General features: G+C 40.9%; 36 protein-coding genes and 2 pseudogenes. 14 read left to right on the top strand and 24 right to left on the bottom strand.

Translation table 11 applies throughout. The features are described 5' to 3' along the window. A pseudogene (locus HWQ58_RS04435) lies at positions 1-145 on the bottom strand (IS4 family transposase); the annotation flags it as partial. A gap of 784 nt (positions 146-929) precedes the next feature. Between HWQ58_RS04435 and HWQ58_RS04430 the strand changes: the two are divergent. After that, the gene (locus tag HWQ58_RS04430) at positions 930-2,534 is read left to right on the top strand and encodes a choice-of-anchor Q domain-containing protein (RefSeq protein WP_292858288.1); all 1,605 of its coding nucleotides are present in this window, start codon (positions 930-932) and stop codon (positions 2,532-2,534) included. 313 nt (positions 2,535-2,847) lie between these two features. Further along, positions 2,848-4,773, top strand: a complete 1,926-nt coding sequence (locus HWQ58_RS04425) for a calcium-binding protein (protein WP_292858285.1) — start codon at positions 2,848-2,850, stop codon at positions 4,771-4,773. 343 nt (positions 4,774-5,116) lie between these two features. Here the strand turns inward: HWQ58_RS04425 and HWQ58_RS04420 are convergent, their stop codons facing one another. Beyond that, a complete protein-coding gene (locus tag HWQ58_RS04420; protein WP_292858282.1) occupies positions 5,117-5,779 on the bottom strand; it encodes a LuxR C-terminal-related transcriptional regulator in 663 nt (220 codons plus the stop codon). 229 nt (positions 5,780-6,008) lie between these two features. On the opposite strand from HWQ58_RS04420, the gene HWQ58_RS04415 reads away from it, so the two are divergent. The 4 genes from HWQ58_RS04415 (at position 6,009) to HWQ58_RS04400 (ending at position 9,087) form a co-directional block, all read left to right on the top strand. Next, complete coding sequence (locus HWQ58_RS04415; RefSeq protein WP_292858279.1) at positions 6,009-6,419, top strand: DUF6220 domain-containing protein; 411 nt, start codon at positions 6,009-6,011, stop codon at positions 6,417-6,419. 56 nt (positions 6,420-6,475) lie between these two features. After that, a complete protein-coding gene (locus HWQ58_RS04410) occupies positions 6,476-7,309 on the top strand; it encodes a sulfurtransferase (protein WP_292858276.1) in 834 nt (277 codons plus the stop codon). 353 nt (positions 7,310-7,662) lie between these two features. Next, the gene (locus HWQ58_RS04405) at positions 7,663-7,890 is read left to right on the top strand and encodes a hypothetical protein (protein WP_292858273.1); all 228 of its coding nucleotides are present in this window, start codon (positions 7,663-7,665) and stop codon (positions 7,888-7,890) included. Between the two features lie 72 nt (positions 7,891-7,962). Then, positions 7,963-9,087: a site-2 protease family protein gene (locus HWQ58_RS04400; RefSeq protein ID WP_292858270.1), complete on the top strand. Its 1,125-nt coding sequence runs from the start codon at positions 7,963-7,965 to the stop codon at positions 9,085-9,087. Between the two features lie 301 nt (positions 9,088-9,388). Here the strand turns inward: HWQ58_RS04400 and HWQ58_RS04395 are convergent, their stop codons facing one another. From HWQ58_RS04395 to HWQ58_RS04370, 6 genes and pseudogenes are all read right to left on the bottom strand, one after another. After that, positions 9,389-10,105 carry a choice-of-anchor K domain-containing protein gene (locus tag HWQ58_RS04395; protein WP_292858267.1) on the bottom strand — a complete coding sequence of 239 codons (717 nt, stop codon included), beginning with the start codon at positions 10,103-10,105 and terminating at the stop codon, positions 9,389-9,391. 444 nt (positions 10,106-10,549) lie between these two features. Then, the gene (locus tag HWQ58_RS04390; protein ID WP_292858264.1) at positions 10,550-12,763 is read right to left on the bottom strand and encodes a tetratricopeptide repeat protein; all 2,214 of its coding nucleotides are present in this window, start codon (positions 12,761-12,763) and stop codon (positions 10,550-10,552) included. A 266-nt stretch (positions 12,764-13,029) separates the two neighbouring features. Continuing rightward, on the bottom strand, positions 13,030-13,209 hold the full coding sequence (locus tag HWQ58_RS04385; protein WP_292858262.1) for a ssl1498 family light-harvesting-like protein: 180 nt from the start codon (positions 13,207-13,209) through the stop codon (positions 13,030-13,032). A gap of 172 nt (positions 13,210-13,381) precedes the next feature. Next, positions 13,382-15,403, bottom strand: coding sequence for a glycine oxidase ThiO (gene thiO / locus HWQ58_RS04380; RefSeq protein ID WP_292858259.1), 2,022 nt, complete (start codon positions 15,401-15,403; stop codon positions 13,382-13,384). A gap of 132 nt (positions 15,404-15,535) precedes the next feature. Beyond that, a complete protein-coding gene (locus tag HWQ58_RS04375; protein WP_292858255.1) occupies positions 15,536-15,925 on the bottom strand; it encodes a hypothetical protein in 390 nt (129 codons plus the stop codon). A gap of 17 nt (positions 15,926-15,942) precedes the next feature. Continuing rightward, a pseudogene (locus HWQ58_RS04370) lies at positions 15,943-16,282 on the bottom strand ((2Fe-2S)-binding protein). 75 nt (positions 16,283-16,357) lie between these two features. Here HWQ58_RS04370 and cimA point away from each other — a divergent pair. Further along, positions 16,358-18,049, top strand: a complete 1,692-nt coding sequence (cimA, locus tag HWQ58_RS04365) for a citramalate synthase (RefSeq protein ID WP_292858251.1) — start codon at positions 16,358-16,360, stop codon at positions 18,047-18,049. A gap of 137 nt (positions 18,050-18,186) precedes the next feature. Here cimA and HWQ58_RS04360 read toward each other — a convergent pair whose 3' ends face one another. Next, positions 18,187-19,065 (bottom strand): M48 family metallopeptidase, encoded by an 879-nt coding sequence (locus tag HWQ58_RS04360; protein ID WP_292858248.1) that lies wholly within the window; start codon positions 19,063-19,065, stop codon positions 18,187-18,189. 170 nt (positions 19,066-19,235) lie between these two features. Beyond that, the gene (locus HWQ58_RS04355; RefSeq protein ID WP_292858245.1) at positions 19,236-19,559 is read right to left on the bottom strand and encodes a hypothetical protein; all 324 of its coding nucleotides are present in this window, start codon (positions 19,557-19,559) and stop codon (positions 19,236-19,238) included. A gap of 1 nt (position 19,560) precedes the next feature. Here HWQ58_RS04355 and HWQ58_RS04350 point away from each other — a divergent pair, with 1 nt between their 5' ends. Next, positions 19,561-20,778 carry an acetate kinase gene (locus tag HWQ58_RS04350; protein WP_292858242.1) on the top strand — a complete coding sequence of 406 codons (1,218 nt, stop codon included), beginning with the start codon at positions 19,561-19,563 and terminating at the stop codon, positions 20,776-20,778. A gap of 106 nt (positions 20,779-20,884) precedes the next feature. On the opposite strand, the gene HWQ58_RS04345 is transcribed toward HWQ58_RS04350, so the two are convergent. The 6 genes from HWQ58_RS04345 to HWQ58_RS04320 form a co-directional block, all read right to left on the bottom strand. After that, entirely contained in the window at positions 20,885-22,096 is a 1,212-nt protein-coding gene (locus tag HWQ58_RS04345) for a hypothetical protein (protein WP_366837340.1), read from the bottom strand. Next, complete coding sequence (locus tag HWQ58_RS04340) at positions 22,075-22,866, bottom strand: dynamin family protein (protein WP_292858236.1); 792 nt, start codon at positions 22,864-22,866, stop codon at positions 22,075-22,077. Before HWQ58_RS04340 ends, HWQ58_RS04345 begins: the two co-directional genes overlap by 22 nt. A 51-nt stretch (positions 22,867-22,917) precedes the next feature. Beyond that, entirely contained in the window at positions 22,918-25,023 is a 2,106-nt protein-coding gene (locus tag HWQ58_RS04335) for a dynamin family protein (RefSeq protein ID WP_292858233.1), read from the bottom strand. A gap of 528 nt (positions 25,024-25,551) precedes the next feature. Beyond that, a complete protein-coding gene (locus HWQ58_RS04330) occupies positions 25,552-26,583 on the bottom strand; it encodes a hypothetical protein (RefSeq protein ID WP_292858230.1) in 1,032 nt (343 codons plus the stop codon). Beyond that, complete coding sequence (locus HWQ58_RS04325) at positions 26,517-27,353, bottom strand: hypothetical protein (protein ID WP_292858227.1); 837 nt, start codon at positions 27,351-27,353, stop codon at positions 26,517-26,519. Before HWQ58_RS04325 ends, HWQ58_RS04330 begins: the two co-directional genes overlap by 67 nt. 97 nt (positions 27,354-27,450) lie before the next feature. Next, positions 27,451-27,960, bottom strand: a complete 510-nt coding sequence (locus tag HWQ58_RS04320) for a hypothetical protein (RefSeq protein ID WP_292858225.1) — start codon at positions 27,958-27,960, stop codon at positions 27,451-27,453. 452 nt (positions 27,961-28,412) lie between these two features. Here HWQ58_RS04320 and HWQ58_RS04315 point away from each other — a divergent pair, with 452 nt between their 5' ends. The 4 genes from HWQ58_RS04315 (at position 28,413) to ftsH3 (ending at position 32,484) form a co-directional block, all read left to right on the top strand. Then, positions 28,413-29,198 carry a hypothetical protein gene (locus HWQ58_RS04315; RefSeq protein WP_292858223.1) on the top strand — a complete coding sequence of 262 codons (786 nt, stop codon included), beginning with the start codon at positions 28,413-28,415 and terminating at the stop codon, positions 29,196-29,198. 100 nt (positions 29,199-29,298) lie between these two features. Further along, positions 29,299-29,718 (top strand): GNAT family N-acetyltransferase, encoded by a 420-nt coding sequence (locus tag HWQ58_RS04310; protein ID WP_292858221.1) that lies wholly within the window; start codon positions 29,299-29,301, stop codon positions 29,716-29,718. 17 nt (positions 29,719-29,735) lie between these two features. Continuing rightward, positions 29,736-30,524: an aminotransferase class IV gene (locus tag HWQ58_RS04305; RefSeq protein ID WP_292858220.1), complete on the top strand. Its 789-nt coding sequence runs from the start codon at positions 29,736-29,738 to the stop codon at positions 30,522-30,524. 118 nt (positions 30,525-30,642) lie between these two features. Continuing rightward, positions 30,643-32,484, top strand: coding sequence for an ATP-dependent zinc metalloprotease FtsH3 (gene ftsH3, locus HWQ58_RS04300; protein WP_292858218.1), 1,842 nt, complete (start codon positions 30,643-30,645; stop codon positions 32,482-32,484). A 521-nt stretch (positions 32,485-33,005) separates the two neighbouring features. Here the strand turns inward: ftsH3 and HWQ58_RS04295 are convergent. The 3 genes from HWQ58_RS04295 to fetB all read right to left on the bottom strand — a co-directional run bounded on the left by HWQ58_RS04295 (position 33,006) and on the right by fetB (position 35,710). Further along, positions 33,006-33,836, bottom strand: a complete 831-nt coding sequence (locus tag HWQ58_RS04295) for a hypothetical protein (protein ID WP_292858216.1) — start codon at positions 33,834-33,836, stop codon at positions 33,006-33,008. Positions 33,837-34,278: 442 nt separating this feature from the next. Beyond that, positions 34,279-34,497, bottom strand: coding sequence for a hypothetical protein (locus tag HWQ58_RS04290; RefSeq protein ID WP_292858214.1), 219 nt, complete (start codon positions 34,495-34,497; stop codon positions 34,279-34,281). 436 nt (positions 34,498-34,933) lie between these two features. Then, the gene (gene fetB / locus HWQ58_RS04285) at positions 34,934-35,710 is read right to left on the bottom strand and encodes an iron export ABC transporter permease subunit FetB (RefSeq protein WP_292858212.1); all 777 of its coding nucleotides are present in this window, start codon (positions 35,708-35,710) and stop codon (positions 34,934-34,936) included. Between the two features lie 327 nt (positions 35,711-36,037). Between fetB and HWQ58_RS04280 the strand changes: the two genes are divergently transcribed. Continuing rightward, entirely contained in the window at positions 36,038-37,186 is a 1,149-nt protein-coding gene (locus HWQ58_RS04280) for a DegT/DnrJ/EryC1/StrS family aminotransferase (protein ID WP_292858210.1), read from the top strand. Positions 37,187-37,354: 168 nt separating this feature from the next. Here HWQ58_RS04280 and HWQ58_RS04275 read toward each other — a convergent pair whose 3' ends face one another. From HWQ58_RS04275 to HWQ58_RS04270, 3 genes are all read right to left on the bottom strand, one after another. Further along, positions 37,355-38,101 carry a DUF561 domain-containing protein gene (locus tag HWQ58_RS04275; RefSeq protein WP_292858208.1) on the bottom strand — a complete coding sequence of 249 codons (747 nt, stop codon included), beginning with the start codon at positions 38,099-38,101 and terminating at the stop codon, positions 37,355-37,357. A gap of 69 nt (positions 38,102-38,170) precedes the next feature. Then, complete coding sequence (locus HWQ58_RS38325) at positions 38,171-38,269, bottom strand: hypothetical protein (RefSeq protein WP_366837333.1); 99 nt, start codon at positions 38,267-38,269, stop codon at positions 38,171-38,173. Positions 38,270-38,302: 33 nt separating this feature from the next. Beyond that, positions 38,303-38,845, bottom strand: a complete 543-nt coding sequence (locus tag HWQ58_RS04270; RefSeq protein WP_292858291.1) for a Uma2 family endonuclease — start codon at positions 38,843-38,845, stop codon at positions 38,303-38,305. Between the two features lie 535 nt (positions 38,846-39,380). Between HWQ58_RS04270 and HWQ58_RS04265 the strand changes: the two genes are divergently transcribed. Then, complete coding sequence (locus tag HWQ58_RS04265) at positions 39,381-39,596, top strand: hypothetical protein (protein ID WP_292858206.1); 216 nt, start codon at positions 39,381-39,383, stop codon at positions 39,594-39,596. A 157-nt stretch (positions 39,597-39,753) separates the two neighbouring features. On the opposite strand, the gene HWQ58_RS04260 is transcribed toward HWQ58_RS04265, so the two are convergent. Together HWQ58_RS04260 and HWQ58_RS04255 are read right to left on the bottom strand one after the other, a co-directional pair. Beyond that, on the bottom strand, positions 39,754-40,074 hold the full coding sequence (locus HWQ58_RS04260) for a hypothetical protein (RefSeq protein ID WP_292858204.1): 321 nt from the start codon (positions 40,072-40,074) through the stop codon (positions 39,754-39,756). A gap of 269 nt (positions 40,075-40,343) precedes the next feature. Continuing rightward, complete coding sequence (locus tag HWQ58_RS04255) at positions 40,344-41,009, bottom strand: Uma2 family endonuclease (RefSeq protein ID WP_292858202.1); 666 nt, start codon at positions 41,007-41,009, stop codon at positions 40,344-40,346. Positions 41,010-41,128 lie beyond the last annotated feature (119 nt).

Here is a 41,128-nt window from a genome sequence, read left to right as displayed (position 1 = left end):
AGACTGGCTTTCGGAGATATTTAACCACGCCTAAGTCTTGATTCTCTGGGGCAGCAAAGTATTTAATTGGATCATCCGCGTCACCTTTGTCGTAAGCAACGCTGAAATGGTATAAACCGCGATAAATCATCTCTAAAGAAATACTGATAATCAAGTAAAGGGGGATGAGGCGAGAGACGCTCGCCTCATCCCCCTCCCCCGTACACGATTATCATTGTTAAGAGCTTTTTTGAGTATTTTAGCTGATTGACAAAAGTGCAATTATCTTAAACTGTCTCAGATGCACATAGTTACAGTTTTTACATTCAAATTTTCAGGTGCAAGATTATGAAATAATCATTTACAAACAGCCTTTTGCCCCGAATTATATTTGTCATCTCCCTAAAGTAATATAACAGACTTATGCTCAAAGATGTATTGACAAAGTTAATTTACTTTTAAAGTGTTGCAAATAATAGCAATACTCTATTTATATAAGTTTTATTTGAGTTAAGTATAAAAGTAATAAAGGTAGGAAAAGTAGGATATTTTACAAAAGCTCTTGACTAACCTGTTAATAGCCACTAATTTAACAGTTAGACGAGAGGAAAAAAGGGCAACTATAGTACACAACGTATAAGTTGAACTCTCATTCTTCTAATTAATTGTTTGTTACATATTTAGAAAATTTCTCCAGGACTTACTTACAGCAGTTTTCATGTATTTGAACCACACCTGTCATAGGGGCGCAAGGCCTTGCGCTCCTACTGCGTGGTCTATTTACCTAAAAATAGCTGTAAATAAAAATATCCAACAGTGAAAATTTTCAATTTAAAACTAATCATGAATTACTAAATAGAAAATATCTCATCACCTGTTGTGGAGTAGGCATCGTGCTTAATCGGTTCATAGTATAGGCGGAAGATGCACATTAGTTATTCATCTTGATTGTGAGCAATACAATTTTTGTAATTGCTCTGATTGCAATATTATTTTGTAATTCTGAGGAAAGATTTATCAAGTATGACATTATCTACACTCTCAATTACCTCTTTAGCATCTACTGCTACAGAAACAGGCAATCGTGGCACATACCGCGTCGGGATCGCACAGATGGTGATTTAACTATCAAACTCAATATTGATGGTAGTAGTAGTGCAGCGATCACAGACTACAAACTTAGTGGAAATAAAGTAACAGTATCTGGAAGTACTGTTACGGTGGTGATTCCTGATGGACAAAGCTTCGTTGATATCAATTTAACTGCTATTGATGATATTCAAGCCGAAGCTAATGAAACAGTCAAATTGAATTTAGCAAATGACGCAAATTATAAGATTGATACCGCTAGTAATGCAGCCACTGTTACAATCAGCCGTAACGATACAGTAGTAATTAACATTAATGACAATGGTGAAGGCTCATTACGGCAAGCGATTGAAAATGCTAATGCCTTTGCTGGAACTGACACAGTTAGTTTTGCTGGAACTGTATATACTGATGCCTTTGCAGATACGATTAGCTTGGTATCTGGAGAATTAAGTATTACTGATGATGTCATTATTCAAGGAACAGGAGCGAAAAACTTAACTGTTAGTGGTAATAATACCTCCCGCGTCTTCAATATTTCTGGGACTCAAACAGATGCTACCATTGATGCGATTGCGATCATCGATGGTAACGCAGGCACAGCAAATGGTGGTGCTATTCTAGTCAATGATGGAAATACTCTTAACCTAACTAACAGCAAGCTTTCTAATAATAAAGCAGCTCGCGGCGGCGCTCTCTCCAACGTAGGTAGGACTACCGTTACCAACAGTACGATAGACAGTAACCAATCTCTCATCGGTGGCGGTGGAATCTATAATTTCAACACAATTACGATAAATGATAGTACCCTTTCTAACAACTTAGCTAGTACTAACGGTGGTGCATTTGCTACAGTCAATATAGCCACTGTGAGTAACAGCACAATTTCAGGCAACGCTGCTAATTCTTCTGGTGGCGGAATCACTAACTCAGCTTTGCTTATTTTAAATAGCAGTACTATTGCCAACAACACAGCAGATGCTGATAACGACAGTGCAGGTGATGGTGGAGGAGTTATCAAATTGGGTGGTACGGTTACCGCATCCAATACTATCATTGCTACTAATAAGGATTTAGGTGGTGAGGCTCCTGATGTATTTGGTAATGTTACAGGCAATGCTAACAACTTGATTGGGACTACATCTGGGGCTTCTGGAACTATCGGTACTGGTAGCGATATCGTCAATCCTGACCCTGGATTAGCCCCCCTAGCTAACAATGGCGGCCCGACTCAAACCCACGCTTTACTAGCTAGTTCTCCAGCCATTAACGCAGGCAGTAACAGCTTTGTTCTTCCTGATGTTACTACCGACCAAAGAGGCACAGGATTTGACCAGATCAAATTTGGAACGATAGATATTGGTGCATTTGAAGTACAGGAAACAATTGTCAGCCTAAAAGCAGTTTCGTCCCACTGCCACAGAAACGGGAACAGTAGGGACTTATCGTCTCAGTCGTATTGGTAATGCTGGTAACTTAACCGTCAAACTGACTATTGACGGCAGCAGTAGTGCTTCTGTAAATGATTACACCCTCAGTGGTGGTAACATTACAGTTTCCGACAATACTCTGGCCGTTGTTATTCCTGATGGGCAAAGCTTTGTTGATATTAATCTTTCTGCTATCAATGACCTAGCAGCAGAAGCTGACGAAACCTTACAACTCAATCTAGCTCCTGATACTGCTTATACTATTGATACAATAAATCCAACTGCTAGCGTTGCGATCGCCCGTAACGATACCACTGTCACCAACATCAACGATAGTGGTGAAGGGTCATTGCGGCAAGCAATTGAAAATGCCAATATCTTTGCTGGGTCTAATAGAGTTGATTTTGACACTACAGGAACATTTGCCACTGCCCAAACCATCACTCTTACTTCTGGACAACTCAGAATTATAGATGATGTCACTATCTCTGGAACAGGATCTGAACAATTAACGGTAAGTGGTAACAATGCTAGCCGTGTTTTGAATATCTCTGGAACAGGAACAGATGCTAGAATTGACGGCTTAACAATTGCAAATGGTAATGCCGGAACAGGAGATGGAGGTGGCATCTTAGTTAATCAAAATAGTAATTTAGTCTTAACTAACAGCACTGTTGAAGGTAATCGTGGCAACCTCGGAGGCGGAATAGATAACCTTGGTACAACGACCGTTATCAACAGCACGCTCTCTAATAACCAAGGTGATGCAGGTGGTGGGATCTTAAACTCAGGTACAGCTACTTTAATTAACACTACTTTATCAGGTAACCAAGCCAGGGTTTTTGGTGGTGGTGGTATCGGGAACTTAGGAATAGCCACTTTGATTAACAACACTATCACTAACAACACAGTAGTGGCTAATTTCAACAGTACTTTTGGTGGTGGGATTGAAAACTTCTTTGAGGGAAAACTGAGTGTCAAGAACACGATTATTGCAGGAAATACTAACAGCAATAATCAAGAGGCTGATATCTCTAGTGATAGTGATATCGTTGGCAATGCTAATAACTTAATTGGTAGTACATCTGGGGCATCAGGAACTATTGGTACAGGTAGTGACATTACCTTTGCCGAAGCTGGTATTACTAACATTAATCAGGTCTTTGACCCGATTTTGCAAAACAATGGTGGTTCTACAGCTACTTATGCTTTAGTTCCAACTAGTCCTGCGATTAATGCTGGTAACAATGCCAATCTCTTAACAGATACAGTTGATTTAGATGGAGATGGTAACATTAATGAATCCATTCCTTTCGATCAACGCGGCATTGGTTTTAACCGTATCAAGTTCGCTACTGTAGATATCGGTGCTTATGAATCTGACACCGTTTCTGGTAGTGGTGGTCACAAACAGTTTATTGTACCCGGTGGGGAGGGAAGTCATAGTATCGTTGACTTCGGCGGTGTAAACAGAGGTAGTAATCCTTCCCCAGCTACTGTTGCCGAGGTGGATACTATTAAATTCCAGGGAACTGGTTTAACAGCCCGTAATTTGCTTTTAACTCAATCTGGCAAAAATCTAGAGTTTACATTTGAAGGAGTTGCTGATAGTGATACTAAAGTTACTTTACAAAACTTTGCCTTAGAAAACTTAGATAATCTTTCCACAATTGGCAATCTTTTGTTTAATGGACAAACTAGCATTAGCGACAGCTTTGATGTTATTAATGCTGATTCGGCTCAAACTAGTATATTCCAACGCAACAAAGTCACATTCCTCAATGAACTCTCTAACAACATCAAGGGTCTTGACAACTCTAACGATGTCATCAATGGTCAGGGAGGTAACGACATTATTGATGGTCGTGGAGGCGATGATTTGTTGCGCGGTGGTGTAGGCAATGATACTTTGAGCGGTGGTGCTGGTAATGACATTCTTGTGGGAGGTGCTGGCAATGACATCCTCACTGGTGGAACTAGTTCTGACCAATTTATTTATCAAGCTGATAGTGACTCTAGCACTAGTGGTGATACTATCACTGACTTCAATTCCAGCCAAGACAAACTAGTGTTAACTGACTTGTTTAGACAACTGTCTTACTCTGATAACAATCCGATTGCTGATGGTTATTTGAAATTTGTTTCTAGTGGTGCAAATACCCAAGTTGAGATTGATGCAGATGGACTGACATCCACACAAGGCTTTAACTTGCTAGTAACTTTAAATAATGTTTCTGCTAGTTCTTTAGTTCTTGGCAGTAACGTTTTAGTCTAAAACTGGCGACAACCTTATACCAACAATACCTTCGGTAAAAAAATCTGAATTTAGCGAAGGTATTGTTACTTACAAGATAAATAACATGAATCACGAGTGATATGTTTTAACTATATCTTTATAGCAAAGTAAAATATTAAAAATTTGCTCATTTTTTTGGAAAACTAATATTTAGTTGCTCTCAGACGATTTTGGCTCCAAAGAAAATTCTTTTCTAAAACCTGCTGTCTTCTGCCTCCTGCCTGGTTGTTGAGCGTAGTCGAAAGACTGCCTCCTACCTTTTGCCTTTTTTCGGTAACATAAGCAGAGAAATCCAGGATTAATAAAGCCAATAAAAGGTCATTTATTTTGAAACTATGGAAAGTTTTGCAACCATGTGAGCACGAGATGAAACCTCAAGCTTGCGAAACATCCTTTTTAAGGCTTGCTTGACAGAGTTTTCAGTAATCCAAAGTTCAGCACTAATTTCTGCATTGGTTTGTCCTTGAGCCACCAAGGAAGCAATTTGCATTTCACGAGGTGTTAAACACTTTGTCTGTAATAGGGGTTGTTGCAATTGCGCCATTGCTACCCAAGTAGAAATGTGCAGACAAAGCGCACTCAAATCTGTAAGATTTTGTGAATCAAATGCAGGCATTCCTTGCTGACGCGTCAAACCTACCACACCCACTAACTCACCATTGCTAACAATTGGCCCTGCCATGACATGCCAGTGATCGGCACGAGGACAAATCAACTTCCATGTTTTAGGTTCTACTACCAAAGCTTCATGAACAGGGGCATGGCGTTCTAGCAAGTAGCGTGCAACTGGATTGTGTTGAGGTGATAATGCAATTTGCAGTGCTTTTTGAATCTTGCTGTCAACTAAAGAAATTTGGGCAAAGAAAAACAGCCCACATCGTGTAGCTGAAAAATACTCACTCATTTGAGCGGATATGTGCGATCGCAAAGTCTGTTCATCTTTAGCTTGAGCAATTCCATGAAATAGAGCTTGTAAGGCAACCATGATTTGCAAAGTGTACTCGTTCGAGGTCTAGGCGCAGTATCGCAACCAGACCTATCTTAGCTTTAGTCACACCAAACCGCTTCGCGGAGTCATTAGTTATTAGTCCTTAGTCCTTAGTTTTTTTGCCCACTCTGTTGCGAGGTATGTACCAAAAAACTCTTTATTAATCACTAATGACCAATGACCAATGACCAATGACTAATTTGTTTGGTTTTTGGAATTACTTCACATGACTGTAAATTCTGGCATTAATGACACACAGATATCCGGGCGCTGGATTCAAATCAGTTTTTTGATCGCAGCAGTGCTTTTCAATCTCTGTTTAATAATCCAAATATTCAGTGTTGGACTGGCTTACTTTTACAACTCTGATTGGTGGAATCTCCATATTTGGCTCGTGCGAGGATATAGCGGACTCTCACTAATTTTGTTGGTATGGGTGTTTTTGATTCCCTTTCCGCCAAGAGTCCGAAACCTGACAGCAAGTTTGCCAGTGCTGCTGGGACTGCAATTTCTCACGATTCACTTGCATTCTTTGCCTTTAGCAGTATTTCACCCACTCATCGGCTTTTCCTTATTCTCTATTTCCACAACCTTAGTGCATCGGACATCACACATCGTATTTCCCAACCACAACTAAATCGTTGAGGAAACACAACTTTCAATTCTTTTCGCGCTATTACAGGAGAAATACAAGTGTCTCAATACGCCGATTCATCTGTTCTCCTTGATACCCACTGGCTTGCAAATCATCTCAACGATCCAAACATCCGCATTATTGAAGTGGATATGAGTCCAGAGCCGTACAAAAATGCTCACATACCTGGTGCTGTGTTCTGGAACATCTTTACAGACTTACTCTTGCCCGATTTGAAGATGAATTTGGATGCGATCGCTTTTGAGAAGCTGATGGCACGTTCAGGCATCACCAATGATACCACAGTGATTGCTTATGGCAGTTATCCGGGAACGGGAGCGTGGATTTTTTGGTTGTTGAAAGTCTTTGGACATGAGAATATACGAGTTCTCAATGGCGGCTACCAAAAATGGAAATCAGAAGGTCGTCCACTAGCAACTGAATTATCTACGTTTGCTTCCACTGATTACCATGCCAGAGGTATTGATGCTCATCTGCGAGTATTACACAATGAAGTTCAGGCATCGATAGGTAGAAGCAATCGCGTATTGTTGGATGTCCGAACACTGCAAAAATACTCTGGTGAGTGGTTTTTCGATCAGCCACCACAACAAGGTCAACTCACTGGACATATTCCCGGTGTAGTGCATCTGGAGCATATCTTAACTCTGAATGAGGATGGAACTTTTAAATCATTCAACGAATTAAAAAATCTTTATGACAGTAAGGGCATTACGGCTGATAAAGAAGTGTTTCCCTACTGTGCCATCGGTGGGCGTTCTGGATATACCTGGTTTGTCTTGAAGTATTTATTGGGATATCCGAATGTTCCGAATTATGATGGCTCTTGGAATGAATGGAGTCGCTTGCCTGATGTAGCGATCAAGAGGTAGTGAGAGTTACTTGAGAATATTTTTGCTCTTCTCAATAGACCTCTTGCAAAAGTCCCTAACACCCCACCCCCAACCCCTCCCCGATGCCTTGGGGCTACGTTGTACACACAAGTCTGAAATAGCTGATTAACCAAGGTTTTACCCCACCCTAACCCTCCCCGTACGTATTGGGGAGGGAACTGGATTTCTGTTTCCCCCCAATACATCGGGGGGATTAAGGGGGGTAATTCGACTTGTGTGTACACGGTAGCCGATGCTTTGGGGAGGGAGCGTTTGCTTTACTCAAATGCGGGGTGGGGTTCTTTATTTTTGATTTATGCAAGAGGTCTAATACCTTCGCCAAAAAAATGCCAATGCGTCGGCTTACATTGTTAATGCGTCGGCTTGCATTGTTAATGCGTCGGCTTACATTGTTAATGCGTCGGCTTACATTGTTAATGCGTCGGCTTGCAATGTTAATGCGTCGGCTTGCAATGTTAATGCGTCAGCTTACATTGTCATTACTCTTGCTCGCAATATTACCAATAACCACACCTTTACAGACGGACACCACTACCGCCATCAAGATTAAAATCTCTTAACCTTTCGTTACAATAAAAACATCGAGAAGGACGAAAGCAAACCTCTCGAAGCTGAAATTAAAGGTGAACGACATGAATGGCACAATTCGCGTTGGTAATCTCTTCGAAATTCCCTTCTATATCCATCCGTCATGGTTTTTAGTTCTGGGTTTGGTAACTTGGAGCTATAGCAGTGGACTGGCGGCGCAATTTCCCCAATTGTCTGCGGGATTAGCTTTGCTACTAGGATTGATGACAGCGCTAATGTTATTTGCCTCTGTCGTCGCCCATGAATTAGGCCACAGTTTTGTTGCGATTCGTCAGGGAATTGATGTCAAATCCATTACGCTGTTTATATTTGGCGGTTTAGCAAGCTTAGAAAAAGAATCGAAAACCCCAGGTGAAGCTTTCTGGGTAGCGATCGCTGGGCCAATAGTAAGCTTAATACTATGCGGCATGGTTACAGCTATTGGTGTTACTACTGCTGCATCAGGGCCGTTAGCTGCAATTCTTAGTGTTCTAGCTTCTGTTAACTTAGCATTAGCTCTATTTAACCTGATTCCTGGCTTGCCCTTAGATGGTGGAAATATACTGAAAGCCATTGTTTGGAAGATTACAGGTAATCCTTATAAAGGTGTAACCTTTGCGAGTCGAGTTGGACAAATATTTGGTTGGGTAGCAATTCTTTCAGGTGTACTTCCCCTACTATTATTTGGCAACTCCGGTAACTTCTGGAATTTGTTAATTGGCTTCTTCTTGTTGCAAAATGCTGGTAATTCGGCTCAATTTGCCAGAGTGCAAGAAAAACTCACAGGTTTGACAGTCGAGGATGCTGTAACTCATGACAGCCCGATTGTATCTGCTAATCTTACCTTGAGAGAGTTTGCCGATGAGCGAGTCATAAGTGGGCAAAACTGGCATCGGTTCTTAGTGACTGATGATGATGGACAATTAGTAGGTGCGATCGCAGTTGATAATTTAAGAACCATCCCTACAGCACTGTGGTCAGAAACTCAAGTCAAAGAAGTCATGCGACCAATTACTGAATCTACCACAGTCCAATCAGATCAACCTCTGCTGGAAGTCATGCAGTTACTCGAACAACAAAAACTATCTGTGCTTCCCGTGATTCGTGAGAATGGCGTCCTAGTTGGAATCTTAGAAAAAGCTGCAATTATCCAGCTACTTCAAAGCCGAACCCAACCTAACCCTGCATAAAGACGCAATTCATCGCGTCTATCAAAAAACGGTAAACCCTTGTAGAGACGCGACAAATCGCGTCTCTACATTTTTATCGTCAAAATTTTTGATTTTTTTTGAATTGGTATAAGTTCAAAAATCAAATCGGATTACTATATTAGGACTCCTATTTAATTTTTGAACAAGACTCAGTACCTATCTATCTTTTTCTCTGTTTCCTATTCCCTATTGCCTATTTCTATAAATTAGACATCTGATGAAAAATAATGTGGAGACGTAGTAGTGCTACGTTTCTACAAGGGTTTTGAATAAGTCATATTTATAGGCTCTTAGTATTTTTTTTCCAAGAATTTTTACGAGATATCAGGTATATCCCTAGCAAGGATAAACCCGCCAGTGGCGCAGATTCGGGTATAGTTTTGATTTTGGCATAAATAGCTGTTGTAGTTGTAGCTTCTTCAAGAGCCTTAATACTTATCTGGCGACCGTCTAGATTAAAACCGGTTAACTCAAGGGTATATTTATTACTTCCAAAGGTGAAACTGCCATTACTCGAATTTGTATCTAAAAATACTAAGTCTGCACTCTTTTCAGGATCTTTTGCGTCGTTAGGTGTATTTACTAAACGCAAGTTAAAGTCAAAAACTTGGCTGGTTCCCACAGGAGGGCTGAAAGATACATTGAGATTTAAAGGTACAAATCCAATGCCTGTTTCGGGGACTATCTTTCCATTAAAGTAACTTAAATCAGCTATTTTGAATACAGAGTTAATGTCCGCAGAAAATGAAGTTCCATTAGAGGTTAGTTTATTTGGAAGTCCTGACGACAAATTAGCTTGACCCCAAGTAAATGTGTTACTTCCCACACCTGTATATATGGGATTAGTATCGGTGCTTCCTGGAGTCGGTTTTCCCCATGTTGCACTAGAGATGCCAGAAAAAGTTAGAGCTCGTGCTTGACCGGAGAAACCAAATCCTGTGGTCGAACTCACAAAAAAGCTAGATATAGCAGTAGCCAAAACAAAACTGAGTTTCATAATTCTAGGTTTTAATTATCATTCTGGAGTTTCTTTCACTTAGGTCTTCAATCTACCTTAGTAAATTTACGGAAAATACGCCAACGTCTTATTGTATTTTTTATAAAAAATTTATGTGCATTTCAAAATAATTTAATGAATAATTTATATTGATTAAGTTAAAATTATGGGTTGTTAAAATATACTTTATTAGTTTGTAATTAGTAAAACGGTAAACCTCTTGCAAAAAGTTCCCTAACACGCCATTTCCAGCAATAGTGGAGACTTTGACGTAAGTCAAAGGCGGAGTGGGATTCTTTTTTTGATTTATGCAAGAAGTCTAGTAATTGCGTAGCTGTAGCCCGTCGTAGACATCGCTACCTTACTCGGCTTCCTGATGAATTGTCAAGTTTATATCAAGTTACAGTTTTTTGACATTCTCTGTGCTATACGGAAGAATGGGATTCATAATTTTGACAAAATCTCTGGCAACAACTGGCTAGGAACTTTAGATAAAGCCAGATTTTGCCCCTGTATGCCTAATTCATTATGAAAAGCACGAATAGTTTTCACCACATAAGTGAAGGTTGTCTGATAAGCCTCTGGTTGTTTAATTAATCCGTTTAAGGCTTGCAAATGGTTATCTAATGCTACTTCTAAGTGTTGAGAGCGTGTCGCTTTGTCGCCATTAAAAGACTTATCTATTACTAGCTGATAATGTGCTAGTCCCAGGTTATTGTGAGAGGCAAGCAAATCAAAACTTAAAGAAGTACCGCTAAGTGAGTGAGCCAAAGCGATAGCTTCTTCGTAAGCGCTGATACATAATTGCAGATATTTTTGCCGTGCCTCTTGAGTAGTTTCAGATAGGTTTGCTAGATGCCAGTAGGCAGTACCCAGATTATTTTGTGTAGCGGCGCAGGCACTGGGAACATTAGCTGGAGTGCGATACTTAAGAGCTTCGCTATAAACATCTATGGCTAACTGGAGATTTTGGGCAGGTTGTTCGTATTGTGCCAGATTCCAACACGCAGTACCGATATTGTTTTGAATCATGCCATACTTCAGCGGTTCCTCTTCAGGGTTGTAGTGTGCAAGCGCTTCATTGTAAGCTGCGATCGCTTTCTTTAAATGCACAATCGGTTGATTGTATTGCCCTAAATGCCAGTAGGCAGTACCCAAATTATTTTGGCAAGCCGCATACTTTAATGAATCCATATCAGCTGTACGGTGGCTAAGTGCTTCACTGTAAGCGAAAATTGCTTGCTGCCAATTTTCAGATGGGTGAGAGAAACGAGCTAAATCACCATAGGCTGTCCCCAAATTATTTTGTACACGAGCGTAAGTTTCCGAATGTGTCTGGGGCGAAATCATCTTTAACGCCAACTGATAAAATTCTATTGCCTGCTCTATATAAGTTTGTCCCTCTTCAGAATTGGGTGGTGTGCGGTATAGCATCCAGTAGAGTGTACCCAAATCATTCAAGATATCTGGAAGTTGCGGTGAGCTTTCGTCATAACTAATTGCCTCCTGATAGGCAATAATTGCCACCATCAGGTTTTCTAAAGTTGCCTCTCCTTGCTCAATGCGAAGACGGTATAAAGTACCCAAGCGATGATAGGCCTCTGCCAGTATTTCCTCTGAAACAAGATTTTCGTGTAATTCTTGAATCTCCAATAAAATCTGCTGTGGTTGTAAGGAATCCTCTGTATTTTGAGCAATACTTGTATTTATTGTTGCTATTACTAGCTCCGTTAACTCACTGCTAATATAAGATAAAGATGACAGCGATTGATTATTACTCCCACTACCAGACCGATTTGTAGATTCCTGTTGTTGTGGCGTAGCCTTCAATAAATCCGCTGTTGATGGTGAAACTTCCTCAGTTTTGTGTACGCGATTCCCTTGTATCTCTACTGGGAAATCAGAATTCTTATCAAACTTGAACTCGGTGGCTGCGGTTTTGAGTTCTGCTTGGTTAGCTGATTCATCTAGAATTGACTGCTCAATATTCCCCAAATCTAAGCTTCTAGAACTAGAAAAACGTTCTGGATAGCCCAAATTCTGAGTTGCTGGTGTGGGTTCTCCAGCAAACATAAATACGCCAGTACGACAACGCCAAAACTGTGGTGCTGATTGCTTGATAGCCGATAACCAAGGACGTGGTATCCACAACAGCAAATTAGATTCTAGGAATCGGCTGGATTCTTGTGTAGAGAAATATTGTTCGCTTAAGCGGAGATAGTGCAAAAATAAACGCTGTGTCGCAACTGGTTGCTTCGTAAGATGCTCCACGCCGACAATCTGAAATGCTGGTACTGGAAAAGGTCTACCAGGAGTATCTTTTGATGCCCCAATAATTGGCGGTGGATAATTAGTCAACCATTGATTAATCTGGATTATGGGATTGGGATCGTTTAAATTCAAACGCAACGTGACTAATCGCGGATAAGCTGGAGTGCTATTTTCCTGAGCATTTGATGATTGATATAGCACCTGTCCGACAGGATAAGCCAATGTAGAATGCAAACGGGCTGCTACCTGATTTCTTAAGTATAAATTATCGCATACAGCTAGAAGAATTTGTCGTCGTAAGCCAAGACTTAAGGCAAGTTTCAGGCGGTGGTATACTTGCCGATTCCAAGTAGAATTATTGTTGTGTGCAGTATCATTCACGCTCATAGCGGCTAAAGAGCCAAAACATAGTAGATATCACCTTTCTGGGTGCATTCAAGTGGGCCAAACTCATAATAAAAATGATTTTTAATAAGTAGATGTTGTGCGGCTGAGGATATATTGAGCCTTCAATTATAGTCGGAATAATAAAGTATAATTATATACTTTCGTTCCCAGTTCAATTTTAACAAAAAATAAAAAAGCAGGCCCCTCTTAAAATCGGAACCTGAAAAACTATAAATAAGATGAAGTTTTCTTAAAATGTTTTACGATCAACTGCTCTTAGAAACAAAGAAGGCGACTAGAATCAAGCCGGCAACCAAAGCTGTAGCGGCAATTCCTAGTAGGATATAAGTTCGCTTTTGCCCTTCCGTGAGAGGTTCTGCTTGATAAACCTTTGGTTCCCGGGCAAAATTATTCAGAAGACCGCCTTCTTCATTGGTATAGGGCATGAATGAATTCCTTTATCTTTATCGTTAATTTAATGTTACATAAATGCTAAATCTGGTCTTAAACTGCTAGATAAATCGTTACATTGGGGATTGGAATTAGGTGACAGGTCATAGGGTACAGGTTACAGGGAAAAGATTATTCCTCTGTAAGCTATACCCTGTACCCTATTCCCTAACTAGTAATTGTCCCAGTTAGAGGTGAACTAGGACTGGCGTAATCTTTAATAGGCATTCTGCCAGCAAGGTATGCTAGACGACCGGCGACTGCTGCCAAATTCATGGCACGAGCCATTGCTGCTGGTTTTGGAGAAAGAGCGATCGCACTATTAATCAATAAGGCATCTGCTCCCAATTCCATTGCCTGAGCGGCTTCTGAGGGTGAACCAATACCAGCATCTACCACCACTGGCACACCTGCATTTTCGATGATAATTTGGATATTGGCAGTTGTTTTCAATCCTTGTCCAGAACCAATTGGCGATGCCAAAGGCATTACTGTAGCACAACCTACCTCTTCTAAGCGCTTGGCTAACATGGGGTCAGCATTGATATAAGGCAATACTGCAAAACCTTCTTTAACTAGTTGTTCTGCTGCTTGCAATGTCCCAATCGGGTCTGGGAGTAAATACTTAAGGTCGGGTATTACTTCTAACTTGACAAAGTTATTATCTTCCTGCCCCAACAATTTCGCCATTTCTCGCCCTAAACGCGCTACCCGAATTGCCTCTTCAGCAGTTTGACAACCTGCGGTATTGGGTAACATCCAAACTTTCTTCCAATCTAAGGCTTCAGCTAAACCTTCATGTCCAGGAGCCTTGGTTTGTACCCGTCGTACTGCTACGGTAACAATCTGGCAATCGCTGGCGGCGACGCTTTGCTGCATTTCCTCAATGCTGCGATACTTACCAGTTCCCGTCATCAAGCGGGATTGGAAGGTTTTGCCAGCGATAATCAATGGGGAATCGGTAGAGACGTGATTAATCGCGTCTGTGGGAAGTGGGGTGGTATTATGCCCGTTGGAGAAATTGGCAGAGTGAGTCAGCATGGGGGTGGAGGTAGATGACTTGGACTGGAAGCGCGAATAGTGAAAATCAGCAAGTAGGGGGTCAGACTTTTGTTCTAAGATTAAATCGGCAATCAAAGCGGCTGTTACGGGCGCAAGTAGAATTCCGTTGCGGTAATGACCCGTAGCAAAGGTTAAATTTTGACAGTGGCTAATGCCCAGGATGGGCAATTCATCAGGGGTAGTTGGGCGAAATCCCCACCAAAATTCCTGGATGGGATAATGCTTTAATTGGGGATACAACCGGATAGCAGCTTGTAGTAATTTTTGAATACCTTCTGGAGTGTTGTTGGGGATAAAGCCAACGTCTTCACTTGTTGCGCCAATAACCAGGCGATCACGTCTTGGTACGATATAAATATCCTGCCCAAACAAAACCCGCTTCAAGGGCAATTCCGGCGAAACTTCTGGTATCCGCACACTCAGCATTTGTCCTTTTCTGGGTAGCACAGGTAGCGGTAACAATTCATTTGACCAAGCACCTGAAGCTAAAACATAGTGAGCGGCGCGAATTATACCAGCGTTGGTTTGCACGCCAACTACTTGTCCTTGCTGCTGTAAAAATGCTTCTACTATAATACCGTCTTTGAGTTCAACACCAACAGACTCAGCTGCCGTCCGCAATACGTGAGCTAGAGCTTGATTATCAACTTGTGCGTCTTCAGGATACCACCAGCCACCAACTACCTCTGCTCCCAATCCTGGCTGATATTGATGAATTGCCTCTTTGTTTAACCAGTAAGCCGGGGATGAGGGAGATGAGGAGGAAAGACTTTCACCTCTGCTCCTCTGCTCCTCTGCTCCCCCTGCCCCCCTGCCCCCCTGCCTCCCTGCCTCTTCAAAGAGGGGTGCGAGGATACCACAGGGACGGTAGCCAGTATTTAAGCCTGTCAGTTCTTCTAATTTGCGCGTCCAGTCGGGATATAAAGTACGCGATCGCCAACACAAGAAACGCATTGCCTCATTCGGGATGTTTTCCGCATCTGGTGCCAACATCCCGGCGGCAGCATGGGTAGCGGCAGCCTGAAAGTCACGACAAAGCACGGTGACGTTTGTCCCGCGCAATTTTAGTTCAATGGCGATCGCTAAACCAATAACGCCGCCACCAATAATCACAGTCTCACTAATCATTAGTCATTAGTCATTAGTCATCTATCATTAGCCATTTATCATTAGTACATAACTAATAACTCATAACTAATAACTCATAACTTATAACTTATAACTTGTAACTAAAGACGGGTCTGAAGACGGATCTGCTCGTTACCACAAGGCGCGAATTGGTTCGTTGCCTTGATTTGGATCGCTAGATGGTGTGCTTGTTTCTGAAGAATCTGTATTGCCGTCTGTTGTACTGTCAGTTGAGTCATCAGCAGAATTCTGGGCAACATCACTCCTGTTGTCGGGTCTTGGGGCTACAATAGTGCGCCTATTTTGGTTTGTTTCAGTCGTTTCGTTTCCTTCTGTTGCAGTTTCTTCATTCTTGCTGCCAGCACTGCTATTAACATTGATATTAGCTGGCAGGACTTCTGATTTCTTGTCACTGGGAGCGTTAGCAGTTTGTACGCCCATCGGAAAGTTGATGCCCAGTAATGTACCAAGCAGAATGGCTAAACCTCCAGCCATTAAAATTAAGGGTGTCCATCTACCCATCTTGTCTTAACTCCTTTTTAACCTTTTGGTGTCCACACTATTCGAGAACCTTGTCCCCAAAATCCATCAAACTTTGTCACTTTCACATCGCCTAAAACTTGAGTTTGACTGTTCCTTAGGCAAGTCTGTTGTAGAAGAATGGGGAGGAAGCGAACGCCGTGCTCGATCACGCCAGTTCGCTGCTGATACTTTGCCCTCTACCTTAACCGTACAGGTACCGCAACTGCCAATGCCCCGACAGTTTATCACCTTAGCACCGTCATTGTAGAGATCAATACTATTTTGCAGCAAAATCTTGCGGAGATTGCTTCTATGCTTGCAATCAATTGTTTTACCTTCTGCTAGTACTTTAGGCATTTTTAAATTGCCAAACTGGCTTTTTGTTGTATATTGACACATTGCCTCGAAAGTTGTCTCGTCGGTCCCAGTTTTATGACCACAAATTCTTCACCTCAACTTTGGATCTATGACACTACATTACGGGATGGCACTCAGCGCGAGGGTCTATCTGTATCGATAGAAGATAAGTTACGCATTGCCCGTAGACTCGATCAACTGGGTATTCCCTTTATTGAAGGTGGTTGGCCTGGTGCCAATCCCAAGGATGTACAATTTTTCTGGCAACTCCAAGAAGATCCGCTTAAACAAGCTGAAATTGTTGCTTTTTGTTCGACTCGCCGCCCCAACTCTACTGCCGCCACCGAACCGATGTTACAGGATATTTTGGCTGCGGGAACTCGCTGGGTAACGATTTTTGGCAAGTCTTGGGATTTACATGTGACAACAGGACTCAAGACGACATTAGAAGAAAATTTGGCGATGATTCGCGACACAATTGAGTACCTCCGTTCTCAAGGTCGTCGGATTATCTACGATGCCGAACATTGGTTTGATGGCTATAAGCACAATCGAGATTATGCTTTACAGACATTAGAGGCTGCGATCGCCTCTGGTGCGGAATGGCTAGTCCTGTGTGATACCAATGGTGGCACTTTACCTCATGAAATTAGCCAAATTGTTCAAGATGTAGTAAGTATGACTGGGGAACTGGGGACTGGGGACTGGGGAATGAGGACTAGGAAAGACTCTTCCCAATCCCCAATCCCTAATCCCCAATCACCAATGCCCCAAATTGGAATTCATACTCATAACGATTCGGAAATGGCGGTTGCTAACGCAATAGCAGCCGTAATGGCAGGGGCAAAGATGGTACAGGGCACAATAAATGGTTACGGTGAACGTTGCGGTAATGCTAACCTCTGTTCGTTAATTCCCAATTTACAACTGAAAGCGGGTTACAGTTGTATCACAGAAGACCAGCTTACACAACTTACAGAAGCTAGTCGTTTTGTGAGTGAGGTCGTCAACCTCGCGCCAGATGAACACGCTCCCTTCGTGGGACGTTCGGCTTTTGCCCACAAGGGCGGTATTCATGTATCAGCAGTGGAACGTAATCCTCTGACTTACGAACACATTCAGCCGGAACAAGTCGGGAATCGTCGCCGGATCGTGATTTCGGAACAGTCTGGACTGAGCAATGTTTTAGCCAAAGCCCGCAGTTTTGGGATTGAATTGGATCAACAAAAGGCAGAGGCTAGGGAAATTCTCCAGCGCCTCAAAGATTTGGAGAGCGAAGGATTTCAATTTGAAGCCGCAGAGGCCAGTTTTGTACTGTTGATGCACGAAGCTTTGGGAGGTCGCCGAAAGTTTTTTGAAGTCAAAGGTTTTCAAGTTCACTGTGACTTGATTGAGGGGAAAGAAACTAGCAATGCCTTAGCTACAGTCAAAGTCGCTGTTGACGGGAAAAATATTTTGGAGGCGGCAGAAGGTAACGGGCCCGTTGCCGCTTTGGATGCAGCTTTACGCAAGGCTTTGGTGAACTTTTATCCCCAAATTGCAACTTTTGATTTAACAGATTACAAAGTGCGGATTCTCAACGGACATACGGGCACTGCGGCGAAAACCCGTGTGTTGGTAGAATCAGGCAATGGTCGTCAACGCTGGACAACGGTAGGAGTTTCTACCAATATTTTGGCAGCTTCCTATCAAGCGGTGGTGGAGGGATTGGAATACGGTTTGTTGTTACATTCCCAAGCAGAAGCAGCTTTAAAAGTTTCTAGTTGACAAAAGGGATATGTAGTGTAGGGAAAGTTTGTGTTTTTCGAGAAGCAGGGGAAGCGATCGCCAAAATGCGATCGCTTCTTGCCATCTATTAACAATTTTGTGCTTGTGTAGCGAAAAAGCGGTTGTAAATAGAAGCTCTACCAATTGCGCCATCCACCTTTGGGTGCAACTTCATTATTAGTAGATTTCAGTCCGTGAGTTTGCAACAGAGTTTGATATTCTGTGCTGCTTGCCCAACGGTCAATTTCTCGCGCCCGCAGTACTGGCACTGGATGGGTTAATTGAGCTGTACGGGCAGCTTTGACCATTTCACCCAGTTCTGTCTTGCTGATGTCATCGTAAGCGCGGGCTTGGGCAACAAAGGCATCGAGATTCAGTTGGGGCGCTAAGGTGGGAGAACCACCTGCCAACTTCATCAACACGGACATGACAACTTTCGGGTCTTGGGTCGCTAGTAAGGCGGCGCGATCGCAGGTAAACTCAGCACAACGTACCCATTCCAAAAGTTGCGCCTGTATGGCTTGGGCAACAAAGGTGCCGACATTGGGCACAATCGCCGCAGCTAATATTAGTAAATTTACAGGTGTCAAGTAAACGCTATGGTCACACTTGAGATGTCCCAACTCGTGGGCGATTACTGCCTGTATTTCCTCTGGTGTAAGAATATCAATCAGGGAAGTGTGTAGCACAACAAAAGGCTGCTTACCCCGCACAGCAAAAGTGTAGGCGTTGGGAGCCGGATGTTGCCGAACGTACAACTGGGGAGGATCTATATCCAGGATTTTACAGGCATCTAACAACAATTTGTATAAATCAGGCAGTTGCTTTTCACCCACCAAAATGCTAGAGGCAATATTTTCCACATAGAAAACTTGCTCTGCCATTGGGCCGAGCCAATTTCGCACCAACATATCTATGCCTGGTATCTGCTTGAGCGCTCTAGTAGCTTCCAGGTCTAATGGATGACGAAATGAGTCAGCTTTTAAACCAATCAGCGGAGTTTTGAAAAAGGACATAGTGCAGCAAGCTATAAAAAAACACAATTATGGAATTTGGCTGGATAGATAAACAGCCTCCCACAGTTAGTATAACGATTTCAGTAGGGGGTTTTCTTTCTTGCATACTCTTAAAACCCTTATCCGTCTTTGAGAAAACTAAGTACAGCATTTCATTAATTCATAGCGAATTAATGAAAGGCAATACCCTGCATTGTTAATGCGTTGGCTTGCATTGTTAATGCGTTGGCTTGCATTGTTAATGCAGTGGCTTGCATTGTTAATGCGTTGGCTTGCATTGTTAATGCAGTGGCTTGCATTGTTAATGCGTTGGCTTGCATTGTTAATGCAGTGGCTTGCATTGTTAATGCGTTGGCTTGCATTGTTAATGCAGTGGCTTGCATTGTTAATGCGTTGGCTTGCATTAAAAACGCTACGCTTTTACGCAAAACTGTACTAAGCATGAAGCTAGAATTAGTGACACGATCAAAGGAGATGTCTTTTTCTGTTGTCACTATGAAAATATTGGTACTGAATGCTGGATCGAGCAGCCAAAAGAGTTGTCTGTATGAAATTATAGATGCAGCTTTGCCCACCCAAGTACCTCAACCCCTTTGGTTCGGGAAAATCAACTGGACTCAAGATCGGGGTGTGGCAGAAATTGAGGTGAAAACTGCTACGGGTGGAACATTGCAAAAATCAATCTCTGGTGATTCGCCACAAGCGCACCTCACCTATATGCTTAATACACTTAATCATGATGCTACCAAGGTAATCGATCGCTTATCAGAAATCGATGTGGTGGGGCATCGAATAGTACATGGTGGAGAAGATTATCGAGATAGTGTGCTAATTACGGAAGATGTCAAAAAGGCGATCGCTGGTCTGTCTAACCTTGCTCCCGAACATAATCCAGTCGCTGTGGAAGGCATAGAAACAATTGAAAACATCTTAGAAGATGTCACTCAAGTAGCAGTCTTTGATACCGGATTTCATGCCACTTTACCCGATGCAGCAGCAATCTATCCCGGCCCATATCAGTGGGTAGAGCAAGGTATTCGTCGCTACGGGTTTCATGGTATCAGTCATCAATACTGTTCTGAACGTGCTGTCCAAATTCTCGGTCGAGATGTTGCATCTGAGCGGTTAATTATCTGCCATCTGGGTAATGGTTGCTCTTTAGCGGCGATTAAAAACGGTCGCAGTATTGATACCACTATGGGATTCACGCCCGTAGAAGGATTGATGATGGGTAGTCGTTCTGGTTCAGTCGATCCGGGGATTCTAATTTATTTGTTGCGGCACTGCAATTACTCTATCGAAAAGTTGGATGAGGTATTAAATAAAGCTTCTGGGTTAAAGGGAATTTCGGGTGTATCTAGCGATATGCGTGAAGTGATAGAAGCGATCGCTCAAGGTAATTCCCGCGCACAACTGGCGTGGGATATCTACGTGCATCGCTTACGTTCTGGTATCGGCGCAATGCTTACTAGTTTGGGGGGATTAGATGCTTTAGTGTTTACAGCAGGCGTAGGTGAACACTCTGCGGAAATTCGCCAAGCCGCCTGTGAAGCTTTTGGTTTTATCGGACTGAAAATAGACCTTGAGAAAAATCAACAGCAGCCTGTGGATGAGGATATTGCTACACCCGATTCAGCAGTACGGATATTAGTTATTCAGACTCAAGAAGATTGGGCGATCGCTCAACAATGTTGGCAACTTTTGCATAAGTAAAAACAGGATTTACTCACTTTGCAACTGTCATAGAAAATCCCCACCAAAAGAGCCAACCCCTTCAAGAGATTGACTAAATTAACACTATTTGTTTAGAAATTATCTATTAATAATTTGGTAGAGCAACCCGCGCTACAAGAGCATCTAATTCCTGATCAATATCATCTAATTGTCTGCTAAGTACTTGTAACTCACTAATTTTTGCATCAACCTTAGCTTGTCCTTGTTGCTTTTCTTTCAGGATTGAATCGACCTGTTCTCGAAACTTTTGAATCTCTTGACCAAGACTGTGATTTATTGAGTTTTGAATTTCAGTTAGCTTTGTGACTAGAGCCTCGGCTATCTTATCACCTCGTTGTGGTGCTGAATCACGAATTGAAGCTGCAAATCGTTTAGCAGCTTCCTCTTTAATCTTGTCATTTGTAGACTTTGCAGTCAAAAATCCCTGAATGAGTCCACCACCAGCCATAGCTCCAAATATCAACAAAGGATTTGCAGCAGCTAGAGTAATTGCTGCCACACTAAGGATTAGCTGAGGAATAATAGCCTTTGCCATCTCTTGATAGCCAAAAACAGCACCAACTCCGGCTAATCCAATATTTCCTCCTAACAAAAATCCTCCACTGGCAGCAAGTACTCTTTCAATTACACTAACTTTTTTGATGTTGAGATCATCTATAGAAACTATGCTACCTACAACTTGAATTTTCAGGCTATCTAATTGATGTACAAATTCGTTGGCACGTTCATCTATCTCTTGGGTAAGACGTTCTAGACGGCTAATAACTAAAGGTTGTAATATTTCATTTTGCCAGACTAATAATTCATTTTCCATCTTGCGGGAAAGTTGGTCAGTCACCTCCTTGATTAATTTTTCAATTTGAGACTTAGTTAACACCATTGATGTTTGGGTTTCTAACGTTTTCACCCAATCGCTCACAACTTTGTCAGCCAGACGGCGATAGAAACTAGAGCCTTCAGCACTAATAGTCTGTTTGATATCTTCCAAAAAATTAGAGATGCGTTGCACTATCTGCTCTCGCTGAATTTGCAGGCGGTGTAGTGGCTCCTGAGCAGCTTCATATCGAGCTTCTAGGGTTTTAAAATCAGTTCTTAACATCGTTTCCCTCTGAGGAATAACTCCTCGCGCTTCATAAATTGCTCTCTGGAGTTCTGCCGCAGGTCTAAGAATTTTGATGTTACCTTTTTCGTTGGCCAAGAATTTTTCTAGTTCTTTTTCAACCAAAGCTAAACCTGAATTTTCAACTTGCTCAATGTCACCTTGTAGTCTCCCTCCTAAAGCACCACGGGCATCGATAAAAACACTCGTTCTGCACCACGTTTTGTTTTAGGAGCTAGTTTGTTGATTCCATGTTGCTTAATGCTGTCTTTTTCTTCGTCTTCAATCATATTGAAGCGATTGCAAATAAAGAAAATATCTTTATGTCCTGTAGGAATCAAGGTGTTGTCAATTACATCCATTTCAGACTTAGAAGCCAGTGCTTCACAGGAAAGTACAAACAGTATTGCATCAACACTAGACAAATAGTCCATTGTTACTTTCTGGCGAATATCATGCTCATTCAGTCCAGGAGAATCAATAATTTCTATTCCATTGCGACAAAGTTCCAGAGGCCAAAATAATTCAACCTTTTCATAAGGGTTGCTATTAATCTCACTGACATCATCTTTAATGACGACATACTCTTCAATTTTGTTAACATGAACTTCTTCAGGCTGAGGCACAGGGCTATCTGCCGATTTTGCCGGATGTAATAAAGCGCGACGACTATCTCCCCATTTCACTTCATTGATGATCGCAGTACAAGGTCTAGCATACGCAGGTAAAACTTTCTCACCCAGCAGAGCGTTGATAAAAGTACTCTTACCACGCTTAAATTCTCCCAAAACCAATACTTTAAAGCTATTTGATTGAACTAGAGTTTTTAGTTGTTGGAGTGAGTTTTCTGATTGAGTCATGTTTAGCGAACTAATTAGCTTTAAGTGGCGCTTAATCAAATCCGCCAGCACATTTTGTTTCTTTTTAAACGCTTCATACTGTTGGTATGTAACAGTTTGATCTCCCATGATAATCTCCTTACAGATTTATTTGATTGATGAACTTTAAATCAATGTAATTTAGGGCAATAGTACCCGTGAAATTTCTTTTTTCAAAGTAGAAGCTTGAGAAATTATTTGCATCCACTGGTTTTCCGGTTGTTCATTATTACCATTTAAGGCAATTTTATAGGTAGTTTGCCAAGCAATTTTTTCCTCTTGGATCTCCTCACTCAATTGATTGTATACTTGTCGGAGACGATTTGCTAAACGTTTAAAGTACTCATCAATAGAACGGTCAAGACTATTTTCTAGTTCTCGATTAAGTAACTTTCGCTGTCCCTGCAATTTTTCCTTAATAACTTGCTCACTCACTACCCATACTGTCGTACTCACAGCTATTCCAATTGGGCCACCAAAAACATAGCCACAGATTGTAGCAGCACTGCCTCCAAGTCGTGTAAAGATTCGATAGTTTTCGATTTCAGTTAGCGACATTTGCTGTAAATCTAAGTCGATTTTAACTGCCTCTAAAGTATCAATATATTCGGAATTTATACGAGTTGAGAAGCTATTTTCGACTTCATGTTCTAGCCACTGAAAATCTAGAGCTAAAGCTTTTAAAACATCGGTTTCTAATTGTTGGCTCAACCGGAAAAGTTTGCGTCGTAACCGAAAGGGTAAATCTTGCTCCCACCAAGTTTTAGGGTCTTGGGTTCTTTTCAGTTCTAGAGAAAGATTTTCTAATAACTCTGCTTTGGCTTGGAGAACTTTTTGCTGTAGCACCTCGACACGCTGTAAGCGTTTTTGATCCAAATTCAAGCGAATTCTTTCCCAGTCAATTTGGGCATTTTGTATTTCCGTGTCTACTTTAATTAAGGCGCTCTCTTTCTCTGCTGCATCCATCGCAGCCGTAGAGATTGCTAATTCCCCAGCTTTGATTAGATGTGAAAGATAATCTGTTATTTGACCTGCAATTTTACGGCTACGCCATATCCGGCGATCGCCTTTTGCTACCATTGACTCAATCTGAGCCTTTACTTCTTCAAATACTTCAGTTTCTGAATTACTATCATTGATAGGATAGAGCGGCAAAACAGGAATTGTTGAGGAAATTTTTGCTATTCGCTTACGAATACTATTAAATACCTCTGACCTTTCCTCTTCAGGAATAGTGTCAAGTTTGGAAACAGCAACCAAAATCCTGGGAATATGGCGACCCATTACTTCCTGTTCTAAAAAAGTTGCTTCTGTCATACTGAAAGGTAATGTAGCACTGACAACTAGGACAGATGCATCACACTGGCTCAACACGTCGAGTGCAAGAGCAGCACGACGACCGCTCAAGTCTCCTACTCCAGGTGTATCAATTAATTCAACGTCAAGTGCTTGTAACCAGGGATGGGCTAATGTTAAATGGACTTGGCCAATTACGTCTTGCTCAGTACCATCTTTATCAATAGCTGTTAAGTCTCTCCAAGATAATGCTTCCATTGGACGAGTCTCCCAGCCTTTTTTGGAAGATTGAACTTTCATACGGTCTTCTGACCCTGCGACAATTGAAGTTAAGGTCGCTGTAGTTGGGAGGTCGCCAACAGGTAGGATATCTGCATCTAATAAGCGGTTGACTAAAGAACTTTTGCCACGACTGAACTCACCTACAAACGCTAGACGGAAACCTGGCAATTCCCATCGTGAGTTTAGTGCTTTTAACTCAGTAGTAATGTCTTCACAACCAGAAGAATTTGACAATACCAAACACTCATTAAGCCACAAGTGAATCCACTCAGTCAAGTTATGAGAATCTTCTGAAAGTGGAGGTGATGGTATTTGAGTTTCGATAGTATTGGCATCTACTACAGATTTAGAAACACTATCATCTGTATTTCCTGCTTTTGAGAAATGCTCACTGACAGCTTCTACTACACCTGAAACAACAATCTGAATTGTCTCAACAACAGCAGTATTTATCGCTTCTGGAACACCATCAATAACAGGTTCTTCCAATGAATAACCTAGATAATTTGACTCTTCCTCACATTCTGATGGTTCACTATAATCCTGAACTGAATATAAAGCATTTTCTAATTCATCGTTGTTTACTTCTGGTAAATTAGCCTCTATGTCAGTTTCTGCTTCCAAATTAAACCAATCATCAAAAGAATTGAAAAAAGGATTATCAATCATACAAATTTTCCTTTAAGATATGTACTGACTACTCAAGTTATTGGACTTGACTGGAATAACTTTTAATCTGGCAAATTTAACTCAGTTGTAGATATACTGGATATATGCAGTACAGCCGCGTCTGATTGAGCAATACTTAATGATTCAAGAGCATTAAAGATAATTTCGGACGCGATCGCAAAAACTTCGACCCATTTTCCTACTTTTCTCAAAAGATTTATTAGCCCAGCATTTCAGTCTAATAGTTTGACTTTAGCTAAACTTCATGATAATAGTCTTGCTTTGATGACTATGAAGATTGGCTATATTGTAATCAAAAATACAAATTATATTTTCATCAATGAATAAGACATAATAAATCTTCTAACAGGAAGCACTGTCATCTTTGACAACGCAAAGTTACAAACTAAACGTTCAGGTTTACACTTTTTAATCATTTTGGAGAAAGAATATTCAAGGCTCAATTCTGAGTAAAAATTTTAGATTTTACTCTAGCGAGAGTGAAAAAAGAGAGTTAAGTAGTTCTGTTTAATCTAAATTTCTTAATAAGGGACGCATAATCAATTTAACAACTTGCCCCTGTGTAACAATTAAAATGTACTCTGCAAGTTTTGGGGCGATCAGTGACAAAAGCGGCAAGAATAAGGCAGTAATGTTACTCAAGCTAGTAGTAGCACTAATCATAATGCTAGGAATGAGACAAATCAGTGTCCATATCAACCTATTTATAAATTTAGAGTTGATGGAAGTACGCCTTTGAAGTTGATTAACAACTATATAGCGGGTAGTAGCAAATAATATAGTTAACCCTAACCAAGCAAATATTAATATCATCCAATTTGCTAGATGGAGATTGTAAACTAGAAAACCAGCAGGAAAAATAGAAGCTATCTCCCAAATTAATAGATTTAATTTAGTCCGAAGACAGGTTAGTATTTGTTCAATAAGCCAATAATGCACAGAAACAATATTTAAACACTGAGGATTTTGGATAAAATCACTCCTAATTTTGTAAATTATGTCGCCATAAAATAAAATATTACTTTGTAAAACAATATCTTCTTCTTTCCACAAATATAAAGCTGATGTATCTTCTCTAAAATACAAATTAAAAGTAAGCCCGTACTGTAAATTTAATTTATTTTGTAATAATTTACTCCAAAGTAATCTGATAAAACTTACTATAAAAGTATCGTAAAAAAGTTTTAAAGTTTTAAAGTTTTTTTTAGCAATTACTAATTCTTGGTATTGTATAGTATTATCAATAAAGCAGTTGTTGTACAAAAGATAAGCTATTAATTTTGGCGGAATGTACACAGAGCAGCCTATTTTTCGCGCTTCCTCAATTTGTTTTAAAACTGCTTTATTTAGATAAAAAGCATACTGTCCTGGCTCAACCTTAATTTCAAGTTCAATAGGAGTACCTTGAGGTATTTGCACAAAAAAAGATAGTTGAACATCAGCTTCACGATCTGTGTGTGTTTTATCGGGGTTCATTGTCGGGATAACTTTGCGATATTTTGTACAATACCAATCAGAAAATCTAGTGTTCCACGCCACTGTTTCTCTCCAGCAACTACCCCTTCATTATGTATTTTTAGGATTAAATCTCTATCACCTTCAGATAATTGAAATAGCTTTTTATTGTAACGGCTGATAATATCTCCATCTAACTGCATAACAGTTTGAGCATAAATAATATCAATATCTACGCTAGTAATGTTACCACCATTAAGTGCAGCTTTAAGCTCAGACATTTTCCGCAGTGTCCGAATAAATTTATCATTATTCAAAAGTTTTTCAATCTCTTGCCACCTTTGCCGCAAATTTTTTTGATTATTATCTTCTCGATCTGCAACAGGAGTTGGAGCAGGCAATATTGGTCGAGCTAACTTTATGTATACCTCATCAGTTGGAACAATATTTGCTTTATGTTCTACCTGATATTTAAGACGCTCCTGATATTGGATTATTCTGGAGTCTGGCTCACTAGTCTCAGTACTTTGTTCAAGGAGAATGTAAAAATATTCTCTTTCAAGTTGTGCAAATAGACTTGTATAACGCTTGCGTAGCTCTTGAGCTTGAGTTTTTTCTGGCTCTATTAAATCGTCTGGATTTGGAATTCCTTTGCTATCAAAGTAGTCTTTGTCATTTATTGAATAAATCTCTTCATACGCTTGCCAAGCATTAAACTTTGCACCAGTAATTTGCTCCACAACCATCGTATTTATTTCTAAAGCTGTAATATCATCAACTAATTCATGTACAGATGAGACTACTTTTTCTAGTAAATCTTTAGCTTGTTCTTGAATTTTGTTAGGCCTAATCATAATTTCCTTGATTTCTCTAAAGCAAATTAACCTACAGGTAGGGATAAGCTCATATCCTGTAGGTATTTTTGGGTTAATATCAATTAATAAATATCAACTACTGGGGACGGGATAGCGATTGTTGTGAAGTTTTACGAGATTTCATAATTTCTAGAAAAAATCCATACAACTTCTGCAAACTTTCAATGTTTTTTTGCATAATTTCCCGACTTTCTTTGATTTGAGTTAGATGAAATTCGCGAAGTTCTGTATATGGACCGCTGCCAACAAATTGACTACCAACTTCATTAGTTATATCACCATCAATTAGATTAATTATAGTGTGCATTTTATTACCTGGTTGAGCAATTTGCTGCTCTTTTGGTTGTTCTAACTGAGTAGATGATTCTGGAACCCAAGTGGTAATTTCTAGCTCGACTACTTCAACTATAGCTGTTTGAATAGCATCAATAACTTCATCAATATTGAATCCTTCTCCTTTGGCATTCAGCTTCTTAACTTTTATTTTAAATTCACTACTTGGTTTGCTAAAATGACTATTATTTTCCACGTTCCCGATGGCTTGACCATTACTTTCTGTGTTTTCGTTAAAAGTATTATTTACCATGACATTTTAGAGGTTACGGACAGATTTAAATATAAACAAGATACAACTATAGGTTATGTCAAAAATTTTCAGGCTTTTACTAAAAAAAAGTAATTAAAGTCAAAAGAACTTAATAATTTAAGAAATTTTTACTAAAAAAAGTTATGATTTCCAAAAGCCAAATTTATCTTAGAAAAAGAATAATATCATTTTAGATTTTGGAGTCACTGCGTTGTAGTGAATCCAGCACTGCGGTAGGGGTTTCCCCATATTTACTTTATAAATAGGCTCTAAAGTATATCTCAGAGCAAAAGCGAGATTAAGGTATAAACTAACACTAACTAATTATTTTATTTATCTGAGTCAACTTTTTTTCTCTAAGCTAGCAAAGCTTAGACGCACAAGTGGGGCTGACTTTTGTTATCCCACTATGTATACAATAATATGACTGCGATCATAAAGCCAAGGAAAATATGTTGTTATCTCGTCAGGCTTTTGCTACACATTTTGTAATTTATATGTGTATTTTAGGAGTTGGCTTGATTCAATTCCCCCAATTGCAAAAACTAATAAATAGAAAACAATCAGCCTCTTTAGAAACTCTAGAAAAAGAAATAAAATCTGAAAATATCCGCCTTAACTTTCTCCAAAAAATGCCTAGTTTTGGTTATGATAACTTCATTGCAGATTTGGTTTATCTCAATTTTCTTCAATATTTTGGAGATGATGAAATTCGGGATAAAACAGGTTACAGTTTAAGTCCAGAATATTTTGAAGTTATCCTAGAACGCGATCCGCGATTTTTAGCAGCGTATCGCAGTCTTTCGATTAGTACTTCATTGTATGCTGGTATGCCAGAACGTGCGATCGCATTGTCAGAGAAAGGCTTAAAATCAATATCTCCGTCAGTTCCCGAAAAGTCTTATTATATATGGCGTTTTAAAGGAGTTGATGAGTTATTATTTTTAGGCAACGCTCAAGCTGCCCAACAGTCTTTTGCAACGGCGGCAAACTGGGCAAGTAAATTTTCTGATCCAGAGAGTCAGCTGATAGCTAATACTTCCCAAAGAACTGCTGAATTTCTGAGTCGAAATCCTAATAGTAAATACGCTCAAATTTCTACATGGTCAATGGTTTTAAATAATCATGTCGATGAGAAAACTCAGAAACGCGCAATTAAAGAAATCGAAGCTTTGGGAGGAAAAATAGTTACAACTACTGAAGGTACTCATGAAATTATATTTCCGCCTAAAGATTAAATTATTATTTATAACGAGTTGCTAGCTGCAAGTGTAGTAAAGTATTTGATTCGCCCAATTTTTTCAAATTTCTCACGCATCCTTGAGTAAGGGAATATTAATGTCAATACAATTGGCAGAATCTGAATCTCAAATGTTAGGGTGTTTTCCTGTTATTTCCCAGTTGCGCCCTCATCTTGAGCAGACTAAGTTTGTAGAACAAGTTCGATATCAAATGACACAAGGATATCAACTTGTATTCTTGGAAGTAGAAAAGCAAGCTGTAGCGATCGCTGGATTTCGCATTTCTAATTGTTTAGCATCGGGAAAGTTTTTATACATTGATGATTTAGTTGTTGATGAGTTGCAGCGATCGCATAGCTATGGCCAACAGTTATTTCAGTGGCTAATTGAATATGCCAGAAATTATGACTGTAAACACCTGAGTCTGGATTCTGGTGTTCAGCGATTTGCAGCCCACAGGTTTTATCTCATGCAGCGTATGAGCATTACAAGTCATCACTTTTCAATGGAGTTGTAGCAACAAGCAATTTGGTTGTGACAAATAATATTTTTTGGTATGACGGCAAATTAATTCACTCTCAAACCCTAGAATTAAACATTAACGATCCAGGTTTACTTTATGGGGCAACTGTTTTTACAACATTGCGGGTTTATCAGAACTCCCTAGATAGTAATTTAACTAATTGGCAAGCACATTGCGATCGCTTACTTTTCTCACTACAAACTTTTGGTTGGCAGCAACCCGATTGGAATCGTCTGCGTCAAGGCGCTCAAATTCTTCTCCTACACTTCCCCGTTCTCAGAATTACCCTCTTTCCCGATGGACGCGAGTGGATAACTGGTAGATTCTTACCCCAAGATTTGACAGAAAAACAAAATAATGGTATTATATGCGCCGTTGCTAGTCCTGAATTTTCTCGCTCTCTCCCCTCTCATAAAACTGGAAACTATTTGAGTGCTTGGTTGGCAAAAACTAGCTTAGATGCTCAAGAAGCAATATTAGTCGATACTCAAGGAAATTGGCTAGAAACTAGTACAGGCAACCTTTGGGGATGGTGCGATCGCAGTTGGTACACGCCACCAATAAAGGCCGGAATTTTGCCGGGAATTATGCGATCGCAACTTGTAAACTGGTTGCAAAACTACCACCAGCCAGTGCGAGAAGAAACTTGGAGCGTCGAGTTAGTCCAGAGATTTGAAGCGATCGCCTACACTAATAGTGTGGTAGAAATTATTCCCATTCATACCGTTCATCTGCCTTCAGGGTCGCTACAATGTAATCCCTACCATCATAGTTTTCAGCTAATAAGGGAGCTTTTTTAGCATGACATCCACGCCAAATTTGTTATATCTTAAGATAAGTTAACATAAATCTTAATAATCACCTTTCCGAGCAGAGAAGCTAGGCGATTGCGCGAAAAATACCGGAGGATAGACCTTAGTGAATAAAAGATGGAGAAATGCAGGGCTGTACGCGCTGCTGTTTATTGTCGTCATTGCGCTGGGAACAGCATTTTTTGACAAACAACCCCAAAGCAGAGAGACATGGCGATATAGTCGCTTTATTCAAGAAGTTCAACAAGGCAGAGTAGAAAAAGTCAGTTTGAGTGCAGATCGCTCCACAGCACTGGTTACACCCAAATATGACCCGGCTAAACGGATTGTTACCTTAGTTAACGATCCAGAATTAATCAATACTCTGACTTCTAAAGGCGTTGATATTTCTGTTTTGCCCCAAACCGACGAAGGATTTTGGTTTAAGGCACTGAGCAGCTTATTTTTCCCTGTATTGCTTTTGGTTGGCTTATTCTTCTTGCTACGTCGCGCTCAAAGTGGCCCAGGCAGCCAAGCGATGAACTTTGGTAAGTCCAAAGCCAGAGTGCAAATGGAACCACAAACCCAGGTGACATTTGGCGATGTCGCTGGCATTGACCAAGCCAAGTTGGAATTAAACGAAGTCGTAGACTTTCTGAAAAACGCCGATCGCTTTACCGCCGTTGGTGCAAAAATTCCTAAAGGTGTGCTATTAGTTGGCCCTCCTGGTACAGGTAAAACTCTCCTAGCTCGTGCTGTAGCTGGTGAAGCAGGTGTACCCTTCTTCTCAATCTCCGGTTCGGAATTTGTGGAAATGTTCGTCGGTGTGGGTGCATCCCGCGTCCGCGATTTGTTTGAACAAGCTAAAACCAATGCTCCTTGTATCGTCTTCATCGATGAAATTGACGCCGTAGGTCGTCAACGGGGTGCAGGTTTAGGTGGTGGTAACGATGAGCGGGAACAAACCCTCAACCAGCTGCTTACAGAAATGGACGGTTTTGAAGGTAACACTGGCATCATCATTATTGCCGCTACTAACCGTCCCGATGTCCTAGATGCAGCGCTGTTGCGTCCTGGTCGCTTTGACCGTCAAGTTGTGGTAGACCGTCCCGACTATGCCGGACGCAGCGAAATTCTCAAGGTACACGCCCGTGGCAAAACCTTGGCGAAAGATGTGGACTTGGATAAAATCGCCCGTCGTACCCCTGGATTTACTGGCGCTGATTTATCCAATCTGTTGAATGAAGCCGCAATTTTGGCAGCACGCCGGAATTTGACTGAAATTTCGATGGATGAAATCAATGACGCGATCGATCGCGTATTAGCTGGACCAGAGAAGAAAGACCGGGTAATGAGCGAAAAGCGCAAAACCTTGGTGGCATATCACGAAGCTGGTCACGCTTTAGTTGGTGCTTTGATGCCTGACTACGACCCAGTACAAAAAATTAGCATCATTCCTCGCGGTCGCGCAGGCGGTTTAACTTGGTTTACTCCTAGCGAAGACCGGATGGACACTGGTTTATACAGCCGCGCTTATCTAGAAAATCAGATGGCTGTGGCTTTGGGTGGTCGAATTGCTGAAGAATTAATCTTTGGTGAAGAAGAAGTTACCACTGGTGCTTCCAACGACTTACAACAAGTAGCCCGTGTTGCCCGTCAGATGATTACCCGATTTGGGATGAGCGATCGCTTAGGCCCTGTTGCCCTTGGTCGTCAACAAGGTAATATGTTCCTCGGACGCGATATCATGTCAGAGCGTGATTTTTCTGAAGAAACCGCTGCTGCCATTGATGAAGAAGTTCGCAAACTTGTAGATGTAGCCTATACACGCGCCAAAGAAGTGTTAGTAGGCAACCGCCACATTCTAGATCAGCTAGCGCAAATGCTGGTTGATAAAGAAACAGTAGACGCTGAAGAGTTGCAAGAAATTCTCTCGAATAACGATGTGACAACCGCTGCGTTTGCCTAATTTAATGAGTAGTTAGGAGTTAGTAGTTAAAAACAATTCGTAACTCCTTATTGTTAAAAAAGCCCGGTCATGAAGACTGGGCTTTTTTGTGGGGTTATATACCCCAAAGGTTTCGTTATAGAGTTTCAGTATAAATCGCTTCTCTGATAAAGACTACCAGATGAACATAATTAATTCCGGAAAATTAGAAAAATTTTTTAGATACACTCAAATCAAAAAAGCTAGAACTCTTACTTTAAAAGGAAAAACATACAATCTATCTACAATTTAACGACTTCGCTCTTCTCTTATTCCCCACCCTCTCTACAAGACGCTATTCGCGTTCAACTCATACTTAGTAAGGGTGAAGATGGATATAACGCACCAAATATCAGCATAAAGACTGCGTGAACTTGGTGTACATCGTTATTCTCTTCTGTAAATTAGGTTAAAAATTATCTATAGCAATCTGGAATCTAAATGGAGGTTATAGCCGTAGCTAAATATTTCTGCTTATTTGCAACCTAACAAGCACAGAAATCTTAATAGTATCCTTGAATTTCGTACAGCGGATCAAGTTGCCGATAATGTTCGGCAGGTTGGAAATACAGCAACCGTGCCCCGTCCGCAGCAAGCTGCTGTTGCTGGGTGTAAGCTAGATAAAACAAATTATTCTTCCAGATATGCCAATAAGAGGGGGAACCCCCCAGCAGAGACTCTAAAGCTTCATCTATTCGCCAAGAATGGCCCTTGAGTAATTCTCCGATTTCTGACTGGGCATCAAATGGCTCTTCCTCGGTTCCTTTCAACATATCTAATTCTGACAACCTTCTGTCTTTCTCCTGTTGCTGTTCAGGGGAAGGTGCTTTCACAACTGCCTGTATTTCCTCTGGCATATCTAGTAAGAAGAATTGTGAGTACCCATTTGCATTAATCTGTTCGTCATAAAACTGGTTTTCTTCTTCTTCTATACGGTCAACGCTACCAGAAATAAACGTCTGACCCATAGCATCTGCTTCCAGAAGGATACCATCATGACCGTATGCGCCGAAGTGAAAAGCATTGCAACCAATTTGCATAGCTAGTTCTGATAGCCGAGGGCGAGAAGCACCCCTAGCCCGACGGCATAGTAGTTCATTCGGTTCGGTTTTCACTATAGTCCATCCCGGAGTGCTAACGAACAGTCCGACAATCCATAGGTCGGGTAATAGCAGGCAGGGAGTTTGGCGCAATTCCTCATTTGATAAGGGTTGAGGTGGTTGGGAAATGCGACGGCAACCTTCAAGCTCAAGGATACGACTGATAGCCAGTTCAATTGAATCTAAATTATTTGACTGAATACAGCTAGTGTAATTTCGGAACTCGATAAACACTGCCAACTTCCTATACCGGAGATTAAATTAATATGGAGTGCTAGTGCCTTCGATGAATTCAGGAGGCAACACCTGACTAAACAATAATTCCTGTAACTCCACACCTTCTCTTCGGCTACTGTGTCAGTGGTCAATAGCTCATTTTTAGGAAGTAGAAACTGCTAGAGAAAGTAAAGACAATCATATCGAAAGATGAATTATCATTATCGGTAAACCAAAAACTTTTTTACCGAAAAGTGATCGCTAAAGTTTTTGTAGTCTATGATACTGTGTGAAAATTAGAAATCAGGATAATTCTGAGATTTTACAGAATTACCCTGATTTTTTTGAATGCGAAAGCATCCATGCATCCTGTGTAGCACCTCTTATGGCGATCAAAAGTGTTCTCCTTTAAATAGATAGCTTTCCGAATCTTTACTTGATATTCAACTAATTGGCGCTCTTAAACTCTGGATGTCGGTTTCAAAAATAGCCACGCCACAAAGAACGTAGCCGCCGTAAATAGTTGCGTCAAATCCAAAGCAGATAGATACCCGTCTGCAAATGAAGCGATACTGCGATCGGTAATGCCAAATACCCACGATGACAGCCCAAACAGCCAAATCCCATTTTTGAGATTTCCGACGAATTCCTTAGAGTTTGATCGTTCTTGGTCTTTCATAATCTTCTGTTGCGTTAGTGAAGAATCTGGTGATTGATGCTAAATACCTGCCATTAGGAATTTTTTTCAGATTCCTGACGCTGAATTTACATTTACTATCTATTAATAATATTAATAAATATTTCACCTACTTGACATCCCTGCCCAAACGTACATCTCCTAATGATGACATTCCTCTTTTGGTTCTGTTATCTCCGATAGACGGCAATACGTTGAGTTCTCAGCTTTACAGCGTCAGGTTTGAATACTGAAATTACATTATTTTTAAATAACCATATAAAGATTTATTTATGCTTTGCATAAAATACTTCATAGGATAGATGCGTTTCCAAAATATTTTCATATTTCAATGTGTAGAGACTTGAAAGGGGCGCATAGCTAGCTGTGCACCCCTACAAGGAAATGAAATAGTTATTTTGGATTTAGATTAATCCCTTCATCTGACCAACTGCGCGGCAGAATTAAAAAATTGCCGACACAACCCCTTCGTGATTAAAACTGTTGTCAACAAGTTAGCAAAAACAACCATGAACATAATTAAAATTTCGTAGGAGACAGCATCTAGAGGTTTGACACCAGCTAATAACTGTCCGGTGGTAATTCCTGGTATTGCGACCATACCTATGAGTATCATTTGATTGAGAGTAGGAATCAATCCGGCTTTGATGGCGTCTTTGCGATACTGGCTAACTGCTTGCTCTGGAGTTGCACCTAAGCTTAAATGGGTTTCTATTTCGAGATGGCTGGAATTAATCGTGCTGACAAGGCGATCGCCTGCGATCGCAGCTGCATTGGTAGCATTACCTAAGACTATCCCTGCTAGGGGAATTATATACTGTGGTTCGTACCATCTTTCTGGTTGAACGATCAAGAAGTTGATGTAAAACACTGTCACGGTAGTACTAATTAAAATTGCACCCCACACCAAAGGCAACAGATGAGGAATTTTTGGAGTAATGCGATTTCGTGCGACAATCGCCGTAATTGTCAGCATTATTGCTAATAGCGCCAAAACTGCCCAAGCATTGTCTAAAGCCAAGATGAAATCTAAAATGTATCCCAATACAAGAAGTTGTAAGATGGTTCTCCCAGTCGCAAGGGCTAGGTTCAACTCTAATCCTAATTTTTCCCAAGCAGATAAACCAATTGCGATCGCCATCAATCCCACAGCAATAGCTAAATCCCCGAAATCCAGCTTGATTAGATCCTGCATGGGTTTTCTATCTCCTAGTATTTTCTTCTCAAGGCAGCCTACACAAGAGGAACTTTGATTCCAGGTGTTGGATCTTGGTTGATATATATCACTTTCATCAATTCAAAATTCCAAATGGTACGACCTTAACATGGCAAACACCTAGTATGCCTACTATCTGTAAATTAAATGTGCAGTGGTTTCCCGCACGACAATTTAAGTAAAAACCCTAATAGATGCGTATCTTGGGCGATAGTCTTTTAGTAGCTCCTCTTTGATTAATAATTTAATCAGCAAAAATTGACTCTCGAAGTGCATCCTTTGTATCTCCCGATAAAATGAGAACTCATGATCCAAAGTGTAAATCCCATCCCTGCCTTTGATATCAAGCAGCAATACACCACTATCGAAGCAGAAGTAAGTGCAGCTGTCTTAGAGGTTTTGGCTTCTGGTCGCTATATCGGCGGCCCCTTAGTCGAAGGTTTTGAACAACAGTTTGCCGCTTATAATACTGTTACTGAATGTGTGGCTTGTAATTCTGGTACTGATGCGCTCTACTTAGCGTTACGAGTCTTGGACGTTGGTGCAGGCGATGAAGTGATTACAACGCCTTTTACCTTTATTGCGACATCTGAAGTGATTAGCGCCGTGGGTGCAAAGCCTGTTTTCGTTGATATTGACGCGACTACGTTTAATTTAGATGTAGAGCAAGTCGCAGCGGCGATTACACCCAACACTAAAGCGATTATCCCGGTTCACCTATTTGGACAACCTGTGGATATGACATCATTAATGGCGATCGCTCAGTCTCACAATTTGTCAATCATTGAAGATTGCGCTCAGTCTACAGGGGCAATTTGGGCTGATGAAAAAGTAGGAAGTATTGGACATATTGGTTGCTTTAGTTTCTACCCTACCAAAAATCTTGGTGGTTGCGGCGATGGTGGAGCAATAACGACTAACGATCCAGCGATCGCCACTAAACTGCGAATACTACGAGATCATGGTAGTAAGATTCGATATTTACACGAAGAAATCGGTGTAAATAGCCGCTTGGATGCTCTCCAAGCAGCCATTTTGCAAATTAAGTTACGTTATTTAGATATTTGGAACGATCGCCGCCGAGATATCGCCAATTATTACTACCAGTACCTTAGCCAAATTCCGGGGATTGTCCCACCCCAAGAATTACCTGGGGGTATGGGGGTATGGAATCAATACACCATTCGCATATCCGGCGAAGGGCGCAATGGTTCTAGCGCCAAATATCGAGATTGGGTGCGTACTCAATTGCAAGAACAAGGCGTGAGTTCAATGATTTACTACCCCCATCCTTTACATTTGCAGCCAGTTTATCAAAGTCTGGGCTATAAAATTGGGGACTTACCAATAGCAGAGCAAGCTTGCCATGAGGTTATATCCTTGCCTATGTTCCCAGAACTGACACAACAGCAGCAAGACCAGGTGATTTATGCGTTGAAGGATTGTTTGGGGTGAGGGAAGTGGAGGAGCAGAGAGGCAGGAGGGATTGGGGAGCAGGGGAGACAAGGGGACAAGGGGACAAGGGGACAAGGGGGAATTCTTGAACAAATCTCTCCCAAGTCTCCCCCCTCTTCCTTGTCTACTTTGTCTCTTCTTCATGCCCAATGCCCAATGCCCAATGCCCTACTTGTCAGTCAACACTCTTGCAGTCGCTAAGGCTTCTACTAAACCGCGCACAGCAGCAATCATTGCGACTTCGCTATTGAGTTGGTTGATGGCAGAACCAACACCAACACCAGCAGCACCAGCGGCGATCGCTAACGGTGCAGTAACACTAGAAATGCCTGATGCACACAATACTGGCACTGACACTACACGCGAAATCTCAAAAGCTGCTGCCAAGGTTGGAGCAGCTTTTTCAATTAATCCTAGAGTTCCGGGGTGAACTGGGTTACTGCTAGTACCGCCTTCGGTTTGGATAATATCTGCTCCAGCTTTCACCAGTTCTTCTGCTAGCTGTACCTGTCGATCTAGTTCCAGGATGTGGGGAACGGTGACAGATAGGGTAATTTCTGGGAAAAGAGCGCGAGTTTGCTTAGTCAGTGCTAGCACTTCTAGAGCCTCAAAACGGCGTCCTTGAGCATAGAAGGAATCAAAATTCCCGATTTCAATTAAATTAGCACCAGCTGCCACTGCTTGCACAAATTTATCTGCCTCTACTGCTGATACACAAATAGGTAAATTTGTCAAACTTTTAGCTAACTGGACTAAAGCTGGATCAGCGGCAATATCAATAAAAGTAGCACCGCCAAATTCAGCAGCTTTAACAGTAGCAGCAATGCTAGTGGCGTCGAAGTTATTCAAGCCGCTAATCACTTTCAGAACGCGGCGGTTAGTAAATGCACGTTGGAGTGTGGAATGCATCGTCATAGTTTGGCTTTTGAAGCTACGAAAATTAGGTATATTCTACCGTCCCTCAGTTAATGAGAGACTAAATCACTATGGTAGTTGCCAAATATTGATAATTTTATCCTTACCGCCACTAATCAAAGTTTTGCCATCTGCACTGAAAGCGATCGCATAAACTTCTAGTTCCATCTATCTAAGTCTGTAGGGTCTTTTACCACTATCCTAATCAAACTCTAGGGGCCACAAATCTGCAATTGGTACTTCCCATCCTGGGAGAAGTTCGGGAACTGTTAAAATATCGCCATCACGAAGTATTATTGCCTCTTGTCCAAAGTTGTAGACTTCAACAATCCGCTCATCTGGATTGAGCAAAATTCCTACCTTAGTTCCCAAACTCAGAAATTCTTGAATTTTGGCTCTCAGCTCCTCTAAATTATCACTAGGGGACTTCACCTCTACAGTCAAATCGGGAGCCAATTGAGCAAAAGACTTGGGACTGCGACGCAAGCGTTCGGCTAAAACAAATGAGGCGTCCGGTGCGCGTAAATCGGAATTAGGCAACCTGAAACCAGCGCTAGAAGCTGCTGTTCGTCCCAGTTTGCGCGGTCTAACCCAGTTACGTAACTGGGCTACCATTTCAGCTGCGACCTCATCTGATTCGTATCCTGATGGACTCATGACAATAATATTACCCTTAACTAATTCCATGCGATAGTCAGGATGCTGTTGCTGCATTTTTTCCAAGTCTTCAAGCGTTAGGGACATAAAACCTCTAGTTATCACACGCCCTGTATCTATATTATGGAGACAACAGACCTCTCCAGGTGCGATCGCCTCAAATAGAGTCGTCCCTTTGAGGCGATCGTGAATGGCAATAAGCGCATCCGTCACTACTGGAATACCATTTTTAGTTGTTAATAACTGAACTCGAACCCCGTAAAAATAGCGTTTTTTTGAAGCTATGTAACCCGGAGGCGGAGTTTTCTCCTCTGCTCCTCTGCCCTTCTTTACCTAAATGTATCAACCTTAAAGTGAAATGGTATAAGGGCAAAACTCATGCATTCAGGAGATTTCAGCTTAAGTTGACACCAATGCACAGATGTACGCCCCTACATGGGATGTTTTTTCACTGGAAGTCCTTAATTCAATATTCCCAAAATTTTGAGAAGAATAGAACGGGCTAAAAACTATGAACATCAAGATTAAATCATCGGCATATTTAAAAAATGACAAAAGTATGGAATAATACATAGGTGAAAAATTTAATTGCACTCCATAGATTGATAATAAATGTAAAGCTATGATTGCTCAACATTACAACTCAATTCATGTTGAAAATAACTTGCTTAAACAAATCAAAATTAAAGAAAATCAACTAAAAATTGCACAAGAGTCTGATATGCTTCATGTAGCAGAAGAATTACAGAGTCAATTATTAAAGTTACAGTCTCAATTATCAGAGCCGCAAGAGCAAGACGTTGAAATTCAAGCGTTGATGAGTTTGCTAGACGATTGAAACTGTAAATTTATATTGCAAAATATATTGAAAATACAAAACCTATGTTATCCAAAAGCAAAACATAGTAATTCTGATACCTGGGGATATAGCTTATGTGCTACAGCTTAAGAATTAACAGCGCAAGAAGGAGCGATAGGAGAGTGATGATTCTTACTTAGATAAGAGGTTGGGGTTTTTGCTGAGTATGTGGTCTTTTGCTTTGCGGTACTGAATCAATTTTAAGAATAGGTTTAATTGGGCGCTGTTGCCTTTGATTAAGAATTTGAATTTCTCTCTCAATTGAATCTTTTCCTTGTCTAAAAAATTCTTGAGAATTATATGGAACCAAGTCACGGGATAAATGTTGAGCTTGTCTTGGAGTCAAACTAGGAACTGCTTGTTCAGCATTGGCAGAAGTCTGTACAACTAGTAAAAAAACTGTTGAAACCATCAATGGTTTTATTTTTATACATTTGGTGAATATTAAGTTTAACATAGTTGATACATCGGTTGCGTGAATACAGTTTCCAACCATATTAGTGTTGGTCTGATTATAAACAAAGTATACTTATTCCCTTGCTAATTACCTCCTACAAATGGATGAATTAATCAGCTAAACTATTAGTATAGTACAGCAGAAATAAAGCTACCATCTAAATTAACCAGATAAGTTGCTCAAGCAACTGGTTAAAGTTAGACAAACCTTCTGCCACTTGAAATTTTGATGGATGTTGAAAGCAAGAGAATTGTGCTAGATGTAAAATGCTATTCAGTAGTGAATGGTATTTTCGCCTTTTGAAACACCTGCTCAACAGTAAATTGCAGTCCTTCAAATAAGGAATCTGTGAGTAATTCTTCTCCCATGTAAGTTTGTGGTGCTGCATCTGGATAAAAAACAGTAATACTTCTGGCTTTACTATCTAATACCCATACCCGCAGCACCTTAGCATCCAAATAGTCTTTGGCTTTAGCCGCCATTTGTCCAAAGATTTGCCCTGGTGAGAGAGTCGCAGTCTTGGCGGTTTCCGCCGATTGCGTTAGCGCAGCGTTAGCGACGTTAGGAGCGTCACTCTCGAACCCGAAGGGGGAAATAATCTCAATCACCAAATCAGGAGGAACAGGACAAGCTTCGTTTTCATCCCAGTTGGCGGGTAAACGCTCATAAGAAATGTATAAAATATCTGGAATTGGCATCCAATCTAGTCCCCGACGAGTTAATGCAACAGCCCATTCTAGGCAAACTTCTCCTTTCTCCTCACACGATTGCTCAATCAAATTGAGAAGAACGCGGGTAAGTTTCGCGAGAAAAAATTTGGGTGACATTTTAAGAATTGCTTGACCATCAACAAGTTCATAAGTTATGTCTCCCTCGCCTGGTGGAAGATTCAAGAACTCTTGCAAAGTTAATTGATTTTTGGCTTGGAGTATCATGGCTAATTAATTCGTAATTGAAGGACAGAGCAACTAATACTAATTCTCTAAAAGCTGGCTACAGATGAGATAATAAGATTTAATGAGAAGAGGGATATCCAATGTCAGGGGTCTATCAA

Origin of the sequence: Nostoc sp. LPT (assembly GCF_017115165.1) — a bacterium.
Lineage (GTDB): Bacteria > Cyanobacteriota > Cyanobacteriia > Cyanobacteriales > Nostocaceae > Nostoc.
The sequence above is the reverse complement of the archived record's forward strand: the minus strand, read 5'-3'. Positions and strand labels throughout refer to the sequence as shown.

Excerpts from the sequence above, each read along its gene's own strand:
- HWQ58_RS04420 (WP_292858282.1), bottom strand. The coding sequence starts at position 5,779 with ATGGTTGCCTTACAAGCTCTATTTCATGGAATTGCTCAAGCTAAAGAT.
- HWQ58_RS04415 (WP_292858279.1), top strand. The coding sequence starts at position 6,009 with ATGACTGTAAATTCTGGCATTAATGACACACAGATATCCGGGCGCTGG.
- HWQ58_RS04405 (WP_292858273.1), top strand. The coding sequence starts at position 7,663 with ATGCGTCGGCTTACATTGTTAATGCGTCGGCTTGCATTGTTAATGCGT.
- HWQ58_RS04400 (WP_292858270.1), top strand. The coding sequence starts at position 7,963 with ATGAATGGCACAATTCGCGTTGGTAATCTCTTCGAAATTCCCTTCTAT.
- HWQ58_RS04395 (WP_292858267.1), bottom strand. The coding sequence starts at position 10,105 with ATGAAACTCAGTTTTGTTTTGGCTACTGCTATATCTAGCTTTTTTGTG.
- HWQ58_RS04390 (WP_292858264.1), bottom strand. The coding sequence starts at position 12,763 with ATGAGCGTGAATGATACTGCACACAACAATAATTCTACTTGGAATCGG.
- HWQ58_RS04385 (WP_292858262.1), bottom strand. The coding sequence starts at position 13,209 with ATGCCCTATACCAATGAAGAAGGCGGTCTTCTGAATAATTTTGCCCGG.
- thiO (WP_292858259.1), bottom strand. The coding sequence starts at position 15,403 with ATGATTAGTGAGACTGTGATTATTGGTGGCGGCGTTATTGGTTTAGCG.
- HWQ58_RS04375 (WP_292858255.1), bottom strand. The coding sequence starts at position 15,925 with ATGGGTAGATGGACACCCTTAATTTTAATGGCTGGAGGTTTAGCCATT.
- cimA (WP_292858251.1), top strand. The coding sequence starts at position 16,358 with ATGACCACAAATTCTTCACCTCAACTTTGGATCTATGACACTACATTA.
- HWQ58_RS04360 (WP_292858248.1), bottom strand. The coding sequence starts at position 19,065 with ATGTCCTTTTTCAAAACTCCGCTGATTGGTTTAAAAGCTGACTCATTT.
- HWQ58_RS04350 (WP_292858242.1), top strand. The coding sequence starts at position 19,561 with ATGAAAATATTGGTACTGAATGCTGGATCGAGCAGCCAAAAGAGTTGT.
- HWQ58_RS04340 (WP_292858236.1), bottom strand. The coding sequence starts at position 22,866 with ATGGGAGATCAAACTGTTACATACCAACAGTATGAAGCGTTTAAAAAG.
- HWQ58_RS04335 (WP_292858233.1), bottom strand. The coding sequence starts at position 25,023 with ATGATTGATAATCCTTTTTTCAATTCTTTTGATGATTGGTTTAATTTG.
- HWQ58_RS04325 (WP_292858227.1), bottom strand. The coding sequence starts at position 27,353 with ATGATTAGGCCTAACAAAATTCAAGAACAAGCTAAAGATTTACTAGAA.
- HWQ58_RS04320 (WP_292858225.1), bottom strand. The coding sequence starts at position 27,960 with ATGGTAAATAATACTTTTAACGAAAACACAGAAAGTAATGGTCAAGCC.
- HWQ58_RS04315 (WP_292858223.1), top strand. The coding sequence starts at position 28,413 with ATGTTGTTATCTCGTCAGGCTTTTGCTACACATTTTGTAATTTATATG.
- HWQ58_RS04310 (WP_292858221.1), top strand. The coding sequence starts at position 29,299 with ATGTCAATACAATTGGCAGAATCTGAATCTCAAATGTTAGGGTGTTTT.
- HWQ58_RS04290 (WP_292858214.1), bottom strand. The coding sequence starts at position 34,497 with ATGAAAGACCAAGAACGATCAAACTCTAAGGAATTCGTCGGAAATCTC.
- fetB (WP_292858212.1), bottom strand. The coding sequence starts at position 35,710 with ATGCAGGATCTAATCAAGCTGGATTTCGGGGATTTAGCTATTGCTGTG.
- HWQ58_RS04280 (WP_292858210.1), top strand. The coding sequence starts at position 36,038 with ATGATCCAAAGTGTAAATCCCATCCCTGCCTTTGATATCAAGCAGCAA.
- HWQ58_RS04275 (WP_292858208.1), bottom strand. The coding sequence starts at position 38,101 with ATGACGATGCATTCCACACTCCAACGTGCATTTACTAACCGCCGCGTT.
- HWQ58_RS38325 (WP_366837333.1), bottom strand. The coding sequence starts at position 38,269 with ATGGAACTAGAAGTTTATGCGATCGCTTTCAGTGCAGATGGCAAAACT.
- HWQ58_RS04270 (WP_292858291.1), bottom strand. The coding sequence starts at position 38,845 with ATGTCCCTAACGCTTGAAGACTTGGAAAAAATGCAGCAACAGCATCCT.
- HWQ58_RS04265 (WP_292858206.1), top strand. The coding sequence starts at position 39,381 with ATGATTGCTCAACATTACAACTCAATTCATGTTGAAAATAACTTGCTT.
- HWQ58_RS04260 (WP_292858204.1), bottom strand. The coding sequence starts at position 40,074 with ATGTTAAACTTAATATTCACCAAATGTATAAAAATAAAACCATTGATG.
- HWQ58_RS04255 (WP_292858202.1), bottom strand. The coding sequence starts at position 41,009 with ATGATACTCCAAGCCAAAAATCAATTAACTTTGCAAGAGTTCTTGAAT.